Origin of the sequence: Lysinibacillus sp. FSL K6-4013, assembly GCF_038630435.1 — a bacterium.
Taxonomy (GTDB): Bacteria; Bacillota; Bacilli; order Bacillales_A; family Planococcaceae; genus Lysinibacillus; species Lysinibacillus boronitolerans.
Window position 1 is genome coordinate 57,672 of record NZ_CP152031.1, and the last position, 57,671, is coordinate 115,342.

A 57,671-nucleotide genomic window follows, 5' to 3' on the forward strand; every position below is an offset into this window, starting at 1 on the left:
ACATTGGACAAGGCTCCAATGTAACATAAAGAGTAGTATCTTCCAGTCGCCAACTTCCTATTTTTTTGCAGGCTTCTTGAATCACTAACAGCTCCGCATGTGTTGTTGCATTTTGCGTTGTTTCTCGTAAATTATGTGCACGTGCAATGATTTTTCCTTGATAAACAAGTACTGCACCAATTGGTACTTCCCCAAGTAAGGCTGCGTGTTGAGCTTCCTCTAATGCTTGTTTCATAAATAAACGATCTGCTTCAAAAATATCCACTAAATATCTCCCCTTAAAAGTAGTTTATCCTGCTTAATGAGTAATTGCTACTTTTAACTTCTTGCAGATTTCCAAAGCATTATGTATTGACATCCCTAAAATATCCCTATATATTTATATATGAACACATGATCATATATAAATATTGAAGAATGGGGTAAACTTCTATGGATGAAAAATTAAACAGTTCAGAAATGCAAAAAAATATTGATCAGCATTTAGATGAAGAGACATTATTTGTAGTATCTCAGACTTTTAAAGCCTTGAGTGATCCAACACGAATTCGTATTTTAAACTTACTTTGTTCAGATGAACATTCTGTAAATGATATTGCAGAAATTTTAGATTTAGGCCAATCAACCGTTTCCCACCAATTACGCTTTCTTAAAAATTTAAGATTGGTGAAATTTAGAAGAGAGGGAACAACCTTATATTATTCTAAGGACGATGATCACATTATGAATTTATTGAAGCAGGCCATTGAGCATGCAGCTCATAACTAAATGAAATGGGGAATAACAATGGGACATCAACACGATCATGGCCATGATCATACACATGGCGCAAATAAAAAGGTATTATTACTGTCGTTTATTATTATTACAGTGTATATGGTAGTGGAAGCCATTGGTGGCTTTTTAACAAATAGTTTGGCTCTTTTATCAGATGCAGGGCATATGTTAAGTGACTCGATCTCTTTAGGTATAGCGATGTTAGCTTTTATGTTTGGGGAAAAAGCTGCAAGCTATAGTAAAACATACGGCTATAAACGATTTGAGATTTTAGCTGCTGTATTGAATGGTATTACACTAATAGGAATAGCATTATTCATTTTCTATGAAGCGATTGAACGATTTACAAACCCACCAGAAGTAGCTACAACAGGAATGCTTATTATAAGTACAATTGGTTTGTTCGTTAATATTTTAGTTGCCTGGATTATGATGCGTGGAAGTGATACAAAGGACAATTTAAATATGCGCGGAGCCTTTTTACATGTACTAAGTGATATGCTAGGGTCTGTAGGGGCTATTGTTGCGGCATTATTAATTATGTTTTTTGGCTGGGGCTGGGCAGATCCTCTTGCTAGCGTTATTGTTGCATTATTGGTCGTACGAAGTGGCTACCATGTCACAAAAGCCTCAATCCATGTCTTAATGGAGGGGACACCTTCAAATGTAGATGTTCAGGAGATTATTCAGTTAATAGAGCAAACTGAAGGAATAGAAAGTATTCACGATTTACACATCTGGACAATTACTAGTGGAACGAATGCATTATCGTGTCATGCCGTTGTAAATGATCAATTGAAAATAGCTGAGAGTGAGCATATCTTGCGGAAAATTGAGCATAATCTTCAGCATAAGGGCATAAAGCATGTAACAATTCAATTAGAAACAGCATTACATCGACATGATGAGTCTATTTTATGTAAATTAGAAAATGACCATGAACATCATCATGATGATAAATAAATTTTTTTATGGCTTGCATACCCTTCTCGGGTATAGTATGATAATTACAAATAGGAGGTGTAGTGAATGGAGGAGACAGTAAAAGAGGATGCTTGTCATACAGAGGAAGCTACGTCTTGCCGAAAAAGTCATCACCCTGAGCGTGTGAAAAAGGATTTAACAACCCGCTTAAATCGTATTGAAGGACAGATTCGTGGTATTAAGGGAATGATTGATAAAGACGTTTACTGTGATGATATTATTACGCAACTATCTGCTACACAATCTGCATTAAATAGTGTGGCTAAAATATTATTAGAAGGTCATTTAAAGGGTTGTGTAGTGGATCGTCTATCAGAGGGCGATGAGACAGTATTAGATGAGTTAGTAGTAACAATTCAAAAGTTAATGAAAAAATAGATTGAAAACATACAAAAGGAGAGATTTTATTATGCAAAACGTAACATTAAACGTACAAGGAATGTCATGTGGTCATTGTGTAAACGCTGTGGAAAAAAGTGTCGGTGCTTTAGCTGGTGTTGAACAAGTAAAAGTAAATTTAGCAGAAGGTTTAGTTGATGTTGCATTTGATGATGCACAAGTTTCACTTGACCAAATTAAAGAAACAATTGATGATCAAGGATATGACGTAAAATAATAATTGTAGAGTGCTCCTGTAGCACTCTCTTATTTTCAAAATTATATACCCCCTGTTGGTATAAGGAGAGGTGAATGGTAAATGAGTTCTGCTAGTAAAGAAGCTAATTTGCAAATTACAGGTATGACATGTGCAGCCTGTGCCACTCGTATAGAAAAAGGTTTAAATAAAATGGATGGTGTAGAAAATGCAACAGTAAATTTAGCACTTGAAAAATCATCTATTAAATATGACCCAGCTAAACTAAGTGAAGCAGATTTTGAAAGAAAAATAGAAGCACTTGGCTATGGTGTTGTTAAACAAAAAGCTGAGCTTGATATTACAGGTATGACATGTGCAGCTTGTGCCACTCGCATTGAAAAAGGGTTAAATAAGCTAAGTGGTATTTCCTCTGCTAATGTTAACTTAGCACTGGAAAAAGCGATGATTGAGTTTAATCCTTCGGAAGTATCCATCGCAGATATCATTACAAAGGTTGAGAAGCTAGGCTATGGGGCACATCAAAAGGCAGATGAACAGGAAACTGTAGATCATCGCGAAAAAGCAATTAAACAGCAACAACATAAATTTATTTTATCGGCTATTCTTTCATTACCACTGCTTTGGACGATGGTTGGTCATTTTTCCTTTACATCATTTTTATATGTTCCAGAATTTCTAATGAATCCATGGGTCCAAATGGTATTGGCTACTCCTGTGCAATTTATAATTGGTAAGCAATTTTATGTAGGGGCATATAAAGCATTACGCAATGGTAGTGCAAATATGGATGTGCTTGTTGTAATGGGAACATCAGCGGCCTATTTCTATAGTGTCTATCAAGCGATTGTAACGATAGGATCACACCATGGTCCACATCTTTATTTTGAAACGAGTGCTGTTTTAATTACACTTATTTTATTAGGTAAATTATTTGAGGCAAAGGCAAAAGGACGCTCATCTGAAGCCATAAAAAAACTAATGGGACTCCAAGCAAAAACAGCTATCGTTGTACGTGACGGTGTAGAAAAAGAGGTCCCATTAGAAGAAGTCATCATTGGCGATGTTATTTTAGTGAAACCAGGTGAAAAAATTCCTGTAGATGGTGAGGTAATAGAGGGGACAACAGCTGTTGATGAATCGATGTTAACAGGAGAGAGTCTACCAGTTGATAAAAAGCAAGGTGATCTATTATTTGGCTCAACGATTAACAAAAATGGTTTTATTAAAATGACTGCAACAAAGGTTGGCCGAGATACAGCATTAGCACAAATTATTAAAGTGGTCGAAGATGCTCAAGGATCGAAAGCACCTATTCAACGTTTAGCAGATCAGATTTCGGGTATTTTCGTACCTATTGTTGTTGGCATAGCCATTGTCACTTTTTTAATTTGGATTATTTGGGTCCGTCCAGGTGAATTTACACCTGCTTTAGAGGTATTAATCGCAGTTCTTGTCATTGCTTGTCCATGTGCACTTGGGTTAGCAACACCGACTTCAATAATGGCAGGCTCTGGACGTGCAGCTGAGTTTGGTATTTTATTTAAAGGCGGAGAACATTTAGAGCAAACACAAGGCATAGATACAGTTGTTGTAGATAAAACAGGAACGGTGACACATGGTAAACCTGAGCTTACAGATGTTTTGTTAGCGCCAGAGCAAGATGAAGCACGCTTTTTATCCTTAATCGGCGCAGCAGAGAAGCAGTCAGAGCATCCACTAGCAGAAGCCATTGTTCAAGGAATAGAAAAACGCGGCATAGCTTTAGGTGATGTTCAATTCTTCGAAGCAATACCTGGTTATGGTGTGCAGGCAACTGTCTCAGGTCAAGGTATTGTCATTGGCACACGTAAATTAATGCAACAATATGGAATTGGTATTAATGATATTTTACCAACAATGGAGCAATTAGAACGAAACGGTAAAACAGCCATGTTAGCTGCCATCAATGGGCAATATGCGGGTTTAGTCGCTGTGGCTGATACCGTGAAAGATACATCAAAAGAAGCTATTCGTCGTTTACAGGATATGGGCATTACGGTCATTATGATGACAGGTGATAACGAACGTACTGCTCAAGCAATTGGAACAGAGGTAGGCGTGAATCATGTTATTGCCGAGGTCTTACCAGAAGGTAAAGCTGATGAAGTGAAAAAACTTCAAGCCCAAGGGAAAAAAGTGGCGATGGTAGGTGACGGTATTAATGACGCACCTGCCTTGGCAACAGCGAATATTGGGATGGCAATTGGAACAGGGACAGATGTGGCGATGGAAGCAGCAGATATTACACTTATTCGTGGAGACTTAAATAGTATCGCGGATGCCATTCTAATGAGTAGAAAAACAATGCGTAATATTAAACAAAATCTATTTTGGGCATTTGCTTATAATACATTAGGTATTCCAATTGCTGCACTCGGTCTGCTTGCGCCATGGGTAGCAGGTGCAGCGATGGCCTTTAGTTCAGTATCGGTTGTATTAAATGCACTTCGTTTACAACGAGTGAAATTATAAGAAGGTATAAAGGCATCGGGAAGTAGATTCTCGATGTCTTTTTTCTATGTCTTTTTTCTATATCATCAGGAGAATACCACAGGTAAATTTACTAGAACAATAGGTTGATTCTGTTTTTCATTTTCCTACTATGATAAAATGAAAGGTACTGATTCATTTTATGTAGGACACAATGATCGAATCCATAGAACAAAAGGAGGAGCTTCTGGTGACGGTTCCATTTGTTACGGTAGAAGGTCCGATTGGTGTTGGTAAAACCTCTTTATCGAAAGAGATAGCAGCGACATTAAATTACCATCTATTAAAAGAAATTGTAGACGAAAACCCTTTTTTAAATAAGTTTTATGAAAACATTGAGGAATGGAGTTTCCAAACGGAAATGTTCTTCCTTTGTAATCGCTATAAGCAACTAACCGATATTAAAAAATTTCGTTTAGCTCATGCCAAACCTGTTGTAGCAGACTATCATATTTTTAAAAATTTAATATTTGCGAAGCGTACATTGGCACCAACTGAATACGAGAAGTATGAAGAGATCTATAGAATTTTAACGAAAGACATGCCTGTTCCAAATGTAGTGGTTTATTTATATGCCAGCGTTGAGACATTAATGAAGCGTATCGCCATGAGAGGGCGAGAGTTTGAAAAGATGATTTCACGTGATTACATGGAGCAGCTTGTGGCCGACTATCATTCTTTTATCGAGCATTTTGAAAGCATGCATCCCGAAATTCCAGTTATTCGATTTAATGGAGATCAGCTTGATTTTGTAAAAAATCCAAATGATTTAAATCATGTTTTAAAAATAATTAAAGATACGTTACAACAAAGGAGTTTGCAATAATGAATTTAAGAGAGAAGTACGATATTCCACCACAAACGGTTATTACGATTGCAGGTACTGTTGGGGTAGGAAAATCGACGATGACAAAGGCTTTAGCAGAGGCACTGAACTTTCGTACCTCGTTCGAGAAAGTAGACACAAATCCATACCTTGATAAATTTTATGAGGACTTTGAAAAATGGAGCTTTCATTTACAGGTCTACTTTTTAGCAGAGCGTTTTAAAGAACAGAAGCGTATTTTTGAATATGGTGGAGGATTTGTACAAGATCGTTCTATTTATGAGGATACTGGCATTTTTGCTAAGATGCATTATGATAAAGGAACAATGAGTCCAACAGATTATGAGACTTATACAAATTTGTTTGATGCAATGGTGATGACACCTTATTTCCCACATCCAGATTTGCTTGTCTATCTTGAAGGACCTATTGATGCAGTTATTGGACGTATTCAAGAGCGTGGACGTACAATGGAGCAACAAACACCGAATGATTATTGGATAGAAATGCATGAACGCTATGAAAATTGGATAAATAATTTTAATTCTTGTCCAGTTCTACGTTTAGATATTAATGATTATGATTTATTAAAAAATCCTGATGCCATTGAAGCAATTGTAAGCCGTATCAGTCATATGCTAAAACAAACAAGCCATTTACGAAAATAAAAGTAAAATAAATGACCAAAAAACGTGAGACAATATATAGCCGATTGTTTCACGTTTTTTGAATAGGAGGGATTATTATAAGAATCGCAGTGTATTGCGGATCCGGTTTGGGTAAAAGTCCTATTTATGCAGAGAAAGCTGCAGAGCTTGGTACAGCACTGGCAAAAAACGGTCACGGGGTTGTCTATGGTGGTTCTAAAACAGGCCTAATGGGGAAGGTAGCCGATGCTGTTTTAGCAGCTGGAGGAGAAGTGATTGGTGTGATGCCAACACATTTACAAAAGCGTGAATTGGCCCATGCCTCATTAACAGAAATTCATATTGTAGACTCTATGCATATTCGTAAAGCTAAAATGGCCGAGTTAGCAGATGCTTTTATTGCTCTGCCAGGTGGCGCAGGGACTTTAGATGAATATTTTGAGGTATTTACTTGGGCTCAGATTGGACTTCATACAAAACCTGTCATTTTATATAATGTCCATGGATTCTATGATGCACTTCTACAGCATTTTAAAACAATGCTAGAGGAGGGCTTTATACTTGCAGAGCAAAAGAAGTTCTTACGTGTAGCGGCTACCTCTGAAGGGATTTTACGTTTATTAAAAAAACATGGATGAACATTCTCCATGTTTTTTATCTTGATGCAGCAGGTACACTAACATCTGCTGCAATTACACTGAGGCATAATTAATGTAATATAAAAGTAAAATAATTAAATTTTAAGTAAAAAATTAGTAACGGATGGGGTGTTCTTTATGCATAGTGTAGAGGCTCAAGTAACCGATGATTTAGTAGTACAGGCTATTGAACGCAATATAGCCATTATCCGCTTCGATATGGATAGAAGAGTGGCGTATGTCAATGAACTATTTGCTCAAACATTAGGCTATACAGTGCAGGAAATGCTAGGAAAACATCATAAAGACTTTTGTTTGCCTGATTTCGTTAATAGTATGGAGTACGATAAATTTTGGCGCCACCTAACGGCAGGAAACAGCTATCAGGACAAAATAGAAAGAATTGATGCTAGAGGTAATATAATTTGGCTGGAAGCGACATATATGCCTGTCTTCGCAAATAATACAAGAAAAGTAATAGGTGTATCCAAAATAGCTACCAATATCACTGAACGTCAACATGAGATAGTTAGTGTTGCCGACAAGTTGAAGGGCATGTCTAATAAGCTTTACCAGCGTTCAGAGGCGGGCATTCAAAATAGCCAAGATCTACTAGAAACCATTAAAGTGGTTTCAAAGGAATCAAATGAAAATGTAAGTAATCTTGTACAGCTTCAGAAACAAGCAGATTCTATTAAAGGGATTGTCAAAACTATACAAGAAATTGCCTCACAAACTAATTTATTGGCATTAAATGCAGCTATTGAAGCCGCTAGGGCTGGAGAATATGGTAGAGGTTTTGATGTAGTGGCGAAAGAGGTACGTAAGCTTTCTGTAAGAGTTGAACAATCTATTTCAGAAGTGAAGGATAATGTGGAGGGTATTGAGCGAGAAATTGGTCAGGTGACTGATAGTATTACAAAAATAGCAGAAAAAATAGATAAAACAAATGAACAAATTACTGTCACAGCAAATGACTTTAGTGAAATAGCATCTGCTGCTGAAGCCTTAGACGAGCAATCAAAGCAATTTATTGAAATTATTTAATTCTAATAATGACTACTATTTTCGAGATATATTGAAATAGGATATATTTTTTATTTACAATACTAGTGTAAGTCATTAATCATAATAGGGGTGTTATGTATGACAAAAGTGGAAGTAAGCTTTCAGCATTTACCAACAACAGCTATTTCAGATGCAACTGGCGGGCATACCAATGTGCGAAGTGATATTAAGCCGTTAGCAGACCATTTTAAAGTTGCTGGGCGAGCTGTAACTGTACGTTTACCAGATGGTGAAAATGGGGCAGTTTTGGAAGCGATTAGGGCTGCAAATGAAGGGGATATTTTAGTCATTGATGCAAAAGGAAATACAAACCGAGCTGTTGCTGGAGATTTTGTGATCTCCTTAGCAAAAGGGATAGGTGTACAAGGTTTTGTTGTGGATGGTGTAATCCGTGATATTGCAGCAATTCGCGAATTAAATTTCCCTGTATTTTCGTTGGGCACTACTGTAGCAGCAGGCAATAAAAATGGCGGTGGTCAAGTAAATGTACCGATCGCCATTGGAGGAGTTACGGTTCATCCTGGTGATTATATTATTGGGGATGTGGATGGTGTAATTGTTGTGCCACAGCAAGATGCTGAAAAAATTGCTGTAGCGGCAGAGGCTAAGCTTGAAAAAGATGAAAAACGCGCTCAAGAAGCACATGCCAATGGAAAAGAATCAATTATCGCTTATTTAGATAAAGTGTTAGCAAAATAAAAAAACCCTCACGATGCCATCCAACATCGTGAGGATTTTTTTAAATTACGCTAGATTTTCATTATCATTAAAGTAATTTTTCATCTTTTCTCGATCGAAACGGCCTTCCCATTTAGCCATTACTAATGACGCTAATGAGTTACCAATTACGTTAACAACTGTACGTCCCATATCAAGAATACGGTCAATACCAGCAATGAAGGCTAGTCCCTCAAGTGGAATACCTACAGTACCTAAAGTTGCTAGAAGTACTACGAATGATACGCCTGGTACACCTGCAATACCTTTTGATGTAACCATTAATACAAGCATTAACGTAATTTGTTCACCAATGCTTAAGTGAATACCGTACATTTGTGCAATAAATAATGCTGCAATGGCTTGATATAGTGTTGACCCATCTAAATTAAAGGAGTAACCGGTAGGTATAACAAAAGATACAATATCCTTTGGCGCCCCTAATTTCTCCATTTTCATCATAATACGTGGTAACACAGCTTCAGAACTTGCTGTTGAGAAGGCTAAAATTAGCTCATCTTTTAATACTTTAATTAAATAGAAGATGCTGATTCCTGCGAATTTTGCCACAAGTCCAAGAACGACAAAGATAAAGAATAGCATTGTTGCATAAACAAGAATTGCTAATTTGGCAAGCGGAACCAGTGAAGCAAACCCATATTTGGAAACGGTTACACCAATTAAACCAAATACCCCTAGTGGCGCGAATTTCATTACGAGGTTTGTTACCCAGAACATAGCATCTGCTACCCCTTGGAAGAAGTCTAAGACTGGTTTCCCTCGATCTCCTACTGCAGCAACCCCTAAACCGAAAATAACTGAGAAGAAGATAATTGCTAGCATATTACCTTCAGCCATTGACTGAATAATATTTGTTGGGACAATGCCTACAATGATATCAAATGGTCCCTCATGCTGAACTTCCTCAGTTGTTGATACATACTTCGAAATATCCCCTTGAGATAATTCATTCATGTTAAGACCTGCACCAGGTTGGAAAATGTTTGCGGAAAGTAATCCAACTACGATTGCAACTGTAGTAATAATCTCAAAGTAAATTATAGATTTCCCGCCTAATCGTCCAAGTTGCTTCATATCTCCAGTACCAGCAACACCAACGATTAATGTCGAAATAATAATCGGTACAACAATCATCTTAATAAGATGTAAAAATATATCCCCTAATGGTTGTAGATATGTCTCAATTTTGGGATTTCCGTAAAAGATACCACCAACAATGATCCCTAAAATCAAACCGATTAAAATCTGAGCGGCTAAACTGACTTTAAATTTCTTTTTCAAATCCTTTGTACCTCCCCTAATATTAAATTTTTAGGACACGCCTTACTTTAATAATACGGAGGACTTATGGAATCCGACAAAATCCGAGAAAATTAATTTACTTTTGTTAAAATGTCTGAATATAACACTTGAATAAACTTCTTAATATTTACCTTTGCTTTACGATTATCGTGATCTTCAATCTGTGTCATGAGCTGACGAATTTCTTTAAAATCAAAGTAGCGAGGGGCATAGTACTCGAATTCTGAGTTTGTGTAATCAACAACCCCTAAATTAGCGAGATTAATCATGGCAGCTAATATAGTTCGACGCACACGTTGCTCGATGGCTTTACTTTCTTTTAAAATTTCATCTGGTGTAGCCTTGGTCACAGCTGCAATTTCTTCATAAAGCTCTTTTAATGGAGGAAGGGGTGCAATCTTGTGCTGGTGAGCAAGTAATGTTTCTATAATGGCAATGATATCCTCACTACCGATTTCCCCGACAATCCCCATATCATTTAAAATAGATTGAATATGGTCTCGTGATGTAGCTTTATGAGCCTTTTGTTCACTTAACTCAATGTTTGTAAGAGATTGACGTATCACTAATAGTGAGTTTTTAAGTCGAAATTGTTCAGTTGTTTTTTTCAAAACATTCTCGACTTCAATACGATTGATTGGTTTATGAATGAAGAAATCAATTCCTTGCTCATAAGCTTCACCAACCATTTCCTTATTCACTACCTGTGAAATCATAATAAATTGTCCCTCGAACCGATTTTGCATTAGTTGTTCTACAGTTGCTATACCATCAAGCTTAGGCATTAGTAAATCAATAAGCACAAACTCTGGCTGCGTCATTAAAATTTGTGGAATAGCATCCTCACCATTGCGAGCCTCACCAATAACTGTGCCTAACCCGCTATCCTCAATAATTTGCTTTAACATAACACGACTTGCACGATCATCGTCTACAATAAAATACCTCATTTAAGTCTCTCCCGTTTGAATAGTTTGCGTAGGAATTATGATTTTAAACGTTGTGTATTGATTGTTTGATTCAACGGTTATTGAGCCTTTTAATTTTTCTACTAGTTCAGCAACATGTGAAAGCCCAATGCCAGTTGCTGCAACACCATCAACATTGAATTTAGTGGTGTATCCAGGTTCAAAAATAACAGAAATATCTGCTTGTGAAATCCCTTGTCCATTATCACATACTGTTATTACAGTATTATCTTCTTGGCGCTCAATAGCAATAGAAATGATCCCCTGCTCTTTAATAGCCTCAACAGCATTGGCTGATAAATTATTTAATAGAGCAAGGAGGGCAATATGATCTTTTGTTTGAAAATCGAAGTCTATACATGTATTAAATTGTATTTCCTTCCCAAGTAATTCCGCATATTTCCTATTACCTTCTTCAATATAATGCAATAATTCAGATAATACAAAAGGGCCAAAGCTCTTTTCACCAACAATCTTTGAAATACCAGCATATATCCGTTGAGAATCCTTTTTCACTTCATGGATTTCCTGGGCAATATGAAGCGCTTGTAAACTTTCTGCTCGAAAACCTAGAGCCTTTAGTTGTCGATATAATTCATAACCACTACCTGTAATCGTTTCAATATGATTCATTGATTTTTTTAAATATAGTGTCTCAACATAGAGGTCAGATCCAATATTAAGCATTTCTTGTACCCGCTTTTTTTGTTCAGCAATCAAAATCGAGCTGTAAATCCCTACTACAAAAAAGCTACGTAATAATGCTACCGCTAATAGGATCAAGAGATCATGAAGAAATAAAAAATTATACGTTTGGACAAAAAAGCGGAAAATCTGTTCCGCTAAATTACTAATGACCTCACTAAAGGCAACGAGTAAACCAAGTTTTAATGGTTTTTCTCTGTATTGTTGAATATTTAAAATTTGCAGGCATAGTGCAAACAATACATAAAATAAACCGGCTGGTAAATGGTTAAATATACTCTCAGAAATCGGAACATCATGTAATGCCGAATTAAAAACCCGAAAAATAGTTGTCACAATACTGGTAGCTACACCAGCTAAAATAATTGGTGTAGGTTTAATTAATGTACATAAAAAGAAGACAATTGTTCCTAAACCAAAACGAAAAGTTGTATTCGCAAAAGGCATAATTTTTATTTCACTACCAATTGCAGTCATAACAGCAATTATGAATATCCAAGTAAGGGAAGCACGCGTCATAAGTAATTTCGATTGCAATTCAACAACCTCCCATCATTGATATAATAAAAAATACCACAACCGAGGCGGAAGTGGTATCTAACAAGTAAACATACAATTTAGGCAAAAAAAAACGGCTACATTCGTAGTCGGAAATTTAAAACTGGAGGAGGTAGAGGGATTCGAACCCCCGCGCGGTGTTACCCGCCTGTCGGTTTTCAAGACCGATCCCTTCAGCCAGACTTGGGTATACCTCCATGTTATGTTGCTCTGTTGTCTTATCGACAAAAATAAATTTATCATAACTAGAAACAAGCGTCAATATATATTTTGAAAAATTTTTTATTGTTTTAATCATGAGTAGCGAATAAATAATTTGTGCATTAAGTTGCAATTTATACAAACAGTCAGTATACTAGTTATTGCCGTGCTAGGTGGGAAGGTAGCGGTGTCCTGTAACTCGCAATCCGCTCTAGCGAGACTGAATTCCTTTTTCGAGGCTGTCCGTATTGTTTGGTCTGCCTTTTGCACGTAGTGTTGACAATTGGGTCCTGCGCAATGGATACCCATGAACCATGTCAGGTCCGGAAGGAAGCAGCATTAAGTGGTCTTATTCATGTGCCGCGGGGTTGCCTAATCTGAGCTAACGACAAGAGTAACGCTTATGTGCGGCTGTCAAGGAAAGGTGCACGGCATTAAATTGCCAATTCAAAGCATCCGTCTATTATAGGCGGATGCTTTTTTATTTTAAATTTAGCAACTTCATTTTCTATATAATGCAGCAAATGCTATAATAAAACTATTCAATTAAATGGAGAAGGAGAGAGGAAATCAGTGACGTATCAAGCATTTTACCGTGTGTATCGACCGCAATCTTTTCGAGAAATGTCTGGTCAGGCACATGTCAAAAGAACGCTACAAAATGCTCTCCTAGCAAATAAAACAACACATGCTTACCTGTTTTCTGGGCCCCGTGGTACAGGGAAAACAAGTACGGCTAAAATCTTTGCGAAGGCCTTAAATTGCGAACATGCACCATCGAAAGAGCCGTGTAATGAATGTGCTACATGCATAAGTATTACAGATGGTTCTCATCCAGATGTAATTGAGTTTGATGCAGCCTCGAATTCACGTGTTGAAGAGATTAGGGATATCATAGAAAAGGTTCGCTTTGCTCCTGCAAGCAGTAGATATAAGGTGTATATCATAGATGAAGTGCATATGCTTTCTACAAGTGCTTTTAACGCTCTTTTAAAAACATTGGAAGAACCACCTCCCCACGCTGTGTTTATTTTAGCAACAACAGAGCCTCATAAATTGCCTGCAACGATTATTTCCCGTTGCCAGCGCTTTGATTTTAAACGACTTTCTACTAATGATATTATTGAACGGATGAAGGTTGTTTTAGAAGACATTGACTTACCATATGAAGAACAAGGTTTAAAGGTGATTGCACAATCTGCCGCAGGAGGAATGCGTGATGCTTTAAGCTTATTGGACCAAGTTGTGTCTTTTAGTGGGGAAAAATTAAAACTTGAGGATACGTTGCTAGTTACAGGTTCTATTAGTCAGGATATTTTTTATGAATTGGCTGAGGCACTCAAAGTGAAAGATGTTGCGCAAATGCTTGCGCTTTTAGAGCAACTTATAGCTGACGGTAAGGACCCTTTGCGGCTCTCAGAGGATTTAATTACATTTTTCCGTGATTTATTATTACTTCAAACAAGCGATGATTTAGCTGAACTTTTAGAGCTTGTGTCACCTGAGGAACGTGTATTTACATTAGCACATGAGTTTGCACCAGATATGCTTTATGGTTATATTGATATACTCGCAAAAACACAGCAGGAAATGCGTTTCTCTCACCATACGAAAATCTATTTAGAGACGGCTTTGCTTAAAATGGTTCAGTTTTCGGGGGGAGTAACCCATCAATCAGTGGCCACAAACGAAACGATGCAAAGCCCTGAGCTCACTCAAAAAATTATAGATCTTGAGCAAATAGTTCAGCAATTATCCTTACAACTGCAAACAGGGACACCTGTGCAAGCGTCGGCAGCACAAAAAGAGCAACGACCCCGAGCTAAAAACCCGAATGGTTATAAAGCACCGACAGGTCGTATTCAGGAAGTGCTGAAAGATGCAACAAAGCAAGATGTGCAACGCATTAAGTCCATTTGGGCACAAGCCTTAAGTCAAATGCAAAAATCTCAATCGGCTCTTTTAGCAGAAGCCGAACCTGTTGCGGCATCTTCAAGTGCTTTTGTGTTAAAATTCAAGTATGATATTCATTGTCAGATGGTTGCCGACAACCAGTCTTTAAAGGCTCACTTTACACAATTAATTGCAGGGCAAACTGGTACAATGTACGAGATGCTATGCATACCAGAAGAATCATGGTTAAAAATGCGTGAAGAGTTTATTCGTGATCATGGTCTGCAGCAAAAGAAATCACAGACTGTATCAGAGCATGGAGAAGAATTATTAGAGCCACCACCGGCAGAAATGCCAGAAGAACCATTTATCGATGACGCTCAACCTCTTGCTTCACAGGATCCGCTTGTGACAGAGGCTGAAAAGCTCTTTGGTAAAGATTTTGTAGAAATTATTGAAGATTAAATTTTTAGGAGGAAACATTTATGCGTGGAATGGGAAATATGCAAGGTATGATGAAGAAAATGCAAAAAATGCAAAAGGAAATGATGGAGGCTCAAGAAGCTTTAAATGCTGAGCAATTTGAAGGTGTTGCGGGCGGCGGTATGGTGAAAGTAACAGTTTCTGGTCAGCGTGAAGTAGTTTCAGTAAATCTAGATGAATCTGTAGTAGACCCAGAAGACATCGAAATGTTACAAGACCTAATTGTTATTGCAACAAATGAAGCGTTGAAAAAGGTAGAAGAAAAAACAAACTCAACTATGGGTAAATTCACTCAAGGCTTAAACCTTCCATTCTAGGAGGTATCCATATGTACTACCCAGAACCAATATCTAAATTGATCGATAGTTTTATGAAATTGCCAGGTATCGGGCCGAAAACTGCGGCTCGTCTGGCGTTTTTTGTGTTATCCATGAAGGAAGACGATGTATTATCCTTCTCTAAAGCACTGATTGATGCTAAACGAAACCTAAGCTACTGTTCTGTTTGTGGCAATATAACGGATGTAGATCCATGTCACATTTGTACGGACAAGCAGCGAGATCATTCTATTATTTGTGTTGTGCAAGATACAAAAGACGTAATCGCAATGGAAAAAATGCGTGACTACAACGGTATGTACCATGTGCTTCAAGGGGCTATTTCACCAATGGATGGTATTGGTCCAGAAGATATTAATGTTGCTTCCTTGCTAGTGCGCTTGCAAGATGAAAGTGTCCAAGAACTTATTTTAGCTACGAATTCAACAATCGAGGGTGAGGCAACCGCTATGTACATTTCTCGCCTTGTCAAACCGTCAGGCATTCGTACAACCCGTATTGCTCATGGATTACCAGTAGGTGGAGATCTAGAATACGCAGATGAGGTTACGCTATCTAAGGCAATGGAAGGTCGACGTGAGTTATGAGTGAGGGATTAATATGTTCTTCCGTAGTAAAGGGAAATTAAAAAAAGAATTCGATGATAAGCTTGTGAATCTGATTAAAGAAACAAAAGAGGATTTACAGCAGGCGAAGATAATAGAAGAATTAATGGATGATTATGACCTAGGTGTGATTGCTCAACGCAAAACAGCAGAAAGTATTCATTTCTATTTGTTTAAGGAAGCTAGAATTCGTAAGGTATTAATAAAATAGTTCTTTTTAAAATATTCATAGAAGCAAAACAGGAAACATAAACTTTCATAATTATTTAATTGAGGAGGCAACTATATGTCTTGGTTAGTTATTGTGAGTATTTGTATTCCTGTCGGGCTTCTTTTTCTTTATATAATAATAAGACATGCTAAACTGGGGAAAATTTTAGAAGGATTATCGGTGTTTTGGTTTAGATTTGCATTTGCTTTTCTATTATTATTCGTAATCCATTTAGGTATTGGTTATATAGGATATAATGTACCAATCAATCTGTTTTCTGTCTTAACAATCGCCGTCTTAGGTATTCCTGGTGTATTAGGAATAACAGCCTTAATATTTATTTTATAAAAAGCTTGTAATATAAAAAGATTATGGTATAGTTATAGGAGTCGCTAATACAACTGATTGAAACAAAAAAAGATTTTGAAATTATTGTTGACACAGTGTGAAGCACATGGTATTATATAAGAGTTGCTGCTGAAACAGCGGCGAACAAATGAACCTTGAAAACTGAACAAGCAAAACGTAATCAATAAAGTTTTAAGTAGCTAGCTTTGCTAGTAAACAAAACACAATTTTGGACATCAAACATGATGCCAGCAAAACAATTTGAGCTAATCAAATTTCTTTTATGGAGAGTTTGATCCTGGCTCAGGACGAACGCTGGCGGCGTGCCTAATACATGCAAGTCGAGCGAACAGAAAAGGAGCTTGCTCCTTTGACGTTAGCGGCGGACGGGTGAGTAACACGTGGGCAACCTACCCTATAGTTTGGGATAACTCCGGGAAACCGGGGCTAATACCGAATAATCTCTTTTGCTTCATGGTAAGAGACTGAAAGACGGCATCTCGCTGTCGCTATAGGATGGGCCCGCGGCGCATTAGCTAGTTGGTGAGGTAACGGCTCACCAAGGCGACGATGCGTAGCCGACCTGAGAGGGTGATCGGCCACACTGGGACTGAGACACGGCCCAGACTCCTACGGGAGGCAGCAGTAGGGAATCTTCCACAATGGGCGAAAGCCTGATGGAGCAACGCCGCGTGAGTGAAGAAGGTTTTCGGATCGTAAAACTCTGTTGTAAGGGAAGAACAAGTACAGTAGTAACTGGCTGTACCTTGACGGTACCTTATTAGAAAGCCACGGCTAACTACGTGCCAGCAGCCGCGGTAATACGTAGGTGGCAAGCGTTGTCCGGAATTATTGGGCGTAAAGCGCGCGCAGGCGGTCCTTTAAGTCTGATGTGAAAGCCCACGGCTCAACCGTGGAGGGTCATTGGAAACTGGGGGACTTGAGTGCAGAAGAGGAAAGTGGAATTCCAAGTGTAGCGGTGAAATGCGTAGAGATTTGGAGGAACACCAGTGGCGAAGGCGACTTTCTGGTCTGTAACTGACGCTGAGGCGCGAAAGCGTGGGGAGCAAACAGGATTAGATACCCTGGTAGTCCACGCCGTAAACGATGAGTGCTAAGTGTTAGGGGGTTTCCGCCCCTTAGTGCTGCAGCTAACGCATTAAGCACTCCGCCTGGGGAGTACGGTCGCAAGACTGAAACTCAAAGGAATTGACGGGGGCCCGCACAAGCGGTGGAGCATGTGGTTTAATTCGAAGCAACGCGAAGAACCTTACCAGGTCTTGACATCCCGTTGACCACTGTAGAGATATAGTTTCCCCTTCGGGGGCAACGGTGACAGGTGGTGCATGGTTGTCGTCAGCTCGTGTCGTGAGATGTTGGGTTAAGTCCCGCAACGAGCGCAACCCTTGATCTTAGTTGCCATCATTTAGTTGGGCACTCTAAGGTGACTGCCGGTGACAAACCGGAGGAAGGTGGGGATGACGTCAAATCATCATGCCCCTTATGACCTGGGCTACACACGTGCTACAATGGACGATACAAACGGTTGCCAACTCGCGAGAGGGAGCTAATCCGATAAAGTCGTTCTCAGTTCGGATTGTAGGCTGCAACTCGCCTACATGAAGCCGGAATCGCTAGTAATCGCGGATCAGCATGCCGCGGTGAATACGTTCCCGGGCCTTGTACACACCGCCCGTCACACCACGAGAGTTTGTAACACCCGAAGTCGGTGAGGTAACCTTTTGGAGCCAGCCGCCGAAGGTGGGATAGATGATTGGGGTGAAGTCGTAACAAGGTAGCCGTATCGGAAGGTGCGGCTGGATCACCTCCTTTCTAAGGATTATTTCGGAATACAAACCTTGGGTTTGTAAGATTACGTTTTGCGTTCAGTTTTGAAGGTTCATTCTTTCTGAATGAAATACTTCAAAACTTGTTCTTTGAAAACTGGATAAAACGACATTGAAATTGTAACAAACACATTTATTTTTTAAGTTTTTTTATAGGCTTAATAACTTGGTTAAGTTATTAAGGGCGCACGGCGAATGCCTTGGCACTAGGAGCCGAAGAAGGACGGCACTAACACCGATATGCTTCGGGGAGCTGTAAGTGAGCTTTGATCCGGAGATTTCCGAATGGGGGAACCCACTACGTTTAATCGCGTAGTATCTTGACGTGAATACATAGCGTCTTGAAGGCAGACCCAGGGAACTGAAACATCTAAGTACCTGGAGGAAGAGAAAGAAAAATCGATTCCCTGAGTAGCGGCGAGCGAAACGGGAAGAGCCCAAACCAAGAGGCTTGCCTCTTGGGGTTGTAGGACACTCTATACGGAGTTACAAAAGAGCGAGTTAGATGAAGCGACTTGGAAAGGTCCGCCAGAGCAGGTAAAAGCCCTGTAGTCGAAAGTTCGTTCTCTCCTGAGTGGATCCTGAGTACGGCGGAACACGTGAAATTCCGTCGGAATCCGGGAGGACCATCTCCCAAGGCTAAATACTACCTAGTGACCGATAGTGAACCAGTACCGTGAGGGAAAGGTGAAAAGCACCCCGGAAGGGGAGTGAAAGAGATCCTGAAACCGTGTGCCTACAAGTAGTTAGAGCCCGTTAATGGGTGATAGCGTGCCTTTTGTAGAATGAACCGGCGAGTTACGATTACGTGCAAGGTTAAGCTTTAGAAGGCGGAGCCGCAGCGAAAGCGAGTCTGAATAGGGCGATGTAGTACGTGGTCGTAGACCCGAAACCAGGTGATCTACCCATGTCCAGGGTGAAGGTGAGGTAACACTTACTGGAGGCCCGAACCCACGCACGTTGAAAAGTGCGGGGATGAGGTGTGGGTAGCGGAGAAATTCCAATCGAACTTGGAGATAGCTGGTTCTCTCCGAAATAGCTTTAGGGCTAGCCTCGTGATGAGAATACTGGAGGTAGAGCACTGTTTGGACTAGGGGGCCATCCCGGTTTACCGAATTCAGACAAACTCCGAATGCCAGATATTTATACACGGGAGTCAGACTGCGAGTGATAAGATCCGTAGTCAAAAGGGAAACAGCCCAGACCACCAGCTAAGGTCCCAAAGTAATCGTTAAGTGGAAAAGGATGTGGCGTTGCACAGACAACCAGGATGTTGGCTTAGAAGCAGCCATCATTTAAAGAGTGCGTAATAGCTCACTGGTCGAGTGACGCTGCGCCGAAAATGTATCGGGGCTAAACGATTCACCGAAGCTGTGGATTGACATCTACGATGTCAGTGGTAGGAGAGCGTTCTAAGTGCGTTGAAGTCAGACCGGAAGGACTGGTGGAGCGCTTAGAAGTGAGAATGCCGGTATGAGTAGCGAAAGACGGGTGAGAATCCCGTCCACCGTATGACTAAGGTTTCCTGAGGAAGGCTCGTCCGCTCAGGGTTAGTCGGGACCTAAGCCGAGGCCGATAGGCGTAGGCGATGGACAACAGGTTGATATTCCTGTACCACCTCCTCACCGTTTGAGAAATGGGGGGACGCAGTAGGATAGGGTAAGCGCGCCGTTGGTTGTGCGCGTCCAAGCAGTAAGGCGTGTGTGTAGGCAAATCCGCACACTGTAACGTTGAGCTGTGATGGCGAGTCCGAATGGACGAAGTTCCTGATTTCACACTGCCAAGAAAAGCCTCTATCGAGGTGAGAGGTGCCCGTACCGCAAACCGACACAGGTAGTCGAGGAGAGAATCCTAAGGTGTGCGAGAGAACTCTCGTTAAGGAACTCGGCAAAATGACCCCGTAACTTCGGGAGAAGGGGTGCTCTTGAGCGTGCAAGCGCATGAGAGCCGCAGTGAATAGGCCCAGGCGACTGTTTAGCAAAAACACAGGTCTCTGCAAAACCGTAAGGTGACGTATAGGGGCTGACGCCTGCCCGGTGCTGGAAGGTTAAGAGGAGTGGTTAGCGCAAGCGAAGCTGCGAATTGAAGCCCCAGTAAACGGCGGCCGTAACTATAACGGTCCTAAGGTAGCGAAATTCCTTGTCGGGTAAGTTCCGACCCGCACGAAAGGCGTAACGATCTGGGCACTGTCTCAACGAGAGACTCGGTGAAATTATAGTACCTGTGAAGATGCAGGTTACCCGCGACAGGACGGAAAGACCCCGTGGAGCTTTACTGTAGCCTGATATTGAATTTTGGTACAACTTGTACAGGATAGGTAGGAGCCAGAGATCTCGGAGCGCCAGCTTCGAAGGAGGCGTCGGTGGGATACTACCCTGGTTGTATTGAAATTCTAACCCATGCCCCTTAGCGGGGCAGGAGACAGTGTCAGGCGGACAGTTTGACTGGGGCGGTCGCCTCCTAAAAGGTAACGGAGGCGCCCAAAGGTTCCCTCAGAATGGTTGGAAATCATTCGTAGAGTGTAAAGGCACAAGGGAGCTTGACTGCGAGACCTACAAGTCGAGCAGGGTCGAAAGACGGGCTTAGTGATCCGGTGGTTCCGCATGGAAGGGCCATCGCTCAACGGATAAAAGCTACCCCGGGGATAACAGGCTTATCTCCCCCAAGAGTCCACATCGACGGGGAGGTTTGGCACCTCGATGTCGGCTCATCGCATCCTGGGGCTGTAGTCGGTCCCAAGGGTTGGGCTGTTCGCCCATTAAAGCGGTACGCGAGCTGGGTTCAGAACGTCGTGAGACAGTTCGGTCCCTATCCGTCGTGGGCGTAGGAAATTTGAGAGGAGCTGTCCTTAGTACGAGAGGACCGGGATGGACACACCGCTGGTGTACCAGTTGTCTTGCCAAAGGCATCGCTGGGTAGCTATGTGTGGACGGGATAAGTGCTGAAAGCATCTAAGCATGAAGCCCCCCTCAAGATGAGATTTCCCATTACGCAAGTAAGTAAGATCCCTCAAAGACGATGAGGTAGATAGGTTCGAGGTGGAAGTGTGGTGACACATGGAGCTGACGAATACTAATCGATCGAGGACTTAACCAAAACGTTTGAAACATTCAATGCACCGTTTATCCAGTTTTGAAAGAATAAATCTTTCAACAAAAAAAAGAGAGCTTCAAGACACAAGTAGTACAAGGAAGCAAACGAGTGATTGAAGGAGCGTACTTATGTACGTGACTGATTGAACGAGAGCAGCTGACGCAGTAATACGCCGTGTATTGGAGGTCGAATAAGTCTAGTGATGATGGCAAAGAGGTCACACCCGTTCCCATACCGAACACGGAAGTTAAGCTCTTTAGCGCCGATGGTAGTTGGGGGCTTCCCCCTGTGAGAGTAGGACGTCGCTAGGCAAAAAAGGAACCACTGAGAAATCAGTGGTTTTTTTGTATGTTTTGAAACCTAGAAATGTTAAAGTTTAAGAAGGTTATCAAAATATTCAAAGGGGGTCAAAAGAATGGCAACAGGGCAACATAGTAAGGAAATCAATATACAGAAAAATAAATTAGAGGATTTTATTCATCATAAGGAACAATGGGCTGTTTTAATACCAGGTTACTTACATCATGAACTACTAAATGAAGATGATATGATATGGGTTTTCCAAGGAGATTTTGGCATTATTCAAAAAGCTGTTAAAGTGAAACTTAAGGTAAAAAAATCGGATGCTCATCAATTACAATTTGATTTAGAGGGTTTATCTGATCCAATAAATGGTGATGGTTCTTTTGAAGTAAAACAAAATCAAAATGAATCACCACAGCTGACTGGTAATTTAACAATGAAAGCTAGTGGATTTTTAGCAGGAATGATGAATCCAGTATTAGATAATTTTGTACCTCGACTAGTTGAACAATTAGTGGAAGCAATGGCACTTCAAGCTGCAAAAGACTAGTTGTATGATGGAAAAATTGGAGAACCGATTATTGCTGTTATCTGTAATAATCGGTTTTATTTTGATCTAGCAACTTTTACGTGTGCAAAAAGGGCGATATAGGTATAGAAGACCCTCCTTTTCGAATAAGATATTTTTGTTGAAAAGGGATAGCTTTTTTCTCTCCTTATAATTTCGTATAATTAAGGGAGAATCTAACGAAAATAGGTGTTTGTTTTGCAAAAGAAAAAGCCAATTATAGAAAGGTTAGAACGCTTTAGACAGCAGCAGAATATTTCTTTTCATGTCCCAGGTCATAAGCATGGCGAACTGTCTCACCTTCCGCAAGCATTTAAAGATGTAATGCGTTATGATGTAACTGAATTATCCGGTTTAGATGATTTACATTACCCTGAGGAAATGATATTAGAAGCAGAAAATTTATTGGCAGATACATATGGGGCAACGAAGAGTTTCTTTTTAGTAGGAGGGTCTACTGTTGGAAATTTAGCAATGATTTATGCTACTTGTAACAAAGGCGATACCATTATTGTTCAGCGTAATGCGCATAAATCGATTTTCCATGCTATTGAACTTACTGGGGCTAAGCCAATATTTGTGTCTCCGCTATGGGATGAACGAACGATGTCGGCGACACATGTAACATATAGAGATTTAAAGGAAGCAGTAGAAAATTATTCAGAGGCGAAAGCGGTTGTTTTAACATATCCTACTTATTATGGGATGACTTCAAATGAAATACAGCAACAAATTGCTTATTGTCATGAAAAGGGGATACCTGTATTGGTGGATGAAGCACATGGCGCACATTTTAATGCATGTACGCTATTTCAGCCATCCGCATTGACATTTGGAGCAGATGTTGTTGTTCAATCAGCTCATAAGACTCTACCTGCTATGACGATGGCTTCTTTTATGCATGTTAAGTCGGAATTGATAGAGGCTGACAAAATACATTATTACTTACGCATGTTACAATCTAGTAGCCCATCTTACTTATTATTAGCATCATTAGATGATGCTCGCTATTATGTACAGACATATATGGAGAGTGATGGGGCATATATAATAGAAAAAAAGAATCAATGGGTAGATGCATTACGATCAATTGGTTCATTGGAAGTAATTGAAGTAGATGATCCACTTAAAGTATTGTTACGTGTTAATGGTTATAGTGGCTTTCAGTTACAGGAGGCATTAGAGGCAAAGCATGTTTATGGGGAACTGGCAGATGCCAATCAAGTTTTATTTGTGTTACCTTTGCTGAAGCAAGGACATACCTATCCATTTGCTGAAATCAGGGTTCGTATAAAAGAGGCTATAACGATGCTATTAAACACAGCTAAAACAGATAGCATAACTGCTTCTCAAACAGCCTATCATTTTGTACCGATTACTGAGCCTATATATACCTTTAATGAGGTTGCATCATTAAGTAAAGAGTGGTTACCCTATATGCGTACAATGGGACGAATTTCAGCAAATATGATTATCCCTTATCCACCTGGTATACCATTATTAGTACCAGGTGAAAGAATAACAGTAGCTAAGTTAAGTCAATTGGAAGAGCTATTAGCAGCAGGTGCAACATTCCAGGGGAATCATCGATTAGCAGAAAAAATGATTCAGGTTATTAAATAGTTGGAGGCAATAACAGCATGAATAGCAATTTATTTATTACATTTGAAGGACCAGAGGGAGCAGGGAAAACAACGGTCATTCAAATGATAGCAGAGCGATTAGCAAAAAATAATATAGAAGTTCTAGCAACAAGAGAACCAGGTGGAATCGAGATTGCGGAAAAAATAAGAACGATCATTTTGAATCCTGCACATACTGCGATGGATGAACGAACAGAAGCATTATTATATGCTGCAGCAAGAAGCCAGCATTATTTTGAAAAGGTACGCCCTGCCTTAGATGCAGGGAAGTTGGTTATATGTGACCGTTTTATCGATTCCTCTTTAGCCTACCAAGGATATGCAAGAGGAATCGGTGTCAATGAGGTGCTTTCTATTAATGAGTTTGCTATTGGGAAGAAATTACCTGATCTGACCATATTATTTGATCTTGCTCCAGAGGTTGGCTTAGCGCGTATTCATGCAACAGGCAATCGGGAAGTAAACCGCTTAGATGTTGAAAGTTTGCCATTTCATCAGAAGGTACGTGAAGGATATTTACAACTAGTAGAGCAGTATCCAGAGCGAATACGTGTGGTCAACGCAGATCAAGATATTGAGAATGTTGTGGAAGATGTATGGTTATTATTATTGGAAGCAATACAGTAAATGCATGAAGTTGTCTACAACAATGTGATATAATGATACTATCCATTAATTTAACTTCGCTAGGATAGCATCAATTGGGAGTATCCATTATGTCGGAGGGCAATTACCGCTGACGCTTCACTTTCAAGCAGATCTAGTTTTAGGTTAACTAACCTGCATTGTATAGGCGGGCAACATTGGTGATATTCCTCAATTTTAATGGATGTTTAAACATCTGCAGAATCAAGATAAAGTTTATAAGCTAATGCTTAGGAATAGTATTAAAACCTATATAGGTGAATTTTATAAAAGGGGTGAGTGCGAATGAAGTTAGTCGTAGCTGTAGTGCAAGATCAGGATAGCAGCCGCTTATCAAATGCTTTAACGAAAAATCAGTTTCGCGCAACTAAATTAGCGAGCACAGGAGGATTTTTACGTTCAGGAAATACGACATTTCTTATAGGAACTGAAGACTCTCTCATACCCAAACTTTTAGATATTATTCGGGATAATTGTCGGGCAAGAGAGCAAATGGTTGCACCCGTTTCTCCGTTAGGAGGAAATGCTGATTCCTATATACCTTACCCTGTGGAGGTAGAGGTGGGAGGAGCTACCGTATTTGTTTTACCGATTGAACAATTCCATCATTTTTAAAAAGTAGCCTCCGAAGCTAAATCATTGATTATTTGTTACTATTAAACATTTTATTTAAAATCGATTATGCGTAGGAGAAATAGATGAAAATTGTGGGGGCGAAACCAGCTTGAAAATTAATCAAGATATACGTGTCGGGTTAAATACAAATCGCAAAGAGCCACTACAAAATAATAATCAAAATAACCGATTTGGAGATATGGTCGTCAAGCAAGGTAATAAGTTGCAAACAGAACAACTCACACGTTTGTTAGGGGATATATCTACTGCAGGGGACCGAGTAGCTAGATCACGTAATTTACGAGAACTTGCTAGGTTTAAAATGCTTGTAAAACGATTTCTACAAGAGACAGTAGAACATGGTATGGAGTTAAAACAATCACATACCTGGAATCGTTTTGGTGAAGGAAGACGTCTGAAAATCATTGAGACCATTGATACACGTCTTGTCGAGCTTGCACAGGATCTCTTAGACGAAGAAAAAGAAGCAATAGATCTTCTTGATAAAATCGGTGAAATTAAAGGCTTATTAATTAATTTATATATGTAAAACCCGTGTCTCGTTCTCATATAGGCGCGGGCTTTTTTCAAATGTTGATGTGGCAACTCGCCATTAAAGTAGAACAACGGCAATGTTTCTTTACAGAAAACAAAAGTGCAAGAAAGTACCACTTTTGTTGTAGAAACAGGAAGGAATTTAAATGTATGGCCAAGAATTTTGAAGAGCTACTCACACTACAACCAGTCGTAATGAAGCAACTTCAAACGATTTTTGACAAGAACAGATTAGCACATGCATATATTTTTGATGGTGAAAAAGGGACAGGCAAGGCAGATATTATGCACTTTTTTGTCAAATTGATGTTATGTGAGCAACCAAATGGCAATGTTCCATGTGAAACATGTCGAAATTGCAAACGTGTAGATTCGGGAAATCATCCAAATATTCATCAAATTTATCCAGATGGTCAATTTATAAAAATTGATCAGATGCGAGAACTCATTGGAGAAATGAAAATGATGGGTGTAGAAGAAGGACGTAAGATTTATGTGCTTCATCATGCAGACCGTCTTAATACAGCCTCTGCTAATATGATACTTAAATTTTTAGAGGAGCCAGATGGAGAGGTAACTGCTATATTACTAACGGAGCAAATGCAGTCAATACTTCCAACTATCCGTTCTCGTTGCCAACATATCAAATTTCAAAAAATGCCACGTCATGTTTTATTGAAGCATTTACAGGAAAATAATATTTCACATTCAATGGCTTCAACAGTAAGCATGATGACAAACGAGCTCGAAACAGCTATATTTTTAGCAAATGATGAGCAGTTTGCACTCGCTCGAAAAACAGTGTTAAAATTAGTAGAGGCCATTCGGCAAAATGTACATGAAGCAATGCTTATTGTGCATGAAGAGTGGTTGCCTCACTTTAAAGAAAAAAGCGAGATGGAACAAGCATTGGATTTACTACTATTTGCTTACCGTGATATAGTGTCAATAAAAGCTAATCCCGAGGCAGCTTGTACTTATCCAGACATGTTACCACTATTTAAAGAAGTTGCGTTATATTCCACTTATGATAAATTGTCAAATCAGCTGGAATCTATTTTACAAGCACGCGCATCTTTACAGCGTAACATGAATAGGACGTTATTGATGGAGCAGTTAATGCTAAATCTGCAGGAGGGATATACATTTGTATAATGTAGTAGGAGTCCGCTTTAAAAAGGCGGGTAAAATATATTATTTTGATCCGGCATCATTTCTACTAGAAGATAATCAATATGTTATTGTAGAGACAGCCCGCGGTGTAGAGTATGGAAAGGTAGTTGTCCCTCAAAAGGTAGTGGGTGATAATGATGTTGTATTACCACTAAAACAAGTACTTAGACCAGCAGATGATCGTGATCGTATACAAGTAGAGGAAAATGCAGCAGAATCAAAACGCGCATTTGAACTCGCTAGTACTAAAATTATAGAGCATAATTTAGAAATGAAACTTGTAGATGTTGAATATACATTTGATCGTAATAAAATTATTTTTTACTTTACAGCTGAAGGACGAGTTGATTTCAGGGATCTAGTAAAAGATTTAGCCTCTGTTTTTAGAACACGTATTGAACTTCGCCAAATCGGTGTGCGTGATGAAGCGAAGCTTTTAGGTGGTATCGGTCCATGTGGTAGAATGCTTTGTTGCTCCACATTTTTGGGTGATTTTGAGCCCGTTTCTATTAAAATGGCTAAAGATCAAAACTTATCATTAAATCCCTCAAAAATATCTGGCCTTTGTGGACGTTTAATGTGTTGCTTAAAGTATGAAAATGATGAATATGAAGAAGCAAAAGAGGGCATGCCAGATGTTGGTGAGATAACAATGACACCAGATGGCCGTGGGAAAGTAGTAGGGATAAATGTGCTGGAAAGACTTATTCAAGTATATTTACACGAGCAAGAACGCACAGTTGAGTATACACTAGAAGAACTGCTAGCATGCGAAAAAAATCTTATTTAAGATAGAGAATTTAACGAGGTGGCTTGGGTGAAGGACCGTAATTTCTTAGATACCGTTATGGAGTTCGAACAACAGCTCGAAGCAATGCAGGAGCAATTTGGTGCATTGAAACAATTTGTAGCGTTAATGATGGAAGAGCATAAGGCGCTTGAAACAGAAAATCATCATCTACGTACACGTCTAGAAGAACTACTTTCTAATACAAACTCCGTACAAGCTGCTGAAGTAAAGAAAGAAAGTCCGCTAGATATTGGTGAGGGATATGATAACTTAGCTCGCCTCTACCAAGAGGGCTTCCATGTTTGCCATGTTCATTTTGGAAGTTCACGTAAGGGTGAGGATTGTCTGTTTTGTCTATCATTTTTAAATAAACAGAATGTGTAATAAAAGGCTGATTCCCGCTACGGTGGTGTCAGTCTTTTGTTTTGTAGCGTAGGAGGAGTAAGCATGGAAAAATGGCTAAAAGGTGATGAGCGGTTAGATTATTTGTTGGCTGAGAATTTACGTATTATTCAAAGTCCCTCTGTCTTTTCGTTTTCATTAGATGCAGTGTTGCTTTCGAAGTTTGTCAGTATTCCTTATCATAAGGGAAAAATTGTTGATTTATGCTCAGGAAATGGTGTGATACCACTTTTTTTAAGTGCACGTACAAAGGGACAAATAACGGGAGTAGAAATTCAGCCACGTTTATTTGATATGGCAGAGAGAAGTATCCGTTATAATCAGCTAGAACAGCAAATACAAATGATTCTTGGAGATGTCAAAGAAATACCGAAACAACTAGGCATTGAAAAGTATGATGTGGTTACCTGTAATCCACCCTATTTTTTAGCACATGAAGCAAGTGATAAAAATCTTAGTGAGCATCATGCCATTGCACGACATGAATTGTATTTAACATTGGAAGAAGCGATTCAATCAGCAAGTAAATTATTAAAGCAAGGGGGCAAGGCCGCATTTGTCCACCGACCAGGGCGATTATTAGATATTGTGACAGCTATGCGAGCAAATCGCTTAGAGCCTAAACGGATGCAGCTCATTTATCCGAAAGAAGGGAAAGAGGCTAATACATTATTAATAGAAGGAATAAAAGATGGAAAGCCTGATTTGAAAATTATGCCGCCGTTGTATGTTTATGATGCCAATAATGAATACACGGCAGAAGTGAGAGAAATTCTTTATGGAAAAGAGTAATAATCACTATTTTTATGTGTTAGAGTGTGCTGATCAAACTCTTTATGCAGGGTATACAAATAATATAGAAAAACGTGTTGCTGTACATAACGCTGGTAAAGGAGCAAAATATACAAGAGCTAGAGGTCCAGTGAAATGTATTTATAAAGAGAAATTTGAGACAAAACAAGAAGCAATGCGTGCTGAATATGCCTTTAAGCAATTAACAAGAACACAGAAAATTAATTATATAAGGAGGGGTGAATCGTGAAATCACAAAAAAGTACAATACACGATCAGACAGGTTGTTTATATCTGGTAGGAACACCTATTGGTAATTTAGAGGATATGAGTGTGCGTGCACTTCGCATTTTAAAAGAAGCCGATATTATCGCTGCAGAAGATACTAGAAACACCAAAAAGCTGTGCAACTACTTTGAGATTGAAACACCACTGATAAGTTACCATGAACATAATTTAGCCGTGGGTGGAGAAAAATTATTAACATTACTACAAGAAGGAAAAACAATTGCATTAGTAAGTGATGCTGGTTTACCTTGTATTTCTGATCCAGGTGCAGATATAGTTGAAAAAGCAATTGTTCAAAACTTTTCTGTCGTACCCGTGCCAGGGCCTAATGCAGCAATTTCAGCGTTAATTGCATCTGGGTTGTCGCCACAACCATTTTTCTTTTATGGATTTTTGAATCGTGGGAAAAAAGAACGTCGTCAGCAATTAGAACAATTAAAAAAACGCCAAGAAACGATTTTACTATATGAGGCACCACATCGCTTAAAGGATACATTAAAAGATATGGAAGCTATACTCGGGGAACGTCGTGTCGTTTTAGCTCGAGAGCTGACAAAGAAGTTTGAAGAGTTTTTACGAGGTACATTGGCTGAAGCTGTAGAATGGTCACAAACAGAGGAAATACGGGGAGAGTTTTGTATTGTCCTGGAAGGTAATAGCTGTCTAGAAGAGGAAGATCACGAAGAAGCCTATTGGCAAAACATGTCCATTGTTGAACATGTTGATTTCATTATCAATCAATCGAATGTATCCTCAAAAGAAGCCATTAAAGAAGTAGCTAAGTTAAGACAAAAGGCAAAGCGAGATGTTTATAATGAATATCATAGTGAATAATAGTAAAGAGTTACCTTATTAGGGTAGCTCTTTATTTTTATTTTGTTACTGTCTCCGAAACTAAAAGTTGAAATGTAATAATTTTGAGACACAATTTTAAATTGATAATAATTGTAAATAATAGTACCCTTAAGTAGCAAGGTCTGACATGTACATTATAAGGGGTCAAGAATTTGGTTATATTAAAAACAGAAACACCTAAATCACTGTGTTGATTTAGGTGAGTAATTAATTATTTTTTTAAGTTAGATTGAATTTCTTTAACTAACATTTCAGCGCCTTCTGGACTTAAAATTAATTTGCCTCCAACTAGACGGAAGTTATCATCTGAAACTTCACCAGTAACAGCACATGTCATATTAGGCATATATTTTTTTAAGATGATTTTATCATCATCCACATAGATTTCTAAAGCGTCCTTTTCAGCAATACCTAGCGTACGGCGTAACTCGATAGGAATTACTACACGACCTAACTCATCGACTTTACGAACAATCCCTGTTGATTTCATAATAGATTTCCTCCTAATTTATAAAAGTTATATTGGTATTTCGTCAAATTTCGACATTATTTCTTTGTCTGATAGTTATCATACCAAGTAATGCCATAAACGTCAATTAATTAATGCACTAATATTATGGTTTTTGAAAAAAATTTTTGAGAAGAATGCAGGTATTTTAATTTTTTTAAAAGGTTTTTAATAAATATTTTTGCTAATAGTAAAAAAGGTTCTTATTTAAGTCATTTAATGGATTAAATATATTATTCGACAATTTTCGCGTTTAATAAACTTTCATTGAAACGAATTTCGTACTTCGTTAGAATAGAAAGTATATTGTAAAACAATGGAGGCAGTTCTTGTGAGTGAACAACAAAAAACATTCTATATAACAACACCCATCTACTATCCAAGTGGGAAATTTCATATTGGTACGGCATATACAACAGTAGCATCTGATACTATTGCACGCTATAAACGTTTAAAAGGTTATGATGTACGCTTTTTAACAGGAATGGACGAACATGGCCAAAAAATTCAAGAAAAAGCAGCTGAAGCGGGTAAACATCCTCAAGATTATGTAAATGAAATTGCAGATGCTGCGAAAAAACTTTGGGGTTTAATGGATATTTCTTATGATGACTTTATTCAAACAACGCAGGATCGACATACGAAAGCTGTCGAAAAGATTTTCCAAAAGTTTTTAGATAATGGTGATATTTATAAAGGTCAATATGAAGGCTGGTACTGTACACCGTGTGAATCATTCTTTACTGAGACTCAACTAGTTGACGGGAATTGTCCAGATTGTGGTCGTCCAGTGCACAAGGTTAAAGAAGAATCGTACTTCTTTAATATGAAGAAATATGCAGATCGTTTATTAGCTTATTATGAAGAGAACCTTGAATTCATTGAGCCAGAATCACGAAAAAATGAAATGATTAACAACTTCATTAAACCAGGGCTAGAGGATTTATCGGTATCAAGAACATCCTTCGATTGGGGAATTAAAGTACCAGGAGATCCAAAGCATGTCATTTATGTATGGGTTGATGCATTAACGAATTATATTACATCCTTAGGTTATCTATCAGAAGATGAATCACTATTCAATAAATATTGGCCAGCAGATGTACATGTAGTTGGGAAGGATATTGTTCGTTTCCACACGATTTATTGGCCAATCTTCTTAATGGCATTAGATTTGCCATTACCGAAAAAAGTATTTGCACATGGTTTTATTATGATGAAGGACGGAAAAATGTCTAAATCAAAAGGCAATGTGATTTATCCAGAAATGTTAATCGAGCGTTATGGACTAGATGCGACACGTTATTTCCTATTACGTGAATTACCATTTGGATCTGATGGGGTATTTTCACCAGAATCATTTATTGAACGTACAAACTTTGATCTGGCAAATGATTTAGGGAACTTATTAAATCGTACAATTTCAATGATTAATAAGTATTTTGATGGTATTATTCCGACAGAAAATCTTCAATCGACAGAATTTGATGCAGCTTTAAAAGAGCAAGCTGAGTCAGTACGTATTAAATATGAAGAAAGTATGGAAAAAATGCAATTTAGTGTCGTTCTTGCGGACTTATGGACGCTTGTTTCACGCACAAATAAGTATATAGATGAGACACAGCCTTGGGTGTTAGCAAAAGAGGAATCAGACAAGCCAAAATTAGGTGCTGTTATGCGAAATTTGGCAGAAAGCTTACACCAAATTGCTGTCATGTTGCAACCATTTATGACAACAACTCCGAAACGTATGATCGATCAGTTAGGATTAGATGACAAATTCTTAGCATGGGATACAATTGAAACATTCGGCAATACTATTCCAGCAAACATTAAAGTGGTAGAAAAAGGGATACCAATTTTCCCACGCTTAGAAAACGAGGTTGAGATTGCTTATATTCGTGAGGAAATGCGTGGTTCTGTGAAAACACCACAAGAGGAAGAAAGTAAAAAGGCTACAGCGACTGACGAAAATCCAGAAATTCCTGAAATTACTATTGATGATTTTATGAAAGTTGATTTGCGAGTAGCGACGGTGACTGCATGTGAAACTGTTCCAAAAGCAGATAAATTATTAAAGCTTCAAGTCGATCTAGGATATGAGCAACGCCAAGTAGTTTCAGGTATTGCAAAATTCTATACACCAGATGATTTAATAGGTCAAAAAGTGATTGTCGTAGCAAATTTAAAACCAGTAAAATTACGTGGTGAATTATCACAAGGAATGATTTTAGCTGGTGAGAAAGATGGAATTTTAAAATTAGCATCCGTTGATCCTGAACTCGAAAATGGTGCAAAAGTAAAGTAATGAACTTAAGGAGGCCTGCTGAATATGAATTATTCAGCAGGCTTTTCAAATCTGTAAGGAAAATTGAGATTAAATTATTTTGAAATAATTTAAGTTGCATAAAAAATGGGGTTTTGTGGGTTTAAAGTACTATTTCGAGCAATGTCGAATAAGTGGAATGACACAATACCAAATAGTTTGTAATGAAATTGTAATGCTTACGAAAAATATGAAATAATAAATTTTAATAAAATCAATGTTAGGAGAATGAAGATGTTTATAGATACACACGTACATTTAAACGCAGATCAGTATGAGGAAGACCTTCAAGAGGTGATTGATAGAGCCCTTGAAGCTAAAGTAGAAAGAATGGTTGTTATTGGTTTTGACCGTAAAACCATTGAGAGAACAATGCAACTAATAGAGCAATATGACTTTGTTTACGGTGTCATTGGTTGGCATCCAGTAGATGCGATTGATTGTACTCAACAAGATTTAGAGTGGATTGAGGAATTAGCATCACATCCAAAAATAGTTGGCATTGGTGAAACAGGATTGGATTACTATTGGGATAAGTCTCCAAAGGATGTTCAACAGGAACTTTTTCGCAAGCAAATTCAATTAGCTCAAAAGATCAATTTGCCAATCATTATTCATAATAGGGATGCAACGGGTGATGTTGTTCAAATTTTACGTGAAGAAAATGCTGCATCTGTAGGGGGGGTTATGCACTGCTTTAGTGGAAGTGTAGAAACAGCACGTGAATGTATAGGTATGAATTTTATGATTAGTCTTGGGGGACCAGTGACATTTAAAAATGCACGCCTACCAAAGGAAGTAGCTACAGAAATAGCTCTTGAGCACTTAATGATTGAAACAGACGCTCCTTATTTAGCTCCACATCCACATCGAGGTAAGCGCAATGAGCCCGCTTTCGTGCCTTTAGTTGCTGAGGAAATCGCACGTTTGAAAGGGTTGACAATTGAGGAAATTGCACAAGCAACAACAGCCAATGCGAAAAAATTTTTTGGGATTGACAATTAACTAGCTTAGATGCCTCCAATACTGGGTTTGTGGTTGGCAAAAAACAAGAAGTCAATTTTCAAAGAAATACTTTCGGGTTGACAGTGCCAAAACTAGTCCGTATAATCCAACCTTGTATTAAGGAGGCGTTTTTTCATGTCAAATAATTCCATGAAAAACTTGTTCTTAGGATCATTGAGGAGTAAGCAAACAGTGATAAGAATTATTTCACTTGTCCTGTTTGTGTCTGTAATCTCTTTCGTGCTTTATCAAGGTACGAAAAAGTCCGTTAAGCTTGAAGCGAATGGAGAAACAATCGAAGTATCAACACATGCCAAAACTGTAGAACAATTATTACAAAATCAAAATATAGATATAGCAGAGCATGACAAAATTTCACCCTCTCTGAACACCAAAATTGTTAATGGATTAGCAATTACATGGGAACAGGCAAAAGAAGTAACTATTTCAGTTGATGGAAATCAGTCAAAAGTTTGGACAACTGAAACACTTGTGAAGGACATTTTGAAGGAAGCAAATATTAAAGTATCTGAACATGACTCTTTAGCGCAAGGTCTAGATACTGAACTAGGAGCAGAAAACAAAATCGATATTCAAAAAGCGTTTCAAGTAACGCTTGTCGATGGCGTAAATAAAAGACAAGTATGGTCCACTTCGACTACGGTCGCTAACTTTTTAAAACAACAAGGAATTCAGCTAAATGAATTCGATCGTGTCGAAAATAACCTGGAGAACGTTATTACTCCGGAGAGTAAAATCACAGTAGTTCGCGTAGAAAAGGTTATCGATGTAGTGGAAGACTCTTTAGATTTCGCAGTTGAAAAGAAGCAGGATGCTTCATTGCAAAAGGGGAAACAAAAAGTAGTAGCAACAGGCGAGAAGGGCTCAATTACTCGTACGTATGAGGTTGTCAAAGAAAATGGTGAGGTTGTGGCAAAAAACCTGCAATCTGAAAAAATTTTAAAAGAGCCGAAGAAACAAGTGGTTGCAGTAGGCACAAAAACAATCGTTGCAAGCGCAGCAACTGTTTCACGTGGTTCTGCAGAGCCTGCTAACGGTAAAGAATTTTATGTAACGGCAACAGCTTATACACCATATTGCAACGGTTGTACAGGTACATCAGCAACTGGTATAAACCTACGTTCAAATTCTGGCTTGAAGGTGATAGCAGTTGACCCTTCTGTTATTAAGTTAGGCTCAAAGGTTTGGGTAGAAGGCTATGGTACCGCTATTGCTGGGGATACTGGTGGGTCAATTAAGGGTAATAAGATTGACATACTTGTACAAACAGATGCCCAAGCACGTAACTGGGGGCGTAAGAAAGTGCGTGTTAAAGTATTAAATTAGAAAAATTGTAAAATTAATCAAAATGTTTTTCACAAATGGAGCTTTCCTGTTTTGACTGGCGGGAAGGCTTCTTTATTATTTTTTAGCAAATAATATTTGTAAGGTATGTATAGCAGAAGTTGAATAAGATAAGTTCATCTGTACCTTGTATTCCTGTACAAATCGTATAGAGCAGTTGTAAAATGGTCAGAAGATAAGGTAGATAGAAAAGAGGAGCCTTTTTGCAAATTAAAGAAATTATTGTTGTTGAAGGAAAAGATGATACGACAGCTATTAAACGTGCTGTACAAGCAGATACTATAGAAACAAATGGATCTGCAATTTCTGAAGAAACATTAAAACGAATTCAGCACGCCCAAGAAAAACGTGGAGTTATTGTATTTACAGATCCCGACTATCCAGGACGTCGAATACGCGCCATTATAGAGGAGCGTGTACAAGGGGTGAAGCATGCCTTTTTACCAAAAGCCAAAACAATTGCTAAAAACGGTAAAGGGCTAGGTATTGAACATGCTGCTGACGATGATATACGTGAGGCACTTCAACATGTCTATACCCCTATTCATGGCGTGCTACACGAAGAGGTGATTACACTGGAAGATTTAATGACAGCTCGTTTAATTGGACATCCACAGTCAAAGCAGCGTCGTGATCGACTAGGGGAAATCTTAAATATAGGTGCTACAAATGGTAAACAACTTCATAAAAGAATGAAAATGTTTCAGATTACAGAGGAGCAATTTGGTGCGGCTATCGCACAGTTAGATCAGGAGGAAAATGATGCATAAGGATATTGCGACACCAATTCGAACACAAGAAATTTTAAAAAAGTATGGTTTTTCATTTAAAAAAAGCTTAGGTCAAAACTTCTTAATTGATCCTAACATTTTAAGAAATATAGTGAGTCACGCCCATTTAACTGAGAATAGTGGCGCAATTGAAGTTGGTCCTGGTATCGGTGCATTAACTGAACATTTGGCGAGAAGCGCTAAAAAGGTAGTTTCCTTTGAAATCGACCAACGTTTATTGCCCGTACTAGAAGACACACTTAGTCCATACAATAATGTGTCTATCATCCACTCTGACATACTTAAGGTAGATGTTGAGAAAGTAATTGCAGATGAGATGCCAGGTATTGATGATATTATGGTTGTGGCCAATTTACCGTATTATGTAACGACTCCAATTTTAATGAAATTACTCAATGACCGATTACCGATCCGTGGTTTTGTTGTGATGATGCAGAAAGAGGTAGCAGACCGTATAACGGCTAAGCCAGGGACGAAAGAATATGGTTCTTTATCAATTGCCATTCAATATTACGTGAAAGCAGATATTGCAATGACAGTGCCTAAAACAGTTTTCATGCCACAACCTAACGTCGACTCTGCTGTAATTCGTCTTATCAAGCATGAGGAACCACCAGTAAAAGTAATAGATGAGGATTTTTTATTTGTTGTAACACGGGCCTCATTCGTACAGCGAAGAAAAACGATCTATAATAACCTGCAATCTGGTTTACCAAATGGAAAGGTGAAAAAGGATCAAATTTTACAGGCATTAGAGCTAGCTAATATTGAGCCAACTCGCCGTGGAGAAACACTTTCTATTCAAGAGTTTGGGAAATTAGCTGATGCACTGCATCCTGTTTTTGCAAAGTAAAAATTTTTGTTAACATTTTTTCGGATATGTAAAAAAATAAATATTTTTTATAAAAAATAAGTTGACAAAATTTATAAGAGGCTGATAAAATATTATATTTTGTTGACATTTTTAGGCCATTAGCTTATACTTGTTATTAGTGAGGTGTAAGCGAAAATGCCAAAAACTTTAGCGGACATTAAAAAGTCGTTGGATTGTCATTTGGGTAAACGTTTGCAATTAAAAGCAAACGGTGGTCGCAAGAAAACGGTTGAGTGTGCAGGGATACTACGTGAGACATATCGCGCCATCTTTGTAGTCGAACTCGATCAAGAAGACAATACGTGCAAGCGCGTATCGTATAGCTACACAGATATTTTAACTGAAGCAGTAGAGATTACATTTTTAGACGAAGCAAAGGCTGCTGTCGCAAAATAGTTTCTAGTACTTATTTCTATATTTTAGAAACACTCATGTATGTTAAAAATACATGAGTGTTTTGCGTTTTCATGGGCATACTAAATTCGTCAGTTGTTAAAGGAGGAGTTTATATGCCTAGAAAAGGTATCATGTCACCTCGATTAAAAGAAGAGATCGCAAAAGAGCTTGGATTTTATGATGTTGTGCAAAAGGAAGGCTGGGGCGGCATAAAAGCTCGTGATGCCGGTAATATGGTCAAACGTGCCATAGAAATGGCTGAACGGGCAAGTAGTGAGCAAGAGCGTAAGTAGGCTGTTTTTGTTAAAATAGTCATCTTATCAAGTTTCATTCAGCAGGGATGAAAATCCTTACTAACACAACAAATACAACTGACGAGAGAGAGCCGTTACTCCGAATAGGGTAAACGGTTCTTTTTTTCCATTTTCGTATTCTCAATATGGTAAAATAAAATGAATAATCTTGCGCGAAAAAAAGAACTGTTTATACGTGTAGCTATAAGGGAGGAAGAAAGATGCTTTATGTAAAGGCGCCTGCAAAAATCAATTTAACATTAGATGTACTTTATAAAAGACCAGATAATTTTCACGAAGTGGAGATGGTTATGACAACAGTCGATTTAGCTGATCGTATCAGTCTTGAATCTCGAGAAGATGGTGTTATTCAAATAATTTCAACAGATAACTTTGTACCAAATGACCATCGTAATTTTGCTTATCAGGCAGCGCGTCTCATTAAAGATACATACGGCATTAGACAAGGTGTATCCATTACAATTGAAAAAGAAATACCCATAGCAGCAGGTCTCGCAGGAGGCAGTAGTGATGCAGCTGCAACATTAAAAGGGCTAAATGAACTGTGGAATTTAGGTTTATCAATAGATGAATTAGCGGAGCTTGGTGCTAAAATTGGCTCGGATGTTTCGTTTTGTGTTTACGGAGGCACGGCACTCGCTACAGGACGAGGCGAAAAAATAAAAGAATTACCAGCTCCACCTAACTGTTGGGTTGTACTAGCTAAACCTAAAATTGGTGTATCGACAGCAGAAGTATATGGGGGTCTTAAGGTTGAAGGACTGGAACACCCAAATACAAAGCAGATGATACAAGCTATAGAGACAAAAGATTATGAGCTATTATGTTCTTCATTAGGAAATGTTTTGGAAACTGTAACATTTAAGCTCCACCCAGAAGTTGTGATGTTAAAGGAACAAATGAAGCGTTTTGGGGCAGATGCCACGTTAATGAGTGGAAGCGGTCCAACTGTATTTGGGCTTGTGGATAGTGAAGCTCGTGTAAGTCGCATTTATAATGGTTTACGTGGTTTTTGTGAGGAAGTTTATGCAGTACGAATTTTAGGTGAGCGAAATACGCTTGCTTAGAAACGCAAATTTGTGTTAATTTTACCTATAAATATTCGTGTTTAGGAGAGGGTCGCATGAAATGGAAGCGTAGTGAACGACTTGTTGATATGACGTACTACTTACTAGAACATCCACATCAGCTGATCCCGCTAACTTATTTTTCAGAACTATATCAATCTGCAAAGTCATCCATTAGTGAGGATTTAACGATTGTAAAAGAAACTTTCGAAGAAAAAGGAATCGGGTTATTGATGACAGTGCCGGGTGCTGCAGGAGGAGTAAAGTATATTCCGAAAATGTCCGAGGCAGAAGTACGTTTAGTGATTGAAGATTTAAAAGCAGAGCTAGAACATTCAGATCGATTGTTACCAGGCGGTTACTTATTTATGACAGATTTGCTTGGAAACCCAGATTTAATAAATCGAGTAGGAAAGGTCTTTGCCTCTGCCTTTGCAGATCAACAAATCGATGTCATAATGACAGTAGCAACTAAAGGGATATCTATTGCCCATGCCATTGCAAGACATTTAAATGTACCAGTGGTTGTTGTGAGAAGAGATAGTAAAGTAACAGAAGGTTCTACAGTTAGCATTAACTATGTATCTGGTTCTTCCAGAAGAATTCAGACAATGGTATTATCAAAAAGAAGCATGAAGAGTGGACAACGTGTATTAATTACGGACGACTTTATGAAGGTCGGCGGTACTATGAATGGCATGAAAAATCTCTTAGAGGAGTTTGACTGTCAGCTAGCAGGCATTGCCGTGCTTGTGGAGGCTGAGCATGCGGACGAAACATTAGTAGATGATTATTATTCACTTGTAAAGCTTCATGAAGTTAATGAAAAAGATCGAACAATTGCATTAAGTGAAGGTAACTATTTTTCTAAAAGGGGACATGACAAATGAAAGTAGTAGCAACAACAAATGCACCAGCAGCAATCGGACCATATTCACAAGGTATTATTGTTAACGGAATGTTTTATAGCTCTGGTCAAATTCCATTAACAGCTACAGGGGATTTAGTGGAAGGCGATATAACTGTACAAACAAATCAAGTATTTGCTAATTTAAAAGCAGTTTTAGCGGAAGCTGGAACTTCTTTAGATAATGTTGTGAAAACAACAGTATTTATGAAGGACATGAATGACTTTGTAGCGATGAATGAAGTTTATGCAAATCATTTTGGTGATCATAAACCAGCGCGTTCAGCGGTAGAGGTAGCCCGTCTTCCGAAGGATGTAAAAGTAGAAATCGAAGTAATCGCGATCGTAAAATAAATTAAGCTTGTAAAGCTCACTAAAGAGAATCTTTATTCTTTTTAGTGAGTTTTTTTACGCTGACAAACAATTGTCAAAAATTCCGTATATAAGAAAAAATATTATTCTAATAAGTATTCAAATTTTTTAGAAAATTTGATAGACTATGAAAAGGAAAATATTCGGTAATTGAGAATATGATATTTTCATTTAGGCATCCAAGAAGAGAGGTGGTGAGAAAATGGAAGTTACTGATGTAAGGTTACGTCGGGTACAGACGGATGGTCGCATGCGTGCGATTGCTTCCATTACACTTGATAATGAGTTTGTTGTTCACGATATTCGTGTAATTGATGGAAATACTGGTTTATTTGTAGCTATGCCTAGTAAACGAACACCAGATGGGGAATTTAGAGATATTGCTCATCCAATTAATTCTGATACTCGAAATAAAATTCAGGAGATCATTTTAAACGAGTATCATAACTCTAGTGAAGTAGAGGAAGCTGGTAAAGAGGAAGAATTAGAGGGAATCGGTGTGTAATGGATAGGTAATAACTTACTTTTTAAGGATATGTTACAAACTGAGGGTAAAAAAGATATCAAGAACTCTTCTAGATGGAAGGGTTCTTTTTATTTTGATAAAAAGATAATATGAGCAATTTTAGGATATACTTCATGACATTCGAGCATAAGGTGCATTGGATTTAGGAATTCATGTTTTTGTCAACTCTACATGCCTTGAAAATAGATGAATTTTGCTATATAGTCATAAGAGAAAATGAGCGTATTGGAGGACTTACAGATGAGCAATGTTTTTGCTGTCATTTTGGCTGCAGGTCAAGGTACACGTATGAAGTCCAAATTATATAAAGTGCTCCATCCAGTATGTGGGAAACCTATGGTACAACATGTGGTGGATCATATTCAAACGTTAGATGTGAAGCGCATTGTAACGGTAGTCGGACATGGTGCTGAAAAAGTGCAACAACAGCTTGGAGATAAAAGTGAGTATGTACTGCAGGCTGAACAATTAGGTACAGCGCACGCTGTGCAACAAGCAGAGGCTATTTTAGGTAATGAAGAAGGTACAACATTAGTTGTATGTGGAGATACACCACTAATTCGTCCTGAAACGATGCAAGCTCTATTCGAACATCATCAAGCAAAGAATGCTAAAGCAACTATTTTAACAGCAATTGCTGAAAATCCAACTGGCTATGGCCGTATTCTACGTGGCAATAACGGACAGGTGGAGCAAATTGTTGAACAAAAAGATGCTTCAGCAGAGCAGCAATTAGTAAAAGAAATAAACACAGGCACATATTGCTTTGATAACAAATTATTATTTGAAACATTGAAGCTTGTGAAAAATGATAATGCTCAAGGTGAATATTATTTACCAGATGTCATTGAAATTTTACAAAAGCAAGGTGATATTGTTGAAGCATATGTCACTGATGATTTTGAAGAGACGCTAGGTGTTAATGATCGAGTGGCTTTGTCGCAAGCTGAGACATTCATGCGTACAAGAATTAACGAGAAGCATATGCGTAATGGTGTCACAATTATCCATCCTGAAACAACGCATATTAGTGCAGATGCAGTTATTGGGCGTGATACGGTGATTCAACCAGGCTCAATGATTGAAGGTGCCACTATGATTGGTGAAGATTGCATTATCGGGCCAAATACTCAAATCATAGATAGCCGCGTTGGTGATCGCACAACTATACATTCTTCAGTTGTCCGTGAAAGCGCTATTGCAGAGGATACTGCTATTGGGCCATTTGCTCATATTCGACCACTTTCAGACATCGGTAGTCATGTGAAAATTGGTAACTTTGTAGAAGTGAAGAAAAGCAAGCTAGATAACGAAACAAAAGTTTCACATTTAAGTTATATTGGCGATGCCGAGATCGGTAGTAACGTCAATATTGGTTGTGGTTCCATTACAGTAAACTATGATGGAAAAAACAAATTCAAAACGATTATTGAAGATGATGTATTTGTAGGATGTAATACTAACTTAGTAGCGCCAGTGAAAGTTGGAAAAGGTTCATTTATTGCAGCAGGTTCTACAATTACAAAAGAAGTTCCTGAAGATGCACTTGCCATAGCTCGTGCAAGACAAGAAAACAAACCGAATTATGTAAGCAAATTAAATTCAAAATAATTATCAACTAAACAGGAGGCCATCATGCCGTATCATTATGCAAACTCACAATTAAAAATATTTTCACTTAATTCTAATAATCCATTAGCTCAAGAAATTGCGCAGGAAATGGGCGTAGAATTAGGTAAATCTTCTGTTAAGCACTTCAGTGATGGAGAGATTCAAATTAGCATTGAAGAAAGTATTCGAGGTTGTGATGTGTTTATCGTGCAGTCTACTTCTGCACCTGTAAACGAACATTTAATGGAGCTTTTAATTATGGTAGATGCAGTTAAACGTGCATCTGCTCGTACAGTAAACGTTGTAATGCCTTATTATGGCTATGCACGCCAAGACCGTAAAGCAAAAGCGCGTGAGCCAATTACAGCTAAATTAGTGGCAAACCTACTTGAAACTGCTGGTGCAACACGTGTTATCGTATTAGATTTACACGCACCTCAAATTCAAGGTTTCTTCGATATCCTAATCGACCACTTAATGGCAGTACCATTACTATCAGATTACTTTAAATCTAAAGGTATTCCAGGAGATGAAATCGTTATTGTTTCACCAGATCATGGTGGGGTAACACGTGCTCGTAAAATGGCTGAACGATTAAAAGCACCGATTGCAATTATTGACAAACGTCGTCCGAAACCGAACGTTGCGGAAGTGATGAACATTGTTGGTAATGTTGATGGTAAAGTGGCAATCTTGATTGATGATATTATTGATACTGCAGGTACAATTACAATTGGAGCAGATGCGTTACGTGCAGCTGGAGCAAAAGAAGTTTACGCTTGCTGTTCACACCCTGTATTATCTGGTCCAGCAATTGAACGTATTGAAAACTCTGCTATTAAAGAATTAGTGGTGACAAATACAATTCAGCTTTCAGACGAGAAAAAATCTCCAAAAATTACAGAGCTTTCTGTAGCTAAATTAATGGCGGATGCTATCTCTCGCGTTTATGAAAATAAATCTGTAAGTACTCTATTTGATTAATAAATATTGTAAGTATGAGACCAATCTATTCTTTGAGTAGATTGGTCTTTTCTATATAAATTAGACACTATTTCGTCAAGGCGAAGAAATAGGTGAGTGTTTTATGTGTGAGCCTTCTCACAAAGGGGTATAATGATAATGTGACTTAATAATATTTACTCTACCTTAAAAAAATAGAGCTAAATATTATCATAGCCTACAACGAATTATTGTTGAGGCGTAAATAATTTTCTTGGAAGGGGAATAAAGAAGTATGAGTACAGTATTAAGTGTTACAAAGCGCGAAACTGGGCATCGTTCAACATTAACCCAACTTAGAAAAGGGGGAGCCATTCCTGCAGTTATTTACGGCTACAAAGTAGATTCAACCCCAATTTCTATTGCTGCAAAGGATTTTAAAAAGTCTATTCAAAAAAATGGGCAAAATAGTGTGTTTTCGCTAGAGTTAGAGGGGAAAAAAGTGAATGCTGTTGTGTCAGAGATTCAGCAATGTTCATTGAAAGATGAAGTAAACCATATTGATTTTTTAGCCATTAATATGGCCGAAGAGCTAGAAGCTGATGTCCCGATTAAATTACTTGGACAGTCAGTTGGTGTGAGTGAGGGCGGTATTTTAATGCAGCCTAACTTAGAATTGAAAGTAAAAGTAAAGCCAGCAGAATTACCTGAATCAATTGATGTGGACATTTCATCGTTGAAAATTGGGGAATCCCTAACGGTAGCAGATATTCGAGATACTACATCTGTTGAAATCATTAGTGAAGATGATTATATGTTAGTAACAATTGTGGCGCCTGTTTCTGTAGAGGAAGAGACTACAGATAGTGAAGAAGAGCAAGAGCCAGTATAAAAGTAAATGACTGTTAAGGCTAATAAGAAGGCTATAGCTTTCTTATTAGCCTTATTTTTATGCCTTTATGAATTATACAAAATGCTTTCTAGGTATGCTATATGGTAAAATAATGACTATTAGATTTGAAAGAAGAGAGGTACTTATGAAAATTATCGTTGGTTTAGGGAACCCAGGTAAACCTTATGAGCATACAAGACATAATATTGGCTTTGATGTCATTGATGCGTTAGCAGAAAAATGGGGAACACCTTTAACAAATTCAAAATTTAACGGGATGTACACTACTGTACATCGACCAGAAGGAAAGGTTCTACTTGTTAAACCATTAACATATATGAATTTATCAGGGGAATGTGTTGGTCCCCTAATGGACTATTTTGACATAGAGGTAGAAGATTTAATTGTCATTTATGATGACTTGGATTTAGAGACAGGTAAATTACGTTTGCGACAAAAAGGGAGTGCAGGTGGTCATAACGGCATTAAATCGTTAATTCAACATTTAGGCACTCAGGAATTTAACCGTATTCGAGTGGGCATTAATCGTCCACCAGCGGGCATGAAGGTAGCAGACTATGTCTTAGCTAAATTTTCGAAGGAAGACCAAGTTCTTATGCAAGACGCCATTGTAAATTCTGTAAACGCTGTTGAAGCATCTCTTTCAAAGCCGTTTCTTGATGTGATGAATCACTTTAACGCAAGCAAATAGATGGAAGGAATAAAATTTCTGTTAAAGTTTTTGGATATTGGCATAGTGTAAGGTGAGTAATCAACTGCCTTACACTATAATTACAGCTAATGCTTGTAGTGAATAGTCTTAGCTACAAGTAAAAATTAATTCTCTAATTTTCAAGTAATTGCAATGATGATGACAGTGAAAAGTGCATAATCCTTTTTATAAATGTCTATACTTTAAGTAGAAAGTTGCTTAAAGGAGGATGATTTGGAGATGTCAGTTCGCTATCGATGTCGGCATTGTGAAGTAGAAATAGGGACACTACCATTTGATGCAGATGATACAATTCGAAAGTTGCATATTTTTGAATTGGGAGAAGCGGATGATTATGTTGAGAAAGATCAGCATGGCCAAACGACTGTGCACTGCATTTGTGAGCAATGTGAGGATTCGCTGAGACAATATCCAGATTATCACGCACTCAATAAATGGATTCAATAATTGGAAGGATGCTTTGACACACTTATGTGTGTTCAAGGCTTTTTCCATTTCATAAAACAGCCATTAATAGAGATATGTAAAATAACACTAGAATAATAGAAATAAAAATAATATAGGATTTTACGCTGAAAGGAGCTTTTGACTGTGGAGGTTTTACGACAGCTTGTGTCGCAAGATAAACATATTACATCATTTTTAAAGGAAATTCAGAGCGGTCAAACTGCATCACAGCTTATTACAGGTTTAACAGGAAGCGCACGCCCCGTAATGGTCGATGTGTTATTTGAATATGTAAAGAAGCCAATCTACATTATCTCTCCTAATCTATTGCAGGCACAAAAAATGGTTGATGAGCTTGCTGGATTGTTAGGTGAGGAACATGTTCATTATTACCCAGCAGATGAATTTATTGCAGCCGATCTTTCTGTAGCTTCACCAGAACTTCGTGCGGAGCGGATTGCGACGCTTGATTGCTTAGCTAGAGGTGAGAAAGCCGTATATGTAATACCTGTGGCTGGTTTACGTAAAATAATGCAGCCTAAGGAGCACTGGCTACACTATTTTTTACAAACAGCAGTAGGCGAAGATATTGAAATTGAGATGTGGTTACAAACATTAGTTGAGATGGGCTATGTACGGAATTCAATGGTGACATCACCTGGAGAGTTCGCGTTGCGTGGGGGGATTTTAGATATTTATCCACCTTATTTAGAATCACCTATTCGTATTGAATTATTTGACACAGAGGTTGATTCCATACGAACATTTTCAGCAGATGACCAACGTTCTATTGATAAATTACAAAAAATTCGTATTCTTCCTGCTTCAGAGGTCATTCTTACTAAATCAGAAAGACAGGCATTAGCAGGCCGTTTAGAAGTGGCATTAGCAGCCAGTCTAAAGAAGGTAAAAAAGCAGGAGACAAAGGAACTTCTGTATCAGCATATTCAATATGATATTGAATTGCTACAGCAAGGGAATTTACCTGATTATGTAAACAAATATGGCTCATTATTATACGATAAAACTGCCTTTTTGGGAGATTACTTTGAACATGATGGTATTGTACTTTTTGACGAGCTTGGACGTATTCAAGAGGTAATGGATGCATGGGAACGTGAAGAAGATGAATGGTTTTTATCTTTAATCGAAGAGGGAAAAATGGTTCATGATGTCAAACCTGCCTTCTCATTAAAAGAAATACTGGCGATGTTGTCACAACAAAAGCTTTCATTTTCATTATTTTCGCGAACATTTGCAGGGATTACGTTTAATAAAACAACTAACTTTTCTTGCAAGCCAATGCAGCAGTTTCATGGACAAATGTCCTTGCTTCAAAGTGAGGTTGAACGCTGGTTACTTGGCAAATTTACAGTTCTAATCGTAGCAAGGGATAAAGAACGAGTAAAAAGGGTTCAGCAAATGCTTGAAGAATACGATATTCATACGGCAATAGGTGAGCCGACAGAACCTGGTATTTATATTGTAGATGGGGGCTTGTCGAGTGGCTTTGAATTGCCTCTACAGCGTTTAGCAATTGTAACAGAAGACGAGCTTTTTAAACAGCAGGCAAAGAAAAAAGCACGTACACAAAAAATGACTAATGCTGAACGTATTAAAAGTTATACGGAAATTAAGCCAGGTGATTATGTTGTACATGTTCATCATGGGATTGGTAAATACATCGGTGTAGAGACATTAGAGGTTAATGGTACACATAAGGATTACTTGCACATACGATATCGTGCAGACGATAAATTATATGTCCCTGTAGAGCAAATAGACTTAATCCAAAAATATGTGGCGTCAGAGGATCGTGAACCAAAGCTACATAAATTAGGGGGAGCAGAGTGGAAAAAGGCGAAAGCGAAGGTATCCTCTGCTGTACAGGATATTGCAGATGATTTAATAAAGCTGTATGCAAAGCGTGAAGCAGAGAAAGGGCATGCTTTTACACCTGATAACGACGACCAACGTAATTTTGAAGCGATGTTCCCTTATGAGGAAACAGAGGATCAGCTACGTTCAATTGTTGAAGTGAAAAGAGATATGGAACGTGAACGTCCTATGGATCGTTTAGTCTGTGGCGATGTAGGCTATGGTAAGACAGAGGTAGCCATTCGTGCCGCATTTAAGGCTATTCAAGATGGAAAGCAAGTGGCATTCCTTGTCCCTACTACTATCTTGGCCCAGCAACATTATGAGACAATTCGTGAGCGCTTTCAGGATTTCGCCATTAATGTTGGATTGTTATCTCGTTTCCGTTCGAAAAAAGAGCAAACAGCCACATTAAAAGGCTTAAAAGAAGGCCGAGTCGATATAGTTATTGGAACACACCGCATTTTATCTAAAGATTTAATTTTCCAAGACCTTGGTCTGTTAATTGTGGATGAAGAGCAACGTTTTGGTGTGACACATAAGGAAAAAATTAAACAGTTAAAGACAAATGTCGATGTCTTAACTTTAACGGCTACACCAATCCCAAGGACACTTCATATGTCCATGGTAGGAGTCCGAGATTTATCTGTTATTGAAACGCCTCCTGCTAATCGCTTCCCAGTTCAAACATATGTGATGGAGCACAGTGGTGCATTAGTACGAGAAGCTATTGAGAGGGAAATGGCACGTGGCGGACAAGTATTTTATTTATATAATCGGGTTGAGGATATGGCTCGAAGGGTTGAGGAGATTCAAGTGCTTGTCCCTGAAGCAAGAATAGGCTTTGCTCATGGGAAAATGACTGAGTCAGAGCTAGAATCCGTAATTTTAGCCTTTTTAGAGGGTGACTATGATGTGCTTGTCACGACAACAATTATTGAGACAGGTGTCGATATACCGAATGTAAATACGTTAATTGTCCATGATGCTGATCGTATGGGCTTAGCCCAGCTCTACCAATTACGCGGTCGCGTTGGGCGTTCTAACAGAGTAGCCTATGCGTATTTTATGTACCAACGCGACAAAGTTCTAACAGATGTAGCAGAGCAACGTTTACAAGCAATTAAAGAATTTACAGAGCTTGGCTCAGGCTTTAAAATTGCGATGCGAGATTTATCTATTCGAGGTGCAGGAAACTTACTTGGAGCGCAGCAACATGGCTTTATTGATTCAGTCGGCTTTGATTTGTATTCACAAATGCTTCAGGATGCCATCGCGGAACGTCAAACAGGCGTGAAGAAAGAAGAAAAGCCAGATATTGAAATTTTGTTAAGTATTGATGCCTATATTCCTGACGCTTATATTCCAGATGGTTATCAAAAGATCCAAATGTATAAACGAATTAAGGCCATGGATCAGGTGGAGGAGTATGACGAAATCATGGAGGAATTAGAGGATCGATTTGGCGATCTTCCAATTGAAACAGAGCGTTTACTTCGAATTGCACGAATGAAAGTTTGGGGATTAGGTGCGGGAGTAGTATCTGTAAAGGAGAAGCAGAAGCTTATTACAATACTATTGTCGGAACAAGGGACAACAAATGTCGATGGCAGTAAGATTATTGAAGAGTCAATGAAGTTTGAGCGTGCTGTTGGTTTTGGTATGGATGGCATGCAGTTAAAATTAACAATAGATGAACGCAAGTGTGGCAAACATCAACCATTTGATATTTTGGAAGAATTAATGCAAATTATTGATAAAGCAAAAAAGCAGCAATAGTTAAAAGGTCATCTTATCTTTTACATGAAAAGATAAGATGGCCTTTTTTTGTTGATTCAGTAATCAAACATATTTGCTCAAGGAATAGTTGATTTTTCTAATACATTTCTTATGAATTAATTATAGAAACTTATTCCTTGGGTAATCTAATAAGGAGTTGATTGATGTAATACCGTTTTTTGAAAAAAATTGATGGTTGTGAAATCCTTTTTCTTCAGTTTTTGCATAGATTGCTTAAATAAAAACCATACTATCATTGAATAAAAATTTCATTGTAGCGAAAGCGAGGCATTAGAATGAAGGCAACAGGAATTGTTCGTCGTATTGATGATTTAGGGCGTGTAGTTATTCCAAAAGAAATTCGTAGGACGCTACGTATTCGTGAAGGCGACCCGCTTGAAATTTATACGGACCGTGAAGGCGAAGTCATTTTAAAAAAATATTCTCCCATCAATGATTTGGGGGAATTTGCAAGAGAATATGTTGAAACACTTTATGAAACAATGGGCACACCGGCATTTGTCACTGACCGTGATGAAGTAATCGCTGTTGCAGGGATTGGGAAAAAGGAGTATATCAATCGTCGCATTACGTCCTTTGCGGAAAGCTTTATGGACGAGCGCTCAACAAAAATTGAAAAAATGGAGACAACGATTGAAATTGTCCCTGGACAATATGAGCAAGTAAAATCTTATTGTGCGACACCTATTATGGTAAATGGTGACCCAATAGGCTGTATTATCGTCTTGTCTAAAGTACACTTTGTTGGTGAGGTAGAAGTCAAAGTAGTGGAAACAGCTGCAAACTTCTTAGCAAAACAAATGAATAGTTAATGCATGGAAAAGTTATTGCGATGACCTTTAAGGCTGAACAATAACTTTTTTGCGTACATAAAGATGAATCATTATAGGAACAGTAGTGCCACCTTGCACGTCAAACTTTCGAGATATGCTATACTATTGGCATTGTTAAGAAGGAAAGAGGGCAATTTATGTCGCAACGTTTTGGTATGAAAAGCTACATGAAGGGTGCCGCCTTATTGACGATAGCAGCCCTTATTGTAAAAGTTCTTAGTGCCATTTACCGTGTGCCTTTTCAAAATCTAGTAGGTGATGAAGGCTTTTATATCTACCAACAGGTATATCCAGTTATTTCTATCTTCGTTGTTTGGACATCTAGTGGCTTTGCTATAGCCATTTCTAAAATGCTTGCAGACAATGATTGCATTGTTGATACAATAGAACGTGATGAAAGACGTCGAACTATAACACAGGTAGTTTTCAGGTATTTAACGGTATTATCACTACTGTTTTTCGCCATTTTATTTGGAGGTGCTGAAAAGATTGCCCATTTGATGGGAGATATTCAATTAGCACCACTTATTCGTACAGGCTCCCTAGTAGTATTGGTTATGCCGGCGCTGGCTATTTTAAAAGGTAGCTTTCAATCTAGAGCAATTATGGAGCCCATTGCTTATGCCCAAGTACTTGAACAAGCAGTGAGGGTAACTGTCATATTAGTAGGTACCTTTCTTATTATGACAACGACGAAATCACTTTATGGTGCAGGAAGAATAGCTGTTATCGGTACAGTAATTGGAGAAATTACAGCCTTGTTATTACTTGCTTATATCTCGTATAAACGATTTGGTCTACTGCAAGTTAAACAGCAACTACAGCGTAATTCAAGTTTACCTATCATTAAAGAGGTCACATGGCTGAGTTTGAGCGTCAGTATGAGTGGTCTACTGCTACTTGGCTATCAATTGGTCGATTCATTTACAATCTATTCTTCATTAATTGATAATGGCCTAACGCCTACAATAGCAAAGGAAACGAAGGGTATTTATGATCGAGGACAGCCGTTAGTTCAACTGGGTGTTGTCATTGCATCTTCATTGTCGCTGGCCATTGTGCCACTTGTCGCCCATTTGTCGAAAAAGCAAGAGGGGCGAAGTGCCGTGCCATTCATACAATTAACATACAAAGCATCTGTCCTGTTTGGCTGGTCTGCTGCACTAGGCTTAATGCTAGTTATGCCTTATTTAAATGAAATGCTTTTTAAAACCAATTCCTTATCTGAGGTATTGATTGTCTATGTATTTCAAATTGTCCCGTTGTCGATTATTCTTACATTTACGGCGATCTTACAAGGCTATGGAAAATTAAAAAAACCAGCTTTATTTCTTATGTTTGGTTTTCTATTAAAAGTGATATTGAATGTACGATTAATCGGTTGGTTGGGAGTATTAGGAGCTGCCATCGCTAATGATATAGGATTATTATTAACAGCAATCTTGCTCATTATTTATTTAAAAACATTGACTGGCATTCAATTAGCTTCAGGTGCCTTTTATAAAAAAGTAGGAATAGCATCTTTTAGTATGACAATCGTCGTGCTTGTATGGTTACAGCTAGTATCGTCCTTGTTAAACCATCTGATGTCTTCACGTATGATAGCCATGGTGGCAGGTTTGACAGCAGTATCTATTGGGGCATTTGTTATGCTAACAATTATTGCAAAGAAACGAGCATTAGTAGAAAAAGAATGGTATTTACTTCCGTTTGGACGTAGAATGGCCGTTTATCAACTTTGGCTAAATTCAAAGAAGTAGGTGTAAATATTGAATACATTATCAATTATTGGTTTAGGTGCAGGTGACTTTAATCAGCTGCAAATGGGTGTTTATAAAAAGTTAAAGGCTGCAAAAAAATTATATGTACGGACAGTGGATCATCCGGTTTTAGAGGAATTAGCAGCAGAGGGCGTGGCATTCGAAAGTTTTGACAATGTGTATGAAAAACACGATACATTTCAACCTGTTTATGCAGAAATTGCTGATTCTCTGATGAAAGCTACAGCTGTTGAGGATGTTATGTATGCTGTGCCAGGGCATCCATTAGTTGCAGAGCAAACAGTGCAATTACTTATTGCCGCAGCAAATGAAGGGAAAATTGAGCTAGTCATTGAGGGTGGTCAGAGTTTCTTAGATCCCATTTTTGGTGCCTTAAAAATCGATCCAATTGAAGGCTTTCAATTACTTGATGGTACGAGCTTTTCAATGCATGACATTAACATGCGTCAGCACATCTTGATTGCTCAAGTATACGATACATTCAGTGCATCAGAAGTGAAGCTGACGTTGATGGAGAAGTATGATGATGAGTATCCTGTGACGGTTGTGACAGCTGCAGGATCCTCACAAGAACAGATTGTCACAGTGCCGCTCTATGAACTCGATCAAAGTGTAGAAGTAAATAATTTAACAACAGTCTATGTACCACCTGTAAAATCACAGGAGGAGTCATTAAGAGATTGGACAACATTCCGCCAAATCATTGCAACGCTGAGAGGCCCAAATGGCTGTCCTTGGGATCAAAAGCAAACACATGAGTCGTTGAAGAAATACTTACTTGAAGAAGCACATGAATACTTGGCAGCGGTTGATGCGGAAGATGATTTTGCCATGATTGAGGAACTTGGTGATGTGTTGTTACAAGTATTTTTACATGCACAAATAGGAGAAGATCAAGGCTACTTTACACTTGAAGATGTGTTAGCTTCAATTAGTGAAAAAATGATTCGTCGCCATCCACACGTTTTTGGGGATGTAGCAGTAGAAGATGCAGATGGTGTTGTGGCTAATTGGGAGGCCATCAAGGCTGAAGAAAAGGGAACTAGCGATAAACCGTTATTAGACGAAGAGTATAGAGCGTCTTCTGCGTTACAAACAGCCTACAATTATCAAAAAAGAGCAGCACAAGTGGGCTTTGACTGGCCAGATGTGGAGGGAGCATGGGATAAATTTACCGAGGAATGGGAGGAATTTCGCCATGAGGTGACGAAAGGCTCTAATGCATCCCGTCTTGATGAATTTGGTGATGTATTGTTCACACTAGTAAACTTAGCACGTTTCTATAAATTATCACCAGAAGAAGCAATGCTACATGCAAATGAGAAATTTGCAAGACGTTTCGGCTATGTTGAGCAACAGGTAAAGGCAAGTGGAAAACCATTTTCCGATTTTACATTAGAACAATTAGATGCATTTTGGAATGAAGCAAAGCAACTAGAAAAGGAGTAAGAGTATGAGATTAGATAAGTTTTTAAAAGTATCCCGTTTAATAAAACGCCGTACTTTAGCCAAAGAAGTGGCAGATCAAGGACGAATCACAATCAACGAAAAGATTGCAAAAGCAAGTAGTACAGTGAAAGCTGGTGATGAGCTTGCTATCCGTTTTGGTCAAAAAATAGTAACGGCACGTGTAGAAGAAATACGTGATACGGTAAAAAAAGAAGATGCAGCAAAAATGTTTACCATTTTGAAAGAAGAACGACTTGAAAAAATTGAACCTGAATTTATTGATGATGAGGAATAAAGCTAAATTTAATTTCTAGCCCTCTAATGTTGTCCCGCCTTTCTTTCTGTGGGTGAAAGTATTACACAACTTAAATAAAGTTGTCATGCTTTGAAGGTTGTCCGCATAAAGTGAACAGAAGCTAGGACGACTAAAGGAGGAAAAAAATGACGCTACATCAAGAAAGTAATCGTTACACAATTCCATCTGGAGAGCATATTTTAACGATTCGTAATCGTAAAAGAATGGACATGACTTCTGTAAAATCAATTGAACGCTTTGATCAGGAAGAGTTTTTCATTAAGACGTCCCAAGGGCACTTGTTAATCCGTGGAGAGGAACTGCATATCGTTCATTTAGATGTTGACAAAGGATTATTGACACTTGAAGGAACTGTAAAAACCTTACAGTACGACGAGGAGGAAAGTGGCTTCTCGAAAGGTTTCCTTCATAAATTATTTGGATGATTGTCAGTGAACAATTTTATCAATTAATTGTCATGGTTTTGAGCGGTATAGCAGTTGGTTTCATTATTGATAGTATAAGGCTCATTGTTTTTTCAACTCCAAAAAGGTCAAGCCTTCGAAAGTGGATGATGGTTGTTGAGTTATTAACATGGATTCTACTTGGAGGTTTGACATACTATTTATTATTTTGGCTAAAGGATGGCGCTTGGCGGGCTTACGACCCGCTAGCGCAGATAGCCGGAATTTTTTTGTATCAATCATTTTTTCAAACCTTTTTACGTTTCATTGCTAGAATTTTGGTGAATATAACATGGAGACCCTTTTGGTTCATTGTACGCTTCATAATTACAGTTATTCGACAAATTTTGCAATTATTAATAAATATTGTTATGTTTGTTATAAGACCTTTTGTCAAAATTTATTCGTATTTGTCCTACACTTTTTTTAAAAAATTACGATATTTGAAGTATAATAAAAAGCAACAATAATTTTCGGAGGTGCGGACATGACGAGACGTCATTCATCAAATGATGAATCACAAAATTTCACTAAGCTTGATAATGACTATGTCCGTAACACGGATAGAGCTATAAATCGCAAACAACAGGCTCGAAAACGTAAGATGCGTCGTATTGTCTTTTTTGCGATTGTACCAGTCATTATTATTGCTCTTCTCTTAAATGTGCTGCTACAACAGAATGAAACATTAGCAGCAAAAGAGAAATCCAAAGAAGAAGCGAATCGGCATCTCACTGAATTGAAAGAAGAACAAGATACATTAAATCTTAAAATCAAACAATTACAGGATGATGAATATATCGCAAAGCTATTAAGAAAAGAGTACTACTTATCGGAAAAAGGTGAGATTATTTTCATCATTCCAGATAAGGAAGATAAAAAAGACGACTGAAAAGCTATGTATTGTTGACACTCTTTTATTGTTATATATAATGAAAAGAGAAGCTTATTGCAGTAAAAAGTTTGATTAAATTGATTACATGGCTCAAAAGAGTCGCTTAATTTTTAAGGAGGAGCATTTTTTTTATGTCAATTGAAGTAGGCAGCAAGGTACAAGGTAAAGTAACAGGAATCACAAATTTTGGAGCATTCGTTGAGCTGCCAGATGGCAAAACAGGCTTAGTTCACATTAGTGAAGTTGCTGACAATTATGTAAAAGATATCAATGAGCATCTAAAAGTTGGAGATGAAGTTGAAGTAAAAGTGATGAATGTTGAAGCGGACGGAAAGATTGGTCTTTCAATCCGTAAAGCAAAGCCTCAAGCTGAGAGACCAGAGCGTCCAGCACGTCCACGTCGTGATAATCGTTCTAATGATCGCAACGAACGCCATCAGCCAAAAGAAAATTTTGAGCAAAAAATGGCACGCTTCTTAAAAGATAGTGATGAACGTCTAGCAACACTTAAACGTGCTACAGAATCAAAACGCGGAGGTCGCGGAGCTAGAAGAGGGTAGTTTGCTGACTGTTTTAATCGTAGAAAAAGTGTATGAAATAGAGTTGGGAGTAGCTTTTTAAAAAGCTACTCCCTTTTTTAATATACCTATAAAGTTGAAGAAGGTCTCTTTTTCTTTTTTGTGGGTATTACTATTTTTTCATCAGGTGGAGCTATCGATTCTTTCTTCACTGGATGGATAACCATTTTGACAAGTGAAAAAACACCATATACACTTACAGCTAGTCCACAAAGTAATAGGATTATTTGAACAAAAAACGGTAAGTTTATGAGAATTGAAATAAGAATAATCATTGAGCCACTTCCACAAATTAAAGCAGCCTTTGTTAATGCACCCAAGGGAATAAAACCTCCTAAAAACGTTGTTTTTACTAGTATGCCATACTTTTATATTCTGTCACATAGCTTTACTTAAAGCTGACGGATAGAATTTGCAAGGTAATAGATAGATGGTATAAATAGATGGATGAAATAAAAACAGGTATCTCAGAACTAGATTCTGAGATACCTGTTTGAGATGACCCGTACGGGATTCGAACCCGTGTTACCGCCGTGAAAGGGCGGTGTCTTAACCACTTGACCAACGGGCCTATTTGGTGGCGGCCGAGGGGATCGAACCCCCGACCTTACGGGTATGAACCGTACGCTCTAGCCAGCTGAGCTAGGCCGCCATATTTATAAATGGAGCGGAAGACGAGGTTCGAACTCGCGACCCCCACCTTGGCAAGGTGGTGTTCTACCACTGAACTACTTCCGCATGTCGTTTAAGCAACAAGTTAAATAATACAAGCCAATTGTGCTAGTGTCAAGTAGGTTTGTAAAAAATATTTAAAGATATTTCAGGACAGTTACATAGAAGGGTATTTTAGCGGATTTTTTGTTCTTACGTAGAAATATATCCTAGAGAATAGTTGAATTAAAGCATTGATAGTAGGTAAAATCCCTTCAAATTAGGCTTTAAGATGAATAGTAAATGATTATGATATTGATTCCGTAATTGAATTTTCTGATATTTTTATTAATCAAAAGCCTTTCACTATAGAAATTGTTGCCAATTCTCGTATTTATGAATAGCTATTAGTCGAAATATTTATATTTTTTTATGTCAACGTCAGACAATCTTTCCACACATAATTTTTTATAATAACCAAAAGTGCGGAAAGGGGATAGTTAAATGACAAGTATTGAATGGTATAATACAACGGATGTAGATGACCAAAAAATAGGGTTGAAAAAGAAGCAGATCCTAATAGGCTCTCTCTTTTTTTTAACCGCCTTTTTCTTGGCTCAATCTGTTGTATTTGAAGCGGCTGTACCGTTCTCAGTTCCTTTTTGGGCCATTATTCGAACAAAATATAGGGAGTATGCCAAATTTGTTTTATTTGGGAGTTTAGCGGGGTGCTTTTTCTTAGGCTTTGGACAAGTCTTAATTCTCGCTTTACAAATTCTCCTGTATGAATGTATTATGCGTTTCCGTTATTGGCAACTGCCCCAAAGTATTGCGGTGTCTTTAGCTGTGTTACTGGTACAAATAATGTGGCAAGGAGTGATGTATCAGGGCTTACCACCAGTGCTTGTACAATTTTATGTGGGCTGTGAAGCAGCTTTAGCTCTTATTATGACATTGTTTATGCAAGTATTATTTGTTAATTCGTATGAATGGTTTACGACGCATTGGACATATGAAAAGCTTGGTTCAGGATTAGTCGTCTTTGCAGCCATGCTTACCGGAATGCAAACGGTTGTAATAAGCTATTTTTCACTCCCTATTTTTTTACTGCAGCTCTTTATCTGTTTTGGCGCATTGGTTGGAAGTGTTCCGTTAGCAACTGTCATTGGCGCAGTGCTAGGGACGCTTATTGGTGTGGCCAAGCTTTCGTTTACTGGCATGCTCTCAGTAGCTACCTTAACAGGATTATGTGCAGGTATGGGAGCGAAAGGTGGTAGGTTTGGTGTTGCTCTCGGTAGTATTTTACCTAGTGTATTTTTTTTATTTTATGACGCCACTTTGCCTTTAGATAGTGTTTATTTCACCTCAATTGTTATTGGGAGTGTTCTATTTCTAACAATTCCAAAGAAATATTCAGATAAGGTAAGGGACAAGCTCTTTCCACAACGAGAGGAGATTTTACTAGCCCGACAGAATTGGTTAACGGAACATGTAACGTATAAATTAGAGCACTTTCAGCATTTTGTACAATTCATGAAGGAACTTGTGTTTGATCGCTTTATGACAGCACCTGTTGAAGCCGCGAAGGAAGTAGCTCCAATGAATACTTGTTTAAGCTGTTTCCGTTACGATCATTGCTGGGGTGCGCAAAATAATGGTATGGACAAGCTGATGACAGATTGGTTTCATATGAAAGGAGTAGGCAAGGAATCAGCTATTCATCGTGTTGAAGAACAAATACGCTATAAATGCGTGAAGTCCACGAAAATTTTTGAGGAATTAGATACAGAACTTTATAGAGAACGTATTAATGGACAATATTTCCATGGCAAAAAGATGATTGCCCTTCAACTTCGCGATATGAGCAATCATTTAAATCAGTTAATTGCTGAGATGAAGGAGGATACAATTTCTTTTGTAAGTGTTGAAAAGGACATTGTTGAACGTTTAAAGGAGGCTAATATCGAATGTTTTCAACTTGATGT

58 protein-coding genes, 4 tRNA genes, 3 rRNA genes and 1 other RNA gene (2 of these 66 cut by a window edge) are annotated in these 57,671 nt (G+C 38.3%); 56 read left to right on the forward strand and 10 right to left on the reverse strand.

Features of this window, described 5'->3' with window-relative positions; genetic code table 11:
- A protein-coding gene (gene tadA, locus MHB39_RS00275; RefSeq protein WP_016995256.1) for a tRNA adenosine(34) deaminase TadA crosses the window boundary here: on the reverse strand, positions 1 to 265 show its 5' portion. 251 nt of this gene lie to the left of the window's left edge; only the first 265 of its 516 coding nucleotides appear in the window; it begins with the start codon at positions 263 to 265; its stop codon lies beyond the left edge, outside the window.
- A 167-nt stretch (positions 266 to 432) separates the two neighbouring features.
- Here tadA and MHB39_RS00280 point away from each other — a divergent pair, with 167 nt between their 5' ends.
- From MHB39_RS00280 to MHB39_RS00325, 10 genes are all read left to right on the forward strand, one after another.
- Positions 433 to 768, forward strand: a complete 336-nt coding sequence (locus MHB39_RS00280) for a metalloregulator ArsR/SmtB family transcription factor (RefSeq protein WP_016995255.1) — start codon at positions 433 to 435, stop codon at positions 766 to 768.
- An 18-nt stretch (positions 769 to 786) separates the two neighbouring features.
- Entirely contained in the window at positions 787 to 1,740 is a 954-nt protein-coding gene (locus tag MHB39_RS00285) for a cation diffusion facilitator family transporter (RefSeq protein ID WP_016995254.1), read from the forward strand.
- Positions 1,741 to 1,806: 66 nt separating this feature from the next.
- Positions 1,807 to 2,139: a metal-sensitive transcriptional regulator gene (locus tag MHB39_RS00290; RefSeq protein WP_342545583.1), complete on the forward strand. Its 333-nt coding sequence runs from the start codon at positions 1,807 to 1,809 to the stop codon at positions 2,137 to 2,139.
- A gap of 31 nt (positions 2,140 to 2,170) precedes the next feature.
- A complete protein-coding gene (gene copZ, locus MHB39_RS00295) occupies positions 2,171 to 2,377 on the forward strand; it encodes a copper chaperone CopZ (protein WP_016995252.1) in 207 nt (68 codons plus the stop codon).
- A gap of 81 nt (positions 2,378 to 2,458) precedes the next feature.
- Entirely contained in the window at positions 2,459 to 4,870 is a 2,412-nt protein-coding gene (locus MHB39_RS00300; protein ID WP_342545584.1) for a heavy metal translocating P-type ATPase, read from the forward strand.
- Between the two features lie 208 nt (positions 4,871 to 5,078).
- Positions 5,079 to 5,714: a deoxynucleoside kinase gene (locus MHB39_RS00305; RefSeq protein ID WP_342545585.1), complete on the forward strand. Its 636-nt coding sequence runs from the start codon at positions 5,079 to 5,081 to the stop codon at positions 5,712 to 5,714.
- Positions 5,714 to 6,382, forward strand: coding sequence for a deoxynucleoside kinase (locus MHB39_RS00310; protein ID WP_048391003.1), 669 nt, complete (start codon positions 5,714 to 5,716; stop codon positions 6,380 to 6,382). The genes MHB39_RS00305 and MHB39_RS00310 overlap by 1 nt, the downstream gene beginning before the upstream one ends.
- Positions 6,383 to 6,459: 77 nt before the next feature.
- The gene (locus tag MHB39_RS00315) at positions 6,460 to 6,999 is read left to right on the forward strand and encodes a TIGR00730 family Rossman fold protein (protein ID WP_255409665.1); all 540 of its coding nucleotides are present in this window, start codon (positions 6,460 to 6,462) and stop codon (positions 6,997 to 6,999) included.
- A 138-nt stretch (positions 7,000 to 7,137) separates the two neighbouring features.
- Positions 7,138 to 8,046: a methyl-accepting chemotaxis protein gene (locus MHB39_RS00320; protein WP_016995248.1), complete on the forward strand. Its 909-nt coding sequence runs from the start codon at positions 7,138 to 7,140 to the stop codon at positions 8,044 to 8,046.
- Between the two features lie 99 nt (positions 8,047 to 8,145).
- Positions 8,146 to 8,766, forward strand: a complete 621-nt coding sequence (locus tag MHB39_RS00325) for an RraA family protein (RefSeq protein WP_048391009.1) — start codon at positions 8,146 to 8,148, stop codon at positions 8,764 to 8,766.
- Positions 8,767 to 8,811: 45 nt separating this feature from the next.
- Here MHB39_RS00325 and MHB39_RS00330 read toward each other — a convergent pair whose 3' ends face one another.
- From MHB39_RS00330 to MHB39_RS00345, 4 genes are all read right to left on the reverse strand, one after another.
- Positions 8,812 to 10,086 (reverse strand): cation:dicarboxylase symporter family transporter, encoded by a 1,275-nt coding sequence (locus MHB39_RS00330; RefSeq protein ID WP_016995246.1) that lies wholly within the window; start codon positions 10,084 to 10,086, stop codon positions 8,812 to 8,814.
- 92 nt (positions 10,087 to 10,178) lie between these two features.
- Positions 10,179 to 11,057: a response regulator gene (locus MHB39_RS00335; protein ID WP_036075176.1), complete on the reverse strand. Its 879-nt coding sequence runs from the start codon at positions 11,055 to 11,057 to the stop codon at positions 10,179 to 10,181.
- A complete protein-coding gene (locus tag MHB39_RS00340) occupies positions 11,058 to 12,317 on the reverse strand; it encodes a sensor histidine kinase (protein ID WP_258860930.1) in 1,260 nt (419 codons plus the stop codon).
- A gap of 125 nt (positions 12,318 to 12,442) precedes the next feature.
- Positions 12,443 to 12,535 (reverse strand) — tRNA-Ser (locus MHB39_RS00345).
- A 168-nt stretch (positions 12,536 to 12,703) separates the two neighbouring features.
- Between MHB39_RS00345 and ffs the strand changes: the two genes are divergently transcribed.
- From ffs to rsmI, 20 genes are all read left to right on the forward strand, one after another.
- Positions 12,704 to 12,971, forward strand: an RNA gene (ffs, locus tag MHB39_RS00350) — signal recognition particle sRNA large type.
- Between the two features lie 141 nt (positions 12,972 to 13,112).
- Positions 13,113 to 14,897, forward strand: a complete 1,785-nt coding sequence (gene dnaX, locus MHB39_RS00355; RefSeq protein ID WP_016992631.1) for a DNA polymerase III subunit gamma/tau — start codon at positions 13,113 to 13,115, stop codon at positions 14,895 to 14,897.
- A gap of 20 nt (positions 14,898 to 14,917) precedes the next feature.
- Complete coding sequence (locus MHB39_RS00360; protein ID WP_004233957.1) at positions 14,918 to 15,232, forward strand: YbaB/EbfC family nucleoid-associated protein; 315 nt, start codon at positions 14,918 to 14,920, stop codon at positions 15,230 to 15,232.
- A gap of 11 nt (positions 15,233 to 15,243) precedes the next feature.
- Complete coding sequence (recR, locus tag MHB39_RS00365) at positions 15,244 to 15,840, forward strand: recombination mediator RecR (protein WP_016992632.1); 597 nt, start codon at positions 15,244 to 15,246, stop codon at positions 15,838 to 15,840.
- A 13-nt stretch (positions 15,841 to 15,853) separates the two neighbouring features.
- Entirely contained in the window at positions 15,854 to 16,069 is a 216-nt protein-coding gene (locus MHB39_RS00370; RefSeq protein WP_004233954.1) for a YaaL family protein, read from the forward strand.
- A gap of 75 nt (positions 16,070 to 16,144) precedes the next feature.
- A complete protein-coding gene (locus MHB39_RS00375; RefSeq protein WP_016992634.1) occupies positions 16,145 to 16,417 on the forward strand; it encodes a pro-sigmaK processing inhibitor BofA family protein in 273 nt (90 codons plus the stop codon).
- Between the two features lie 280 nt (positions 16,418 to 16,697).
- Positions 16,698 to 18,250 (forward strand): 16S ribosomal RNA (locus MHB39_RS00380).
- Positions 18,251 to 18,432: 182 nt separating this feature from the next.
- Positions 18,433 to 21,360: ribosomal RNA gene (locus tag MHB39_RS00385) — 23S ribosomal RNA — on the forward strand.
- A 192-nt stretch (positions 21,361 to 21,552) separates the two neighbouring features.
- Positions 21,553 to 21,668 (forward strand): 5S ribosomal RNA (rrf, locus tag MHB39_RS00390).
- Together the 16S, 23S and 5S rRNA genes form the textbook arrangement of a ribosomal RNA operon.
- Positions 21,669 to 21,772: 104 nt before the next feature.
- Positions 21,773 to 22,210, forward strand: coding sequence for an SRPBCC domain-containing protein (locus MHB39_RS00395; RefSeq protein WP_258860518.1), 438 nt, complete (start codon positions 21,773 to 21,775; stop codon positions 22,208 to 22,210).
- Between the two features lie 207 nt (positions 22,211 to 22,417).
- Positions 22,418 to 23,851: an aminotransferase class I/II-fold pyridoxal phosphate-dependent enzyme gene (locus MHB39_RS00400; protein WP_333006342.1), complete on the forward strand. Its 1,434-nt coding sequence runs from the start codon at positions 22,418 to 22,420 to the stop codon at positions 23,849 to 23,851.
- Between the two features lie 17 nt (positions 23,852 to 23,868).
- Entirely contained in the window at positions 23,869 to 24,498 is a 630-nt protein-coding gene (gene tmk, locus MHB39_RS00405) for a dTMP kinase (RefSeq protein WP_036075713.1), read from the forward strand.
- A 303-nt stretch (positions 24,499 to 24,801) separates the two neighbouring features.
- Positions 24,802 to 25,131 (forward strand): cyclic-di-AMP receptor, encoded by a 330-nt coding sequence (locus MHB39_RS00410; protein ID WP_004229230.1) that lies wholly within the window; start codon positions 24,802 to 24,804, stop codon positions 25,129 to 25,131.
- A gap of 109 nt (positions 25,132 to 25,240) precedes the next feature.
- A complete protein-coding gene (locus MHB39_RS00415) occupies positions 25,241 to 25,681 on the forward strand; it encodes a YaaR family protein (RefSeq protein WP_004229228.1) in 441 nt (146 codons plus the stop codon).
- A 155-nt stretch (positions 25,682 to 25,836) separates the two neighbouring features.
- Positions 25,837 to 26,841: a DNA polymerase III subunit delta' gene (holB, locus tag MHB39_RS00420; RefSeq protein ID WP_016993814.1), complete on the forward strand. Its 1,005-nt coding sequence runs from the start codon at positions 25,837 to 25,839 to the stop codon at positions 26,839 to 26,841.
- Entirely contained in the window at positions 26,834 to 27,649 is an 816-nt protein-coding gene (locus tag MHB39_RS00425; RefSeq protein ID WP_036075709.1) for a stage 0 sporulation family protein, read from the forward strand. The genes holB and MHB39_RS00425 overlap by 8 nt, the downstream gene beginning before the upstream one ends.
- A gap of 27 nt (positions 27,650 to 27,676) precedes the next feature.
- On the forward strand, positions 27,677 to 28,033 hold the full coding sequence (yabA, locus tag MHB39_RS00430; protein WP_004229222.1) for a DNA replication initiation control protein YabA: 357 nt from the start codon (positions 27,677 to 27,679) through the stop codon (positions 28,031 to 28,033).
- A gap of 63 nt (positions 28,034 to 28,096) precedes the next feature.
- Entirely contained in the window at positions 28,097 to 28,843 is a 747-nt protein-coding gene (locus tag MHB39_RS00435; protein ID WP_258860516.1) for a tRNA1(Val) (adenine(37)-N6)-methyltransferase, read from the forward strand.
- The gene (locus tag MHB39_RS00440) at positions 28,830 to 29,093 is read left to right on the forward strand and encodes a GIY-YIG nuclease family protein (protein ID WP_016993812.1); all 264 of its coding nucleotides are present in this window, start codon (positions 28,830 to 28,832) and stop codon (positions 29,091 to 29,093) included. Before MHB39_RS00435 ends, MHB39_RS00440 begins: the two co-directional genes overlap by 14 nt.
- Entirely contained in the window at positions 29,090 to 29,965 is an 876-nt protein-coding gene (rsmI, locus tag MHB39_RS00445) for a 16S rRNA (cytidine(1402)-2'-O)-methyltransferase (RefSeq protein ID WP_342545587.1), read from the forward strand. Before MHB39_RS00440 ends, rsmI begins: the two co-directional genes overlap by 4 nt.
- A gap of 232 nt (positions 29,966 to 30,197) precedes the next feature.
- Here the strand turns inward: rsmI and MHB39_RS00450 are convergent, their stop codons facing one another.
- Positions 30,198 to 30,476, reverse strand: coding sequence for an AbrB/MazE/SpoVT family DNA-binding domain-containing protein (locus MHB39_RS00450; RefSeq protein ID WP_004229214.1), 279 nt, complete (start codon positions 30,474 to 30,476; stop codon positions 30,198 to 30,200).
- A gap of 349 nt (positions 30,477 to 30,825) precedes the next feature.
- Here MHB39_RS00450 and metG point away from each other — a divergent pair, with 349 nt between their 5' ends.
- From metG to MHB39_RS00575, 25 genes are all read left to right on the forward strand, one after another.
- Entirely contained in the window at positions 30,826 to 32,802 is a 1,977-nt protein-coding gene (gene metG, locus MHB39_RS00455) for a methionine--tRNA ligase (RefSeq protein WP_036075703.1), read from the forward strand.
- Between the two features lie 252 nt (positions 32,803 to 33,054).
- Positions 33,055 to 33,825 (forward strand): TatD family hydrolase, encoded by a 771-nt coding sequence (locus MHB39_RS00460; protein WP_036075700.1) that lies wholly within the window; start codon positions 33,055 to 33,057, stop codon positions 33,823 to 33,825.
- A 135-nt stretch (positions 33,826 to 33,960) separates the two neighbouring features.
- Positions 33,961 to 35,172, forward strand: coding sequence for a G5 and 3D domain-containing protein (locus tag MHB39_RS00465; protein ID WP_016993808.1), 1,212 nt, complete (start codon positions 33,961 to 33,963; stop codon positions 35,170 to 35,172).
- 221 nt (positions 35,173 to 35,393) lie between these two features.
- Entirely contained in the window at positions 35,394 to 35,960 is a 567-nt protein-coding gene (gene rnmV / locus MHB39_RS00470; protein ID WP_036075698.1) for a ribonuclease M5, read from the forward strand.
- On the forward strand, positions 35,953 to 36,834 hold the full coding sequence (gene rsmA / locus MHB39_RS00475; RefSeq protein WP_333006341.1) for a 16S rRNA (adenine(1518)-N(6)/adenine(1519)-N(6))-dimethyltransferase RsmA: 882 nt from the start codon (positions 35,953 to 35,955) through the stop codon (positions 36,832 to 36,834). Before rnmV ends, rsmA begins: the two co-directional genes overlap by 8 nt.
- Positions 36,835 to 36,990: 156 nt before the next feature.
- Positions 36,991 to 37,251: a Veg family protein gene (locus MHB39_RS00480; RefSeq protein WP_004229199.1), complete on the forward strand. Its 261-nt coding sequence runs from the start codon at positions 36,991 to 36,993 to the stop codon at positions 37,249 to 37,251.
- A gap of 113 nt (positions 37,252 to 37,364) precedes the next feature.
- Positions 37,365 to 37,544, forward strand: coding sequence for a small, acid-soluble spore protein, alpha/beta type (locus MHB39_RS00485; RefSeq protein ID WP_004229193.1), 180 nt, complete (start codon positions 37,365 to 37,367; stop codon positions 37,542 to 37,544).
- A gap of 221 nt (positions 37,545 to 37,765) precedes the next feature.
- The gene (gene ispE, locus MHB39_RS00490; protein WP_036075694.1) at positions 37,766 to 38,632 is read left to right on the forward strand and encodes a 4-(cytidine 5'-diphospho)-2-C-methyl-D-erythritol kinase; all 867 of its coding nucleotides are present in this window, start codon (positions 37,766 to 37,768) and stop codon (positions 38,630 to 38,632) included.
- Positions 38,633 to 38,688: 56 nt separating this feature from the next.
- Positions 38,689 to 39,522, forward strand: coding sequence for a pur operon repressor (purR, locus tag MHB39_RS00495; protein WP_016993803.1), 834 nt, complete (start codon positions 38,689 to 38,691; stop codon positions 39,520 to 39,522).
- Positions 39,519 to 39,893 carry a RidA family protein gene (locus tag MHB39_RS00500; RefSeq protein ID WP_004229189.1) on the forward strand — a complete coding sequence of 125 codons (375 nt, stop codon included), beginning with the start codon at positions 39,519 to 39,521 and terminating at the stop codon, positions 39,891 to 39,893. Before purR ends, MHB39_RS00500 begins: the two co-directional genes overlap by 4 nt.
- A gap of 220 nt (positions 39,894 to 40,113) precedes the next feature.
- Positions 40,114 to 40,416 (forward strand): septation regulator SpoVG, encoded by a 303-nt coding sequence (gene spoVG, locus MHB39_RS00505; protein WP_004229187.1) that lies wholly within the window; start codon positions 40,114 to 40,116, stop codon positions 40,414 to 40,416.
- 261 nt (positions 40,417 to 40,677) lie between these two features.
- On the forward strand, positions 40,678 to 42,048 hold the full coding sequence (gene glmU / locus MHB39_RS00510; protein ID WP_333006340.1) for a bifunctional UDP-N-acetylglucosamine diphosphorylase/glucosamine-1-phosphate N-acetyltransferase GlmU: 1,371 nt from the start codon (positions 40,678 to 40,680) through the stop codon (positions 42,046 to 42,048).
- Positions 42,049 to 42,072: 24 nt separating this feature from the next.
- Entirely contained in the window at positions 42,073 to 43,032 is a 960-nt protein-coding gene (locus tag MHB39_RS00515) for a ribose-phosphate diphosphokinase (protein ID WP_004229183.1), read from the forward strand.
- A 253-nt stretch (positions 43,033 to 43,285) separates the two neighbouring features.
- On the forward strand, positions 43,286 to 43,882 hold the full coding sequence (locus MHB39_RS00520; protein ID WP_016993793.1) for a 50S ribosomal protein L25/general stress protein Ctc: 597 nt from the start codon (positions 43,286 to 43,288) through the stop codon (positions 43,880 to 43,882).
- 145 nt (positions 43,883 to 44,027) lie between these two features.
- Positions 44,028 to 44,594 carry an aminoacyl-tRNA hydrolase gene (gene pth, locus MHB39_RS00525; RefSeq protein ID WP_016993791.1) on the forward strand — a complete coding sequence of 189 codons (567 nt, stop codon included), beginning with the start codon at positions 44,028 to 44,030 and terminating at the stop codon, positions 44,592 to 44,594.
- Positions 44,595 to 44,834: 240 nt separating this feature from the next.
- Positions 44,835 to 45,062, forward strand: coding sequence for an anti-sigma-F factor Fin (locus MHB39_RS00530; protein WP_016993788.1), 228 nt, complete (start codon positions 44,835 to 44,837; stop codon positions 45,060 to 45,062).
- A gap of 144 nt (positions 45,063 to 45,206) precedes the next feature.
- Positions 45,207 to 48,719, forward strand: a complete 3,513-nt coding sequence (mfd, locus tag MHB39_RS00535; RefSeq protein WP_333006339.1) for a transcription-repair coupling factor — start codon at positions 45,207 to 45,209, stop codon at positions 48,717 to 48,719.
- A gap of 296 nt (positions 48,720 to 49,015) precedes the next feature.
- Positions 49,016 to 49,552: a stage V sporulation protein T gene (spoVT, locus tag MHB39_RS00540; protein ID WP_004229174.1), complete on the forward strand. Its 537-nt coding sequence runs from the start codon at positions 49,016 to 49,018 to the stop codon at positions 49,550 to 49,552.
- A 158-nt stretch (positions 49,553 to 49,710) separates the two neighbouring features.
- Complete coding sequence (locus MHB39_RS00545) at positions 49,711 to 51,333, forward strand: oligosaccharide flippase family protein (RefSeq protein ID WP_342545588.1); 1,623 nt, start codon at positions 49,711 to 49,713, stop codon at positions 51,331 to 51,333.
- A gap of 9 nt (positions 51,334 to 51,342) precedes the next feature.
- On the forward strand, positions 51,343 to 52,803 hold the full coding sequence (gene mazG / locus MHB39_RS00550) for a nucleoside triphosphate pyrophosphohydrolase (RefSeq protein WP_342545589.1): 1,461 nt from the start codon (positions 51,343 to 51,345) through the stop codon (positions 52,801 to 52,803).
- 4 nt (positions 52,804 to 52,807) lie between these two features.
- A complete protein-coding gene (locus MHB39_RS00555; protein WP_004229169.1) occupies positions 52,808 to 53,098 on the forward strand; it encodes an RNA-binding S4 domain-containing protein in 291 nt (96 codons plus the stop codon).
- 146 nt (positions 53,099 to 53,244) lie between these two features.
- Positions 53,245 to 53,544 (forward strand): sporulation protein YabP, encoded by a 300-nt coding sequence (gene yabP, locus MHB39_RS00560; protein ID WP_004229167.1) that lies wholly within the window; start codon positions 53,245 to 53,247, stop codon positions 53,542 to 53,544.
- On the forward strand, positions 53,541 to 54,032 hold the full coding sequence (yabQ, locus tag MHB39_RS00565; RefSeq protein ID WP_036075686.1) for a spore cortex biosynthesis protein YabQ: 492 nt from the start codon (positions 53,541 to 53,543) through the stop codon (positions 54,030 to 54,032). Before yabP ends, yabQ begins: the two co-directional genes overlap by 4 nt.
- Positions 54,033 to 54,049: 17 nt before the next feature.
- Complete coding sequence (locus MHB39_RS00570; protein WP_016993778.1) at positions 54,050 to 54,454, forward strand: septum formation initiator family protein; 405 nt, start codon at positions 54,050 to 54,052, stop codon at positions 54,452 to 54,454.
- A gap of 134 nt (positions 54,455 to 54,588) precedes the next feature.
- Positions 54,589 to 55,017, forward strand: coding sequence for a S1 domain-containing RNA-binding protein (locus MHB39_RS00575; protein WP_004229154.1), 429 nt, complete (start codon positions 54,589 to 54,591; stop codon positions 55,015 to 55,017).
- An 86-nt stretch (positions 55,018 to 55,103) separates the two neighbouring features.
- Here the strand turns inward: MHB39_RS00575 and MHB39_RS00580 are convergent, their stop codons facing one another.
- The 4 genes from MHB39_RS00580 to MHB39_RS00595 all read right to left on the reverse strand — a co-directional run bounded on the left by MHB39_RS00580 (position 55,104) and on the right by MHB39_RS00595 (position 55,773).
- The gene (locus MHB39_RS00580) at positions 55,104 to 55,355 is read right to left on the reverse strand and encodes a hypothetical protein (RefSeq protein ID WP_036075683.1); all 252 of its coding nucleotides are present in this window, start codon (positions 55,353 to 55,355) and stop codon (positions 55,104 to 55,106) included.
- Between the two features lie 179 nt (positions 55,356 to 55,534).
- Positions 55,535 to 55,606, reverse strand: a tRNA-Glu gene (locus MHB39_RS00585).
- Between the two features lie 4 nt (positions 55,607 to 55,610).
- Positions 55,611 to 55,687: transfer RNA gene (locus MHB39_RS00590), tRNA-Met, on the reverse strand.
- Between the two features lie 11 nt (positions 55,688 to 55,698).
- A tRNA-Gly gene (locus tag MHB39_RS00595) sits at positions 55,699 to 55,773 on the reverse strand.
- A 417-nt stretch (positions 55,774 to 56,190) separates the two neighbouring features.
- On the opposite strand from MHB39_RS00595, the gene MHB39_RS00600 reads away from it, so the two are divergent.
- Positions 56,191 to 57,671, forward strand: partial view of a SpoIIE family protein phosphatase gene (locus tag MHB39_RS00600; RefSeq protein ID WP_036075682.1) — the 5' portion only. The gene runs 913 nt beyond the window's last position; 1,481 of the gene's 2,394 nt are visible here — the first part of the coding sequence; its start codon is at positions 56,191 to 56,193; the stop codon falls past the right edge of the window.

What these genes read in the sequence shown, in the direction of transcription:
- purR (WP_016993803.1), top strand. Translation starts at nt 38,689, where the DNA reads ATGAAATGGAAGCGTAGTGAACGACTTGTTGATATGACGTACTACTTA.
- MHB39_RS00465 (WP_016993808.1), top strand. Translation starts at nt 33,961, where the DNA reads ATGTCAAATAATTCCATGAAAAACTTGTTCTTAGGATCATTGAGGAGT.
- MHB39_RS00570 (WP_016993778.1), top strand. Translation starts at nt 54,050, where the DNA reads ATGACGAGACGTCATTCATCAAATGATGAATCACAAAATTTCACTAAG.
- MHB39_RS00460 (WP_036075700.1), top strand. Translation starts at nt 33,055, where the DNA reads ATGTTTATAGATACACACGTACATTTAAACGCAGATCAGTATGAGGAA.
- MHB39_RS00325 (WP_048391009.1), top strand. Translation starts at nt 8,146, where the DNA reads ATGACAAAAGTGGAAGTAAGCTTTCAGCATTTACCAACAACAGCTATT.
- MHB39_RS00520 (WP_016993793.1), top strand. Translation starts at nt 43,286, where the DNA reads ATGAGTACAGTATTAAGTGTTACAAAGCGCGAAACTGGGCATCGTTCA.
- pth (WP_016993791.1), top strand. Translation starts at nt 44,028, where the DNA reads ATGAAAATTATCGTTGGTTTAGGGAACCCAGGTAAACCTTATGAGCAT.
- rsmA (WP_333006341.1), top strand. Translation starts at nt 35,953, where the DNA reads ATGCATAAGGATATTGCGACACCAATTCGAACACAAGAAATTTTAAAA.
- MHB39_RS00360 (WP_004233957.1), top strand. Translation starts at nt 14,918, where the DNA reads ATGCGTGGAATGGGAAATATGCAAGGTATGATGAAGAAAATGCAAAAA.
- MHB39_RS00450 (WP_004229214.1), bottom strand. Translation starts at nt 30,476, where the DNA reads ATGAAATCAACAGGGATTGTTCGTAAAGTCGATGAGTTAGGTCGTGTA.
- MHB39_RS00440 (WP_016993812.1), top strand. Translation starts at nt 28,830, where the DNA reads ATGGAAAAGAGTAATAATCACTATTTTTATGTGTTAGAGTGTGCTGAT.
- glmU (WP_333006340.1), top strand. Translation starts at nt 40,678, where the DNA reads ATGAGCAATGTTTTTGCTGTCATTTTGGCTGCAGGTCAAGGTACACGT.
- yabQ (WP_036075686.1), top strand. Translation starts at nt 53,541, where the DNA reads ATGATTGTCAGTGAACAATTTTATCAATTAATTGTCATGGTTTTGAGC.
- MHB39_RS00280 (WP_016995255.1), top strand. Translation starts at nt 433, where the DNA reads ATGGATGAAAAATTAAACAGTTCAGAAATGCAAAAAAATATTGATCAG.
- MHB39_RS00485 (WP_004229193.1), top strand. Translation starts at nt 37,365, where the DNA reads ATGCCTAGAAAAGGTATCATGTCACCTCGATTAAAAGAAGAGATCGCA.
- holB (WP_016993814.1), top strand. Translation starts at nt 25,837, where the DNA reads ATGGCCAAGAATTTTGAAGAGCTACTCACACTACAACCAGTCGTAATG.
- MHB39_RS00395 (WP_258860518.1), top strand. Translation starts at nt 21,773, where the DNA reads ATGGCAACAGGGCAACATAGTAAGGAAATCAATATACAGAAAAATAAA.
- MHB39_RS00370 (WP_004233954.1), top strand. Translation starts at nt 15,854, where the DNA reads ATGTTCTTCCGTAGTAAAGGGAAATTAAAAAAAGAATTCGATGATAAG.
- MHB39_RS00410 (WP_004229230.1), top strand. Translation starts at nt 24,802, where the DNA reads ATGAAGTTAGTCGTAGCTGTAGTGCAAGATCAGGATAGCAGCCGCTTA.
- spoVT (WP_004229174.1), top strand. Translation starts at nt 49,016, where the DNA reads ATGAAGGCAACAGGAATTGTTCGTCGTATTGATGATTTAGGGCGTGTA.
- MHB39_RS00555 (WP_004229169.1), top strand. Translation starts at nt 52,808, where the DNA reads ATGAGATTAGATAAGTTTTTAAAAGTATCCCGTTTAATAAAACGCCGT.
- MHB39_RS00290 (WP_342545583.1), top strand. Translation starts at nt 1,807, where the DNA reads ATGGAGGAGACAGTAAAAGAGGATGCTTGTCATACAGAGGAAGCTACG.
- tmk (WP_036075713.1), top strand. Translation starts at nt 23,869, where the DNA reads ATGAATAGCAATTTATTTATTACATTTGAAGGACCAGAGGGAGCAGGG.
- MHB39_RS00435 (WP_258860516.1), top strand. Translation starts at nt 28,097, where the DNA reads ATGGAAAAATGGCTAAAAGGTGATGAGCGGTTAGATTATTTGTTGGCT.
- copZ (WP_016995252.1), top strand. Translation starts at nt 2,171, where the DNA reads ATGCAAAACGTAACATTAAACGTACAAGGAATGTCATGTGGTCATTGT.
- MHB39_RS00285 (WP_016995254.1), top strand. Translation starts at nt 787, where the DNA reads ATGGGACATCAACACGATCATGGCCATGATCATACACATGGCGCAAAT.
- MHB39_RS00545 (WP_342545588.1), top strand. Translation starts at nt 49,711, where the DNA reads ATGTCGCAACGTTTTGGTATGAAAAGCTACATGAAGGGTGCCGCCTTA.
- MHB39_RS00320 (WP_016995248.1), top strand. Translation starts at nt 7,138, where the DNA reads ATGCATAGTGTAGAGGCTCAAGTAACCGATGATTTAGTAGTACAGGCT.
- MHB39_RS00530 (WP_016993788.1), top strand. Translation starts at nt 44,835, where the DNA reads ATGTCAGTTCGCTATCGATGTCGGCATTGTGAAGTAGAAATAGGGACA.
- MHB39_RS00500 (WP_004229189.1), top strand. Translation starts at nt 39,519, where the DNA reads ATGAAAGTAGTAGCAACAACAAATGCACCAGCAGCAATCGGACCATAT.
- MHB39_RS00310 (WP_048391003.1), top strand. Translation starts at nt 5,714, where the DNA reads ATGAATTTAAGAGAGAAGTACGATATTCCACCACAAACGGTTATTACG.
- MHB39_RS00335 (WP_036075176.1), bottom strand. Translation starts at nt 11,057, where the DNA reads ATGAGGTATTTTATTGTAGACGATGATCGTGCAAGTCGTGTTATGTTA.
- ispE (WP_036075694.1), top strand. Translation starts at nt 37,766, where the DNA reads ATGCTTTATGTAAAGGCGCCTGCAAAAATCAATTTAACATTAGATGTA.
- MHB39_RS00575 (WP_004229154.1), top strand. Translation starts at nt 54,589, where the DNA reads ATGTCAATTGAAGTAGGCAGCAAGGTACAAGGTAAAGTAACAGGAATC.
- spoVG (WP_004229187.1), top strand. Translation starts at nt 40,114, where the DNA reads ATGGAAGTTACTGATGTAAGGTTACGTCGGGTACAGACGGATGGTCGC.
- MHB39_RS00375 (WP_016992634.1), top strand. Translation starts at nt 16,145, where the DNA reads ATGTCTTGGTTAGTTATTGTGAGTATTTGTATTCCTGTCGGGCTTCTT.
- MHB39_RS00515 (WP_004229183.1), top strand. Translation starts at nt 42,073, where the DNA reads ATGCCGTATCATTATGCAAACTCACAATTAAAAATATTTTCACTTAAT.
- yabP (WP_004229167.1), top strand. Translation starts at nt 53,245, where the DNA reads ATGACGCTACATCAAGAAAGTAATCGTTACACAATTCCATCTGGAGAG.
- MHB39_RS00300 (WP_342545584.1), top strand. Translation starts at nt 2,459, where the DNA reads ATGAGTTCTGCTAGTAAAGAAGCTAATTTGCAAATTACAGGTATGACA.
- MHB39_RS00480 (WP_004229199.1), top strand. Translation starts at nt 36,991, where the DNA reads ATGCCAAAAACTTTAGCGGACATTAAAAAGTCGTTGGATTGTCATTTG.
- recR (WP_016992632.1), top strand. Translation starts at nt 15,244, where the DNA reads ATGTACTACCCAGAACCAATATCTAAATTGATCGATAGTTTTATGAAA.